The 55721-nt window shown below is 70.6% G+C and carries 52 protein-coding genes and 2 pseudogenes (2 of these 54 cut by a window edge); 24 read left to right on the top strand and 30 right to left on the bottom strand.

Annotation, left to right across the window (positions count from 1 at the left end; genetic code table 11):
- The 9 genes and pseudogenes from ACIQI8_RS41070 to ACIQI8_RS41110 all read right to left on the bottom strand — a co-directional run.
- Window positions 1-913: the 5' portion of a YihY/virulence factor BrkB family protein gene (locus ACIQI8_RS41070; protein ID WP_402362979.1), read on the bottom strand. The gene continues 74 nt to the left of window position 1, outside the view; the window shows 913 of its 987 coding nt (coding positions 1-913); it begins with the start codon at window positions 911-913; the stop codon falls past the left edge of the window.
- Between the two features lie 114 nt (window positions 914-1027).
- On the bottom strand, window positions 1028-2503 hold the full coding sequence (locus ACIQI8_RS41075) for an aminotransferase class I/II-fold pyridoxal phosphate-dependent enzyme (RefSeq protein ID WP_402362982.1): 1476 nt from the start codon (window positions 2501-2503) through the stop codon (window positions 1028-1030).
- A gap of 160 nt (window positions 2504-2663) precedes the next feature.
- Complete coding sequence (locus ACIQI8_RS41080; RefSeq protein WP_402362986.1) at window positions 2664-3680, bottom strand: SDR family NAD(P)-dependent oxidoreductase; 1017 nt, start codon at window positions 3678-3680, stop codon at window positions 2664-2666.
- A 676-nt stretch (window positions 3681-4356) separates the two neighbouring features.
- Window positions 4357-5478: pseudogene (tal, locus tag ACIQI8_RS41085) on the bottom strand (transaldolase); the annotation flags it as partial.
- A gap of 69 nt (window positions 5479-5547) precedes the next feature.
- On the bottom strand, window positions 5548-6021 hold the full coding sequence (locus ACIQI8_RS41090; RefSeq protein ID WP_402362989.1) for a hemerythrin domain-containing protein: 474 nt from the start codon (window positions 6019-6021) through the stop codon (window positions 5548-5550).
- Window positions 6022-6540: 519 nt separating this feature from the next.
- A complete protein-coding gene (locus ACIQI8_RS41095; RefSeq protein WP_402362992.1) occupies window positions 6541-7710 on the bottom strand; it encodes an aromatic acid exporter family protein in 1170 nt (389 codons plus the stop codon).
- Window positions 7711-8006: 296 nt separating this feature from the next.
- On the bottom strand, window positions 8007-8162 hold the full coding sequence (locus ACIQI8_RS41100) for a DUF6131 family protein (protein ID WP_402362995.1): 156 nt from the start codon (window positions 8160-8162) through the stop codon (window positions 8007-8009).
- A gap of 462 nt (window positions 8163-8624) precedes the next feature.
- Window positions 8625-10820, bottom strand: coding sequence for a glycoside hydrolase family 3 N-terminal domain-containing protein (locus ACIQI8_RS41105; protein ID WP_402362998.1), 2196 nt, complete (start codon window positions 10818-10820; stop codon window positions 8625-8627).
- A gap of 737 nt (window positions 10821-11557) precedes the next feature.
- Window positions 11558-12247, bottom strand: coding sequence for a GAF and ANTAR domain-containing protein (locus tag ACIQI8_RS41110; RefSeq protein WP_402363000.1), 690 nt, complete (start codon window positions 12245-12247; stop codon window positions 11558-11560).
- A 249-nt stretch (window positions 12248-12496) separates the two neighbouring features.
- Between ACIQI8_RS41110 and ACIQI8_RS41115 the strand changes: the two genes are divergently transcribed.
- Complete coding sequence (locus ACIQI8_RS41115) at window positions 12497-13099, top strand: flavodoxin family protein (RefSeq protein ID WP_402363002.1); 603 nt, start codon at window positions 12497-12499, stop codon at window positions 13097-13099.
- A gap of 94 nt (window positions 13100-13193) precedes the next feature.
- On the opposite strand, the gene ACIQI8_RS41120 is transcribed toward ACIQI8_RS41115, so the two are convergent.
- The 5 genes from ACIQI8_RS41120 to ACIQI8_RS41140 form a co-directional block, all read right to left on the bottom strand.
- A complete protein-coding gene (locus tag ACIQI8_RS41120; RefSeq protein ID WP_402363005.1) occupies window positions 13194-13505 on the bottom strand; it encodes a hypothetical protein in 312 nt (103 codons plus the stop codon).
- Complete coding sequence (locus ACIQI8_RS41125) at window positions 13502-13687, bottom strand: hypothetical protein (RefSeq protein ID WP_280875546.1); 186 nt, start codon at window positions 13685-13687, stop codon at window positions 13502-13504. Before ACIQI8_RS41125 ends, ACIQI8_RS41120 begins: the two co-directional genes overlap by 4 nt.
- A gap of 351 nt (window positions 13688-14038) precedes the next feature.
- Window positions 14039-15574, bottom strand: coding sequence for an FAD-dependent oxidoreductase (locus tag ACIQI8_RS41130; RefSeq protein WP_402363008.1), 1536 nt, complete (start codon window positions 15572-15574; stop codon window positions 14039-14041).
- Window positions 15575-15612: 38 nt separating this feature from the next.
- Window positions 15613-16665: a DNA topoisomerase IB gene (locus ACIQI8_RS41135; RefSeq protein WP_402363011.1), complete on the bottom strand. Its 1053-nt coding sequence runs from the start codon at window positions 16663-16665 to the stop codon at window positions 15613-15615.
- Between the two features lie 5 nt (window positions 16666-16670).
- Entirely contained in the window at window positions 16671-16991 is a 321-nt protein-coding gene (locus tag ACIQI8_RS41140; protein WP_402363014.1) for a DUF3040 domain-containing protein, read from the bottom strand.
- A 339-nt stretch (window positions 16992-17330) separates the two neighbouring features.
- Here ACIQI8_RS41140 and ACIQI8_RS41145 point away from each other — a divergent pair, with 339 nt between their 5' ends.
- On the top strand, window positions 17331-18515 hold the full coding sequence (locus ACIQI8_RS41145; protein ID WP_402363017.1) for a zinc-dependent alcohol dehydrogenase: 1185 nt from the start codon (window positions 17331-17333) through the stop codon (window positions 18513-18515).
- Window positions 18516-18587: 72 nt separating this feature from the next.
- On the opposite strand, the gene ACIQI8_RS41150 is transcribed toward ACIQI8_RS41145, so the two are convergent.
- The 3 genes from ACIQI8_RS41150 to ACIQI8_RS41160 form a co-directional block, all read right to left on the bottom strand.
- On the bottom strand, window positions 18588-19805 hold the full coding sequence (locus ACIQI8_RS41150; protein WP_402363020.1) for an ANTAR domain-containing protein: 1218 nt from the start codon (window positions 19803-19805) through the stop codon (window positions 18588-18590).
- Between the two features lie 184 nt (window positions 19806-19989).
- Window positions 19990-20727: a GAF domain-containing protein gene (locus tag ACIQI8_RS41155; RefSeq protein ID WP_402363023.1), complete on the bottom strand. Its 738-nt coding sequence runs from the start codon at window positions 20725-20727 to the stop codon at window positions 19990-19992.
- Between the two features lie 52 nt (window positions 20728-20779).
- A complete protein-coding gene (locus ACIQI8_RS41160) occupies window positions 20780-21544 on the bottom strand; it encodes a GAF and ANTAR domain-containing protein (protein WP_402363026.1) in 765 nt (254 codons plus the stop codon).
- A 627-nt stretch (window positions 21545-22171) separates the two neighbouring features.
- Between ACIQI8_RS41160 and ACIQI8_RS41165 the strand changes: the two genes are divergently transcribed.
- The 4 genes and pseudogenes from ACIQI8_RS41165 to ACIQI8_RS41180 all read left to right on the top strand — a co-directional run bounded on the left by ACIQI8_RS41165 (window position 22172) and on the right by ACIQI8_RS41180 (window position 24327).
- Complete coding sequence (locus ACIQI8_RS41165; protein ID WP_402363029.1) at window positions 22172-22855, top strand: diguanylate cyclase; 684 nt, start codon at window positions 22172-22174, stop codon at window positions 22853-22855.
- Window positions 22807-23174, top strand: a pseudogene (locus ACIQI8_RS41170) (DJ-1/PfpI family protein); the annotation flags it as partial. The gene ACIQI8_RS41165 and the pseudogene ACIQI8_RS41170, both read left to right, overlap by 49 nt.
- A 73-nt stretch (window positions 23175-23247) precedes the next feature.
- The gene (locus ACIQI8_RS41175) at window positions 23248-23619 is read left to right on the top strand and encodes a DUF6479 family protein (protein ID WP_402363032.1); all 372 of its coding nucleotides are present in this window, start codon (window positions 23248-23250) and stop codon (window positions 23617-23619) included.
- Window positions 23620-23631: 12 nt separating this feature from the next.
- Window positions 23632-24327, top strand: a complete 696-nt coding sequence (locus ACIQI8_RS41180) for a UdgX family uracil-DNA binding protein (RefSeq protein ID WP_402363034.1) — start codon at window positions 23632-23634, stop codon at window positions 24325-24327.
- Window positions 24328-24469: 142 nt separating this feature from the next.
- On the opposite strand, the gene ACIQI8_RS41185 is transcribed toward ACIQI8_RS41180, so the two are convergent.
- The 4 genes from ACIQI8_RS41185 to ACIQI8_RS41200 all read right to left on the bottom strand — a co-directional run bounded on the left by ACIQI8_RS41185 (window position 24470) and on the right by ACIQI8_RS41200 (window position 28725).
- Complete coding sequence (locus tag ACIQI8_RS41185) at window positions 24470-26581, bottom strand: xanthine dehydrogenase family protein molybdopterin-binding subunit (protein WP_402363037.1); 2112 nt, start codon at window positions 26579-26581, stop codon at window positions 24470-24472.
- A gap of 35 nt (window positions 26582-26616) precedes the next feature.
- Window positions 26617-27612, bottom strand: coding sequence for an FAD binding domain-containing protein (locus ACIQI8_RS41190; protein ID WP_402363040.1), 996 nt, complete (start codon window positions 27610-27612; stop codon window positions 26617-26619).
- Complete coding sequence (locus ACIQI8_RS41195) at window positions 27609-28169, bottom strand: (2Fe-2S)-binding protein (protein WP_402363043.1); 561 nt, start codon at window positions 28167-28169, stop codon at window positions 27609-27611. Before ACIQI8_RS41195 ends, ACIQI8_RS41190 begins: the two co-directional genes overlap by 4 nt.
- Before the next feature lie 67 nt (window positions 28170-28236).
- The gene (locus tag ACIQI8_RS41200) at window positions 28237-28725 is read right to left on the bottom strand and encodes a DUF5709 domain-containing protein (protein ID WP_402363046.1); all 489 of its coding nucleotides are present in this window, start codon (window positions 28723-28725) and stop codon (window positions 28237-28239) included.
- A gap of 167 nt (window positions 28726-28892) precedes the next feature.
- Here ACIQI8_RS41200 and ACIQI8_RS41205 point away from each other — a divergent pair, with 167 nt between their 5' ends.
- A complete protein-coding gene (locus ACIQI8_RS41205) occupies window positions 28893-29129 on the top strand; it encodes a hypothetical protein (protein WP_402363049.1) in 237 nt (78 codons plus the stop codon).
- Between the two features lie 398 nt (window positions 29130-29527).
- On the opposite strand, the gene ACIQI8_RS41210 is transcribed toward ACIQI8_RS41205, so the two are convergent.
- Complete coding sequence (locus ACIQI8_RS41210; RefSeq protein WP_402363052.1) at window positions 29528-30406, bottom strand: alpha/beta fold hydrolase; 879 nt, start codon at window positions 30404-30406, stop codon at window positions 29528-29530.
- A 449-nt stretch (window positions 30407-30855) separates the two neighbouring features.
- On the opposite strand from ACIQI8_RS41210, the gene ACIQI8_RS41215 reads away from it, so the two are divergent.
- From ACIQI8_RS41215 to ACIQI8_RS41230, 4 genes are all read left to right on the top strand, one after another.
- Window positions 30856-32355: an MFS transporter gene (locus ACIQI8_RS41215; protein ID WP_402363055.1), complete on the top strand. Its 1500-nt coding sequence runs from the start codon at window positions 30856-30858 to the stop codon at window positions 32353-32355.
- A 178-nt stretch (window positions 32356-32533) separates the two neighbouring features.
- On the top strand, window positions 32534-32737 hold the full coding sequence (locus ACIQI8_RS41220) for a hypothetical protein (protein WP_402363058.1): 204 nt from the start codon (window positions 32534-32536) through the stop codon (window positions 32735-32737).
- 176 nt (window positions 32738-32913) lie between these two features.
- Complete coding sequence (locus tag ACIQI8_RS41225) at window positions 32914-33483, top strand: TetR/AcrR family transcriptional regulator (protein ID WP_402363060.1); 570 nt, start codon at window positions 32914-32916, stop codon at window positions 33481-33483.
- Window positions 33484-33916: 433 nt separating this feature from the next.
- Window positions 33917-34414 (top strand): ATP-binding protein, encoded by a 498-nt coding sequence (locus tag ACIQI8_RS41230; protein WP_402363063.1) that lies wholly within the window; start codon window positions 33917-33919, stop codon window positions 34412-34414.
- On the opposite strand, the gene ACIQI8_RS41235 is transcribed toward ACIQI8_RS41230, so the two are convergent.
- The 3 genes from ACIQI8_RS41235 to ACIQI8_RS41245 all read right to left on the bottom strand — a co-directional run bounded on the left by ACIQI8_RS41235 (window position 34395) and on the right by ACIQI8_RS41245 (window position 36378).
- Entirely contained in the window at window positions 34395-34661 is a 267-nt protein-coding gene (locus ACIQI8_RS41235; protein WP_402363066.1) for an ANTAR domain-containing protein, read from the bottom strand. The two genes, ACIQI8_RS41230 and ACIQI8_RS41235, sit on opposite strands and share 20 nt — an antisense overlap.
- Window positions 34662-34989: 328 nt before the next feature.
- Window positions 34990-35364 (bottom strand): STAS domain-containing protein, encoded by a 375-nt coding sequence (locus ACIQI8_RS41240; protein WP_402363069.1) that lies wholly within the window; start codon window positions 35362-35364, stop codon window positions 34990-34992.
- Between the two features lie 174 nt (window positions 35365-35538).
- Window positions 35539-36378, bottom strand: coding sequence for an RNA polymerase sigma factor SigF (locus ACIQI8_RS41245; RefSeq protein WP_402363428.1), 840 nt, complete (start codon window positions 36376-36378; stop codon window positions 35539-35541).
- A gap of 337 nt (window positions 36379-36715) precedes the next feature.
- Here ACIQI8_RS41245 and ACIQI8_RS41250 point away from each other — a divergent pair, with 337 nt between their 5' ends.
- The 12 genes from ACIQI8_RS41250 (at window position 36716) to ACIQI8_RS41305 (ending at window position 48946) form a co-directional block, all read left to right on the top strand.
- Window positions 36716-37678 carry an NAD-dependent epimerase/dehydratase family protein gene (locus ACIQI8_RS41250; RefSeq protein ID WP_402363072.1) on the top strand — a complete coding sequence of 321 codons (963 nt, stop codon included), beginning with the start codon at window positions 36716-36718 and terminating at the stop codon, window positions 37676-37678.
- Between the two features lie 183 nt (window positions 37679-37861).
- Window positions 37862-39493 (top strand): carbamoyltransferase, encoded by a 1632-nt coding sequence (locus ACIQI8_RS41255; protein WP_402363075.1) that lies wholly within the window; start codon window positions 37862-37864, stop codon window positions 39491-39493.
- 3 nt (window positions 39494-39496) lie between these two features.
- On the top strand, window positions 39497-40498 hold the full coding sequence (locus tag ACIQI8_RS41260; RefSeq protein ID WP_402363078.1) for a glycosyltransferase family 2 protein: 1002 nt from the start codon (window positions 39497-39499) through the stop codon (window positions 40496-40498).
- On the top strand, window positions 40495-41085 hold the full coding sequence (locus ACIQI8_RS41265; RefSeq protein ID WP_402363081.1) for a D-glycero-alpha-D-manno-heptose-1,7-bisphosphate 7-phosphatase: 591 nt from the start codon (window positions 40495-40497) through the stop codon (window positions 41083-41085). The genes ACIQI8_RS41260 and ACIQI8_RS41265 overlap by 4 nt, the downstream gene beginning before the upstream one ends.
- Window positions 41082-42071 carry a glycosyltransferase family 9 protein gene (locus tag ACIQI8_RS41270; RefSeq protein WP_402363084.1) on the top strand — a complete coding sequence of 330 codons (990 nt, stop codon included), beginning with the start codon at window positions 41082-41084 and terminating at the stop codon, window positions 42069-42071. Before ACIQI8_RS41265 ends, ACIQI8_RS41270 begins: the two co-directional genes overlap by 4 nt.
- The gene (locus ACIQI8_RS41275; RefSeq protein WP_402363087.1) at window positions 42068-43018 is read left to right on the top strand and encodes a glycosyltransferase; all 951 of its coding nucleotides are present in this window, start codon (window positions 42068-42070) and stop codon (window positions 43016-43018) included. The genes ACIQI8_RS41270 and ACIQI8_RS41275 overlap by 4 nt, the downstream gene beginning before the upstream one ends.
- A gap of 26 nt (window positions 43019-43044) precedes the next feature.
- A complete protein-coding gene (locus ACIQI8_RS41280) occupies window positions 43045-44262 on the top strand; it encodes a glycosyltransferase (protein ID WP_402363090.1) in 1218 nt (405 codons plus the stop codon).
- The gene (locus tag ACIQI8_RS41285) at window positions 44262-44849 is read left to right on the top strand and encodes an SIS domain-containing protein (RefSeq protein WP_402363093.1); all 588 of its coding nucleotides are present in this window, start codon (window positions 44262-44264) and stop codon (window positions 44847-44849) included. Before ACIQI8_RS41280 ends, ACIQI8_RS41285 begins: the two co-directional genes overlap by 1 nt.
- Window positions 44846-46243 carry a D-glycero-beta-D-manno-heptose 1-phosphate adenylyltransferase gene (rfaE2, locus tag ACIQI8_RS41290; protein WP_402363096.1) on the top strand — a complete coding sequence of 466 codons (1398 nt, stop codon included), beginning with the start codon at window positions 44846-44848 and terminating at the stop codon, window positions 46241-46243. Before ACIQI8_RS41285 ends, rfaE2 begins: the two co-directional genes overlap by 4 nt.
- Window positions 46240-47190 carry a glycosyltransferase family 9 protein gene (locus tag ACIQI8_RS41295; RefSeq protein ID WP_402363100.1) on the top strand — a complete coding sequence of 317 codons (951 nt, stop codon included), beginning with the start codon at window positions 46240-46242 and terminating at the stop codon, window positions 47188-47190. The genes rfaE2 and ACIQI8_RS41295 overlap by 4 nt, the downstream gene beginning before the upstream one ends.
- A complete protein-coding gene (locus ACIQI8_RS41300; RefSeq protein WP_402363103.1) occupies window positions 47187-48053 on the top strand; it encodes a glycosyltransferase family 2 protein in 867 nt (288 codons plus the stop codon). The genes ACIQI8_RS41295 and ACIQI8_RS41300 overlap by 4 nt, the downstream gene beginning before the upstream one ends.
- Window positions 48050-48946, top strand: coding sequence for a glycosyltransferase family 2 protein (locus ACIQI8_RS41305; RefSeq protein WP_402363105.1), 897 nt, complete (start codon window positions 48050-48052; stop codon window positions 48944-48946). Before ACIQI8_RS41300 ends, ACIQI8_RS41305 begins: the two co-directional genes overlap by 4 nt.
- Window positions 48947-49008: 62 nt before the next feature.
- Here the strand turns inward: ACIQI8_RS41305 and ACIQI8_RS41310 are convergent, their stop codons facing one another.
- Entirely contained in the window at window positions 49009-49929 is a 921-nt protein-coding gene (locus ACIQI8_RS41310; protein WP_402363108.1) for a polysaccharide pyruvyl transferase family protein, read from the bottom strand.
- Window positions 49930-50538: 609 nt separating this feature from the next.
- On the opposite strand from ACIQI8_RS41310, the gene ACIQI8_RS41315 reads away from it, so the two are divergent.
- Entirely contained in the window at window positions 50539-51660 is a 1122-nt protein-coding gene (locus ACIQI8_RS41315; protein ID WP_402363111.1) for a hypothetical protein, read from the top strand.
- Window positions 51661-51667: 7 nt separating this feature from the next.
- Here the strand turns inward: ACIQI8_RS41315 and ACIQI8_RS41320 are convergent, their stop codons facing one another.
- The 4 genes from ACIQI8_RS41320 to ACIQI8_RS41335 all read right to left on the bottom strand — a co-directional run.
- Entirely contained in the window at window positions 51668-52342 is a 675-nt protein-coding gene (locus tag ACIQI8_RS41320) for a DUF6766 family protein (RefSeq protein ID WP_402363114.1), read from the bottom strand.
- A gap of 158 nt (window positions 52343-52500) precedes the next feature.
- Entirely contained in the window at window positions 52501-52923 is a 423-nt protein-coding gene (locus tag ACIQI8_RS41325; RefSeq protein WP_402363117.1) for a hypothetical protein, read from the bottom strand.
- Window positions 52924-53203: 280 nt separating this feature from the next.
- Entirely contained in the window at window positions 53204-54442 is a 1239-nt protein-coding gene (locus tag ACIQI8_RS41330) for a PP2C family protein-serine/threonine phosphatase (RefSeq protein WP_402363431.1), read from the bottom strand.
- A gap of 476 nt (window positions 54443-54918) precedes the next feature.
- Window positions 54919-55721, bottom strand: partial view of an RNA polymerase sigma factor SigF gene (locus ACIQI8_RS41335; RefSeq protein WP_402363120.1) — the 3' portion only. It continues 37 nt past the right edge of the window; only the last 803 of its 840 coding nucleotides appear in the window; the start codon falls outside the window, past its right edge; its stop codon occupies window positions 54919-54921.

Raw genomic sequence — 55721 nt, forward strand, 5'->3', positions numbered from 1 at the left:
TGGGGTGCCCGCCGGCGACGGCCCGTTGCCGGGCCAGTTCCGCGTCGAATTCGAGGCCGAGCAGGATCGCGATGTTGCTGATCCACAGCCACACCAGGAAGACGATCACGCCGGCGAGCGTGCCGTAGGTCTTGTTGTACGAGGAGAAGTGGGCCACGTAGAACGCGAAGCCCGCGGAGGCGATCATCCAGACCAGCAGGGCCAGCACGCTGCCCGGGGTGATCCAGCGGAGGCCGCGGCCTTTCACGTTCGGCGTCGCCCAGTACAGGATCGCGATCATGGCCATGACGAGGATGACCAGGACCGGCCACTTCGCGATCGACCACACCGTCAGCGTGGCGTCCCCGATGCCGAGCGCCGAACCGGCCGCCCGCGCGAGACCGCCCGTGAAGACCACGATCAGTGCGCTGACCACCGCCAGGACCAGCAGCACCACCGTGACGCCCACCCGGATCGGCAGCACCTTCCACACCGGACGGCCCTCGGGCATGTCGTAGACGACGTTGGCACTGCGGATGAACGCCGCGATATAGCCGGAGGCCGACCACACCGCGACCACGATGCCGATCACGGCCACGATCGAGCCAAGGTCACCGGGTCCTTGCAGCTGTTTGACGGCGTCGCCGATGATGTCCCGGGCCGAACTCGGCGCCAGCTTCTCGATGTTGTCCATGACCTGTTGCGTCGCCGACCTGCCCGCGATGCCGAGCAGGGAGACCAGGACCAGCAGCGCCGGGAACAGCGACAACACCCCGTAGTACGTCAACGCGGCGGCCCGGTCGGCGAGTTCGTCGGCCTGGAACTCCTTGACCGTACCCTTGAGCACCGCCCACCAGGACCGCATCGGCAGTCTGCTGGGCTTTTCCGGCGTACTACGCTCTGCCCGTTCTCCGGGCTCCGGTGTCTGTGGCATACCACCGGGGTATCCCGACCCGGCCCGCTCATGCCTCGGCCGGGAGGGTTCCTGCGCCCGTACGTCGACGCCCGCACGGCCAGGGGCCGGCGAGGGGCCCTGACACTGTCCGGGTCAGTCGTCCTCCGCGACCACCCGTACGGTCCGCAGCCGCTGGTCGGCCGCGTCCGGCAGGAACATGCCGGCCTCGACGCCGGAGCGCAGGTACGTGAGCACGGGCTCGGTGAGGCGTTCGCCGGGCAGGACCACCGGGATGCCGGGCGGGTAAGGGGTGATCATCTCCGCGGCGATCCTGCCGGCGGCCTCGGCAGCGGGGACCTTCGTGTGGCGCGCGAAGTAGGCGTCCCGGGGCAGCCGTGCCTGGTCCATCCGCAGGTCGGCGGGGGAGGGGACCGCGACCTGGGGAGCGTCCGACAGTTCGTCGGCATGATCCGCCAGGTCCCGCAGCGCGGTGAGGAGCCGGCCGGTGGTCTGCTCGTCGTCGGCGTGGGTGAGCTGTGCGCTGATGCGGCGGTGGTCGAAGAGGTGGGTGTCGAGGTGGTGGTGAGCCCGCAGCCAGTCGGCGGCGCGGTAGCCGCTGGTGCCCAGTTCGCTGATGTCCATGACCACCGGGAGCGGGTCGAAGTCGTGGGCGAGGTCGGGGCCGGTGAAGTCCTTCGCGTCGTTGACGTGGAAGCCGTCGATCGTCTCGATGGTGCCGCGGATGCGGGCGGCCAACTCCAGTGCGTGTCCCATGAGTTGGTGACCGTGCTGGACCATCTGCCGGCGCCAGGCGTCGATACCCGCGTAGATCAGGACGTTCGGGCTGGTCGTGCCGAGGAGGTCGGCCCGCGAGGCCAGTTCGGCGGGGTCGATGAGGTCACCCTGGAGGTGGAACACCGAGCCCTGTTCCAGGCCGCTGCCCATCTTGTGGACGCTGGTCACGCAGATGTCGGCGCCCGCGTCCATGGCCCATGTCGGCAGGTCGTCGTGAAAGGGGAGGTGCGCTCCCCACGCCTCGTCCACGACGAGCGGCTTGCCGCGCCGGTGGCAGACTTCGACGATCCCGACGAGGTCGGCGGCGGCACCGTAGGGGGTGGGGCTGGTGACCAGGGCGCCGTCGGCGTTCGGATGCTGTGCGAACGCCTTGTCGTAGTCGGCCGCTGAGGGGGCATGGGCGAGGTGTCGGGAGGTGTCCCACTGGGGCTCCACCCAGACGGGTTCGACGCCGGACAGGATGAGGCCGGCGACTACGGACTTGTGGGCGTCGCGTCCTACGAGGAGGCGTCGGCCGGGGCCGGTCACCGTCAGCATGGCGGCCTTGACCGACAGGGAACTGCCGCAGGTCGAGAAGAACGTGTGGTCCGCGTGCACCGCGTCGGCCATGAGGTTCTCGGCCCGCTCCAGGATGCCGCCCCGGGCCAGCCGGTCGTCCAGGCCGCCGTTGGCCAGGACATCGCCGTGGAAGACGGCGTCACCCAGGATCGCGCGGGCGCGTGGGTCGGCGCCACGCGCCCGTTTGTGTCCCGGCGGTGTGAATCCCAGCTCGTCCGCGTCCGCGTAGCGGGCGAGCGCTTCCAGAATCGGGGCCTCGTCTTGGTTCGCAGCCATGCAAAGCCGGGTTCCCCTCCGACCGGCGACCATGCGGACCGGCGGTGACTCCCGTCTGCGAGGCGATGATCTCCGTGATGAAGAGGAGCAGTGAGGCATCTGCGGGAACGGCCATCGACAGGGACAAAATGCCCGCTCGTCACAAGCACTGCGTGTGTCGTCAGGGCTGGTGCTGCTCCTGTGCGGTGCGGTGGCGTTCGTTGTAGGCGCGCGCCGCGCGGTCGTTGAGCGCACTGCCCACCGAGCGCAGGCGTTCCCCGAGGGTGCGGGGGGCTGCTGGCTCGACGTCGATGCCCGGACGCAGTTCCGGCTCGCCTTCCGCGGTCGGCAGCAGGCTGCTCACCGCGTGACTGAGGCGAGTGGTGAGTGCCGGGGCGAGGCCGTGCGCCTTGTCGGCGGCACGCGCGGCGGGGGTGAGTACGAGGCGGACGCGGCGGTGCTGGATCGCGGTGACGATGCGGTCGGCGGCGCGGCGGGCGTCCATCGAGATCAGCGGGGTGCCTGCGAGGGCCGAGAACCAGGCGAACTCGCGTCGCCGGTCACCGCCGAACACGGCGTGCAGATGGGAGCCGGTACGCATGAGTCCCGGATGGACGGCGGTCACGGAGACGCCGTCGCGTGCCGCCTCCGCGTGCAGGCCCTCGGCCAGCGCGCCCACGGCGGCCTTGGCGCAGGAGTACGGCAGCAGGTGGGGCACGGCGAGCAGTCCGCCCACCGACCCGACAAGTGCCAGCCTGCCGCCCGCCCGGCTCTTCCGCAGGTAGGGAAGTGCTTCGAGGCAGGTGTGCAGGGCGCCGTGGAAGATGGTGCTCATCGCATCGTCGAATCCGGCCGTGCCGACGGTCTCTGCCGGTGCGACCTGGATGATGCCGGCGTTGGCGACGACGACGTCCACGCCTTCGCAGGCCGCCGCGGTGCGGCGGAACAGGTCTGCCACGTCTTTCCTGTCGCGCACGTCGCACACGGTGGTGCGGACGGCTGCCCCCGGATGTCGCCGCCGCAGGAGTTCATCGGCGCGGGTGAGTTCGGCGGCGTCGCGCGCGGCGAGCGTCACCTCGCAGCCGCGGCGTACCAGCTCGTCCGCGATGAGCAGGCCCAGACCGCGGGAGCCTCCGGTGACCACGGCGGAGAGGCCGCTGAGGGACTCCGCGCCATGAGATGGAGACAGTGTCGGCATGGCTCTCTCTCCTCGTCTGCGAGCCCTGCGAAGCGGGCGGTGGGCGCACCCGTGACCGGACGGGATGCCGCCGAGCCGCCCGGGTACCCTCCGTCCCAACGGGCATCCCGATCCCGTTCTACCGGTCCTGCGGCTCAGCGCCCGTGATCGCGTGGGAGGCGGCAGCGGCGCGCAGGCGCTCCAGGAGTGCCGTCTGGCGGTCGGCGCGTTCCGTGAGGAAGTCGAGGTGCTCGGGGTAGAGGCGTTCGTCGGTCTCGGCGACCGCGCGCAGAGTCCGCCAGCAGGCCGCCTTGCCTGTCACGCCGACGAGAAGCGACTCCAGCTCCAGGACGTCGCTCAGCGGGGAGCGGGAGAAGAGGTGGCCGTTCGGCTTCAGGCGACCGGCCTTCTCGGCCAGCCAGCCGAGCGCGACCTTCGGGTGGTCGGTGGACATCTCCAGGTCGTCCATGATTCCCAGCAGCGACTGGCGGTCCTGTTCGATCTCCCGGGCCAACTCGGCCAGTGCCGGTTCTCCCTTCTGGGCCTGAGCTGCCCGGCGCGCGAGCTGGACGCCGCCGGTGGCGCCCGCCAGGTGGTCGTTGAGATAGACGGCCAGCAGCGCGTTCCCCCTCGGCGCTTTTCCGGCCGCTTCGGCGGAGGCGTCCGCCGCGCCCGCCGCGCCTCCCTCGTGCGTACCGCCGGTCGCACCCATCTCGCGGCCGACGTCGGCGTTCAACTCGGCCCAGCTCTTCTCGAACTTGGCCAGCCCCTCGCGTTCCAGGGTGTCGGTGACGTCCGCGAAGTCCACGCCGATCCGCTCCAGCGCCGCGAAGTGCTCCCGCGCCGCCGCGTAGTCGTCGACCGCCGGGTCGTGCCGGGGGAGCGTGCCGTGGTCGGCGAACGCGGCCAGGGTGCTGCCGGGCATGGTGTTCACGGTGCCGGCGATGGCCAGCTCACTGACGTACATCGTGTCGGGATAGGCCGGGTCCTTGACCCCGGTGGACGCCCAGAGCGGGCGCTGTGGCCGGGCTCCGGCCTCGGCCAGCCGCTGCCGGAGCGAATCCGAGGCCGCCGATTCGTAGGACTGATAGGCCAGGCGGGCGTTGGCGATCGCGGCCCGGCCCTTGAGCGCGAGGGCTTCAGGTGTGCCGATGGCGTCGAGGCGGCGGTCCACCTCGGTGTCCACGCGGGAGACGAAGAACGAGGCGACCGAGTGGATGTCCGTCAGATCGTGTCCGGCCTGCCAGGCCTGTTCCAGGCCGGCCGTGTAGGCGTCCATCACCGCGCGGTAGCGCTCCAGGGAGAAGATCAGCGTGACGTTGACGCTGATCCCGCGCGCTATGACCTCCGTGATCGCCTGGAGCCCCTCGCGGGTGGCGGGGATCTTGACGAAAAGGTTCGGCTCGGCCACGGCCTCCCACAGCTTCACTGCCTGCTCGACGGTGGCATCGGCATCCTTCGCCAGCCGGGGGTCGACCTCGATGGAGACCCGTCCGTCGACGCCCTCGGTCCTTTCGTGGATCGGAGCCAGGACACGGCAGGCGGCCCGTACGTCGTCGGTGGTGAGGGCGAAGACGGCGTCGTCGACACTCGCCCCCTCGTCGGCCAGTCGGCGGAGTTGCTCGGTGTAGCGGTCTCCGCGGGACAGGGCGGAGGCGAAGATCGTGGGGTTCGTCGTGACCCCCACGACATGCCGTTCGGCGATCAGCTTCTCCAGCTCACCGCCGGCCAGCAGCTCGCGGGAGAGGTCGTCGAGCCAGATGGACACGCCGGCGGCTGCGAGGTCGGCGAGCGGGTCGGACGTAGGGGGATGCGACATGCGGGACCTCCAAGAGAGGGGAAAGCGGGCGGGGCGAGGATCATCGCCCCGCCTGGACTGCTGCTGAGGTCATTCGTGCGCGCTGGGCACCCGGAGGGGGTCGTGGGGCGCTTCGGCCTTGGCGGCACTGAGCTCCTCGCCCAGTTCGCCCAGCCGTTTGCGGCCGAGAGCGGAGCGGACCTGGGGGAACCACTCCTTCTCCTCCTCCTCGACGTGGTGGCGCACGTTCTCGATGAGAACGGTCATCTTGGCGTCGAAGCGTTCGTCCTCGGCGTCCAGGCCTGCCAGTTCGGAGAGCATCCACAGCACGACGTGGTGTTCCTCGACGCTCTCCAGGACGTGGTCGGTGGTGTCCGGCACGGCCGCGCGGGCGGCGGGATAGAAGATCTTCTCCTCGATCCAGGCGTGCACGGTCAGCTCCTCGATCACCTTGTCGGCGATCTTTCGCTTTGTCTTGTAGGCGCGGTCACCAGCATTCTCGAACTCCTTGAAGAGCTTCTCGACGGTCTGGTGGTCGTCCTTGAGCAGCACGATCGCGTCCATGGATCCTCCTTCGCTTCGTCGGACACGCCTCCCGGAATGCGAGGGCGCCTCCGTCCTGGGGAAACCTGCGGAACCATCCGGAACACCGAAGGGTCCCTCGGCTCCACGCTCCGATTACCCCTCTCGGCGTGACCGACCCATGAAGGCGGGGGCCGACCGGAAATACGGACATCGGCTCAGCTCAGGGTCAGCAGAAGGACGGCGCCGGCAGCGCTCAGCAGGCCGACCGCCCCTGTGTCCGGGTCATGGGCTCACGTAGGACAGTGACACCGGGAACCGTAGGGATGGCCGGGTAGAGGCCAGGACGATCAGTCCGTCGATGGGCACCCGCGCGCCCGCCGCGCGACCTCGTGTCGCCGCGTGCCGCCGCCGGAGACGAGCCACTGCGCAGGCAGGGTGATGCCGATGCCCGCCCAGGCCCCGGGGGCCGGTCGCCCGGAAAGCACACGCCGCACAGCACGGACAACGCCACTCCGGTGACGGCGCTCACGGGGACCATCACACTCATCGCACTACGGCTCAGACTGAAGCGTGGTGCCGGACGAGCTGATCGGCCAGACCTCGGGCCTGTGCCAGCAGAGCGCCGTGCGTCGCCAGCGACTCGGGATCGTCGCGCACGGTGGCGGGCAGGCACCGGTCGAGTTCGGCAAGACTGCGGCGCAACTCGTCGGCTTCCTCACGCAGGGCGCTGTCAGCGGTGTGCTCGAAGCCGGTTCCCGCGAGTCGGGTCCGGCCGTAGAGCCCGATGGCCTGGCCGGTGTGGCGCAGGAAATCGGCGTAGAGGCCGGTGATCTGCGGGTCGGTGTGCGCCGGTGTGCCGTCGCGGCCGGCGCTCTCCAGCAAGGTGCGGGTCACGCCCGCGACGTGCACGGCGGCTTGGTCCAGCACGCCCAGTGCGTCGTCGTACTCCTTACCGGGCCCAGCGATGCTTCCGGCACCGTGTCCGCGGTGATTGCCCCGCATGCTCTCGCGGCTCCAAGCGATCGCGGAGCGGGCCTGATCGACCAGGCGTTCCAGCCGCAGTGCGCGCTCGTGTCCACTCCCGGCCGCCTGGCTGTCCCACTCGCCGTTGGCCAGTCCGTCGGCCACCGTGTGGAGCACCTCCTGCGCCTCGTGGGCGGCGTCCCGGAGCGCGGCGCGGGCATCACGCAAGTAGACCGGAGGCCGGATGAGTGCGTTGACGGTGAGGCCGACCACCGCGCCGAAAGCCGCCTCCGCGATGCGCGCCCCCGACGTGGCCAGCGTGACCTGGCCGTCGGTCAGGACGAACAGCGCGCCGGTGGCGGCATAGATGCCCTGATTGCCCAGACGGTGCCACTGCGCCAGCAGCAGCACCGCCGGAAGCACCAGGGCCATGGCGATCATCGAACTGCCCAGAGCCAACGCCACGAGCGTCGCCACCACGGTGCCCGCCGCGATCGCCGCCACTTGTTGCAGCCCGTGGGCGAGCGATCGGTACACCGTCGACTCCACCAGCACGACCGCCACCCACGGAGCGACGAACGCCACCGGAGCCTGCAGCCACCACCCCGCCACCGCCCAGGCCAGACAGGCGGCGAAGGTCGCCTTGGCCGCCTGCATCACCAGGTCGCGTTCGCGACCCGGCTCCCGCCACGCGCGCCGCACCGCCTGGACCGGCCTCGCGCCGCGGCACCGAACAAACCCAGTTGCCCAAGTAGTGCACTTCATGAAGCTGCAAGTTCCATGCGGGGCACGGATGATGCCTATCTGTGGGGATCTTCACGGACATCGGTGAAGGCGAACGGCACAGGACACCCGCGATCGTCCCGCCTCGGCCGCGGACCCCTTCCAAGCGTGGGATACGGGGAACGGGCGGGTGTGGGCGTGGAGTTCGTAGGGGGCGTCACCTGCCGGGTCGGCAGGTGACGCCCCCTACGGATACTCACCTCAGGGTTGCGGCCTGAGACGAGCGACGGGACGGCGGCGGAAGACGTCGATCGTGCCACCCGACCTGTCTGTTTCCCCTAGAAGTAATGCCTGCGTCCGCCGACCGCGCGACCGGTCGAGCCGAGTATCCACAGGATTGCTCCGACCACGATGAGTACTCCGCCGATCGTGGTGAGCAGCGAGAGGCCGACGAGCATGCCGACGATGAGCAAGATGAGACCGAGGACAATCATGACGAATCCGATCTTCGTGTGTCTGCGGTGGGTACGGACCTCATGTCTCATCAGGCCCGCAGCAACTTCTCCGTGCCTGCCCCGCGATCCCGGGCAGCGGATTTCTGTTGTGTCATCTCCCGGTGCCCGGTTCTTCACCGCTCATGCATGCGGCGACGGAGAGTACTCATCGTCCAGATGCTCCAGAACGTGCTCACGCCCGGCGTCACGCACCGCGTCGGCGTCGCATCTGGCCTCGAACGCCTGGTGTCGACGGGCAGGATCTGCCCTGTGACCTGCGGTGACGTCTCTTCGTTTGTCACACAACACACGGTGATCAGCGGTGACCGTACCTGGCTGTCAGCCGACCTGGACCGAGCACTCTCCCTGGACCAGGCGCAGCACGTCGCCGGAAGACAGACGGGTGCCCTGCCTCGCACATCGCGGGGGCGCGCGTGGCAGGGCTCGCTCGATCGGCTGCTCCTACTGTGCGAACTGGAACCAGTTGAGGTTGACCAGGTCCCCCGAGCCGCTGGTGGTGAAGGTGGCGTAGAGGGTGTGCACACCCGTGGCGGTGGCGGACAGGTTGACCTTGGGACTTGTCCAGGTCTGCCAGCCGCCGGTGGTGGTGACCGGGACGGTGGCGACGACGGGCCCGGTCGTGCTGTCGAGGCGGTATTGCACCGTGCCGGTGGTCGCGGAAGCTGACGCGAGCCGTGTCGTCACCGACGCGGCGCCTGCCGACCCGAAGTCCACTCCGCTGTAGGCGAGCCAGTCGCCCGCGGTGATGTACCCCACGTCCTGGCCGCCGCCGGTGTCCGTCGTCGTCTCCGTCTGCGTCCCGGACTGCGAGGTGTAACTCTCCGCCTGTGTCACGTCGTAGGCGCTGTGGTTCTGCGGTGCTCCATAGGTGAGCCCGTACCCGAAGGGGAACAGGGGTGTCTTTCCGTCGCCGTCGTTGATGGGCTGCTGGCTTGCCGACTGCATCCAGGTGCTGGGGAGTTTGCCGGTCGGTGCGTAGTCGCCGAAGAGGACGTCGGAGACGCCGTTGCCCTCGGTTCCCGGCAGCCAGGAGGCGAGCAGGGCGTTCCAGTTGGGCAGTTGGGCGGCGATGTCCAGAGGGCGTCCGGACACGAGCACGACGATCACCGGTACCCCGGAGGCTCTGAGGGTGGCGATGGTGTTGAGGTCGGTGGAGTCGAGGCTCATCGAGCCGGGCCGGTCTCCGGCGCCCTCGGCGTAGGGAGTCTCGCCGACGACGGCGACGGCCGCTTTGTAGGAGCTGTCGATGCCCGTTCCGTTGGCGTTGTAGGTGACGGTGGTGCCCGTTCCTGCGGCGGACCGGATCCCTTGCAAAACGGTGGTGCCGGGTGTGGTGGCGCCGCTGCCGCCCTGCCATGACATGGTCCAGCCGCCGGACTGGTAGCCGATGTTGTCGGCGCTCTTGCCGGCCACGAAGATCTTGTTGTTGGTCTTCGCCAGCGGAAGGATGTTCCCGGAGTTCTTCAGCAGGACCTGCGACTCGCGCACGGCTTGGCGGGCGAGCGCCCGGTGGGCGGCGGATCCGACCGTCGGGGTGTAGCTGCGGTCGGTCAACGGCTTCTCGAACAGGCCGAGTTGGAACTTCTTGGTGAGGATGCGCCGGTTGGCGTCGTCGATGCGTGACATCGGCACATGGCCGTTCTGTACTTCCGCTCGCAGGGTGGTGATGAACCGCTGCCAGTCGGTGGGCACCATGACCATGTCGATGCCGGCGTTGATCGCCTGGCTCACTTCGGCCGCGGTGAAGCCGGCCTGGCCGTCGATCTCGTCGATGCCGTTCCAGTCGGAGACGACGAAGCCGGAGAAGCCGAGTTCGCCCTTGAGCAGCGTGGTGATGAGGTACTGGTTGCCGTGGTCCTTCACGCCGTTCCAGCTGTTGTACGAGATCATGACCGAGCCGACGCCGCGCCGGACGGCCTCCTGGAAGGGCGGCAGATGGGTGGCCCGGAGCTGCGCCTCGGTGAGGGTCGCGTTGCCAGCGTTGACGCCGTTGTCGGTTCCGCCGTCGCCGATGAAGTGCTTGGCGGTGGCCAGCACGGACCCGGGTGCGTTGAGGGAGCTGCCCTGCATGCCGTCGATGTAGCTGGTCATCATCGTGGCCACTTCGGGCTTCTCGCCGAAGGATTCGTAGCTACGGCCCCATCGGTCGTTGCGTACGACGCACAGGCAGGGCGAGAAGTCCCAGTCGATGCCGGTGCCCGACACCTCCTGCGCCGTGGCCTGACCGATCTGCTGGACCAGGGCGGGGTCGCGCGTGGCGCCCAGACCGATGTTGTGCGGGAAGATCGTGGCGCCGTAGACGTTGTTGTGGCCGTGCACGGCATCGACGCCGTAGATGATCGGGATGCCGAGGCGGCTGGTCAGCGCGGCGTTCTGGAAACCGTCGTACATGTTCGCCCAGGACGTCGCGTTGTTGGGCGAAGGTGCGGAGCCGCCGCCGGAGAGCAGCGATCCGAGCCCGTACGCGGGGACGTTGGCGGTGGTGACGGAGGCGCGCTCGGCCTGAGTCATCTGGCCGATCTTCTCGTCCAGGGTCATCCGGGAGAGCAGATCCTCCACCCGGGTCGGCACGGGCAGCGTCGGGTCGCGGTACGGCTCCCCGGCGGCGTGGGCCGGCAGGACCTGTAGGCCGGTCACGACCAAGGAAGCGGCGAATGCCAACGCCGCTGCGGCTCTGGGGACCTTGAGGGCGGCTGTTCGCACAGTGTGTCTCCCGTCTCGGGGGGAAGGGCACGTCGGTCACTACGTCCCGGGAACCGCCCGGGGCCTTGCCTCGTGCACGGCACCGGTCCGGGTCGGCCCGGCGACGTCACTGCTGGTTGGCGCCAGAGTGCGGGCCGGGCGGTGCCGGAGGCGGCGTGACGCACTGTGCGGCGGCGGATTTCCTCTCGTCGGCCGCGGGATGAAAGGGAAGAGGCGCTCGCATGGGGCGGACGAGCCGTCAGGTATCCCTCGGGAAGCGGTGGTGCGGCGGTGTCCGACAGGTTTTCAGAGGAATTGAACAATCCTCCTGAAGAGGGGTCAAGGTCCGTACCAATACTGGTGAGTCGGGGGAGTCGTGCGTGTTAGTCGCTTCCAGCACCAGGAGGCGCCGCGCCGACGGCGCGTTCTGCGGCCATGCCGCGTTCTCGACGTACGTGGAGAAGGCTCCGTCGTACAGGATTCGAGGCGGGGGGCGCTCCACACTGGCACCCCGGCGGGCGCACCAGGCCCCGTCGCGGCTGCGATCTGGTTGGTTCGGTCGCTGGGGTGTGGGATGGGCCGCATTGGGGACTTGAGGAGTGGGCCGTGGCCAGTTGTTCCCGCGGGAGCTGGCCGGTCAAGGCTTCTCCGGTTCAGCCAACGAGCCGGGGAAGCCGTCCCCTCCGGCCGGGTCAGGGAAGGTTGCCCTGTTCGCAGATTCGGCGTGCGACCTCGCGGAGCTTGATGTTGGTCTCCTGCGAGTAGCGGCGCAGGAGATCGAAGGCCTGCTCTTCGGTGAGGTGGTTGCTGCCCATGAGGATGCCCATGGCCTCGCCGACGAGGTGGCGGGTGGCGACGGCGTGTTCCATCTGGGCATGGGTGCGGGCGCTGGAGAAGGCGATCGCGGCGTGGGAGGCAAGGAGCCAGCCGGCCGTCTCGCTGTCCTGGGTGAACGCACCGGGCGTGCGGGAGTACAGGTTGAGCGCGCCGAGGTCTTCTTCGTCGGTGAACAGCAGGAAGCCCATCATGCTGCCCACCCCCAGCCGGTGCGCGCGGGGGGCGTAGAGGGGCCAGCGCTGCTGTTCGCTGGTGAGGTCGGGGATGCGGAAGACCCGCTCGCCCGTCGAGGTGTGGGCGGCGTCGAGACACGGCCCCTCACCGAGCTGTTCCTGGAGCCGGTCGCTGTCGATGGCGAACTGGTGGGTGGGAGCGAGTGTCTCCACCTGATTGCCGTGCAGCACGAGGATGCCGGCCGCGTCGCATCCCTCCACCAGCTCGGTGGCGGAGGCGGTGATCCGCGCCACCGTCTTGTCGGTCGAACCCTGCGCGAGCAGGTCCCGCCCCATCGATGCCAGCTGCTGCGCGAACCGTGCCCAGTCCACTTCGCCCTCCGCTGCTCGTCCCGCTCTGGTGGCCTTGTACCCAGACTTCCACGAGTTCTCCACGATGACCTTGCAGTGGGGCTGTGGCCAGGAGGGGGCTGTTTGCGCGGGGGCGGGCGCGTGGCCCCGACAGGATTGGATGCGGGATCCCGGGTACTCGGGGGCTCCTCAGGACGGCAGGACCCAGATCCTGCTCAGCGTTCGAGGCCCGACGCCCTCTGGCCTCCTCATTCAACTTACGGAGTACTCATGATCCGCGCCGTGGCGCTCGTCTGTACCCTCACCCCCTCGCCCGACCGCTCCAGCAGTCACCACCTCGCCGGACAGGTGATGTCCGAACTCGCCGATCTCGGTGTCCAGGGTGAGACCATCCGGGTAGCCGATCACAACGTCCGCTCGGGTATCGCCCGGGACCTGGGCGAGGGCGACGAATGGCCGCAGCTCTGGGAGAAGGTGATGGCCGCCGACATCGTCCTGCTGGCCACCCCGATCTGGCTCGGTCATCCCTCCAGCCTCTGCCAGCGTGTCCTGGAAAGGCTCAACGCCGATATCTCCGAGACCGACGAGGAGGGCCGGCAGCTCCCGTACGGGAAGGTCGGTCTGGTCGCGGTGGTCGGCAATGAGGACGGGGCACACAAGGTGAGTGCCGACCTCTTCCAGGGGCTCAACGACCTCGGGTTCTCTCTGCCGCCCGGCGCGGTCACCTACTGGGTCGGCGAAGCACAACAGGGCACCGACTACCAGGACCTCGACAAGACCCCCGAAGCCGTCGCGGCCACCACCAAGACGCTCGCCACCAACGCCGTGCACCTGGCGAAAATGCTTCAGAACGCGCCGTACCCGCCCGCCTGACCGATCTCTGCCGCCGCGGCGTGGGGCGACGTCCTTGGGCGCGAGCTCATGGGCGTCATCGAGGCGGTCGACCCCCGTATGCGACTTCGACGTTCTAAAGGTCGAGCACCGCGCGGAGGGCGTTGTCGACAAGTTCCTGCTGTTCGGGGCCGATGTTGCCGTGCAGGGTGCCGGTTTCGAAGCGGAGGGCGGATAGCTGGAGGAGGTTGACGGCGACGAGGGAGGCATCCAGCGGGGTGGCCAGGTGCACGCTCATCGCGGTGTCGGGGTGCTGTGCCGGAGCGTGGAGTACGAGGGTGACGACGGCGTTGTAGGCCTCGGCGAGCCCGTCGAGGCTGACGACGAGGACGGTGCGGGTTCCCTTGCCGGTGTCGACGTCCCAGACGTCGCCCTTGCGGATGGTCACAGGGCGTCGCCCTCGCCCGCGAGGTCGAGAGGGGCCAGGGCGGCGAGCTTGCGGGCGGCGTCCAGCGTCATCTGCCGGCGCACGGCGCGCAGGATGTAGTCGTTGAGGGAGGCGGCGCCGGCCGCTGCGTCGCGCAGTTGCTTGTCCATGGCGTCGGGGATCCGCAGAGTGATGGCAGTCATGGTGTCAAATATAGTGGCATGGATGACGTCACGCCAGGCTGCGCGAGCGCCGTGGGCCTCGCTCCTGGAAAGCCCGGAGCCCGGAGGCCGGAGTCGGCATGATCGCGGTGACGGCACTCGTCACGCCCGCGACGATGGTCCGTGAAACGATCTGTCCCGGGTGCGGCGAGGTGCCCGCCTGCGTCCACGGTGGTGTCGGGATGAACGGGCGGGTGTGTCGCCAACTCCGGGGCCCGGCCGAGGAGTTCGTGGCCTTGTTCGGCCCATCGCCGGCGCCAGGCGTCGCGGCCGGCGCAGGTCAGGATGGCCCTTCAGCCCACCCCGTGCAACAGCCGCGAGACGCCGTGCTGTTCAGATGTCGCGCTTCTCCAGCGGAGATACCGCGGGTCCTTGGAGGATCTGTCCGTCCGGGGCGAAGCGGGAGCCGTGGCAGGGGCATTCCCATGCCTGTTCCGCACGGTTGAAGGCGACGATGCAGCCGAGGTGGGTGCAGCGGGCCGAGACGGCGTGCAGTTGCCCGTTCTCGTCGCGGTGAACGGCGCACTGCCGACCGCCCATGCGCAGCACGGTGCCTTCGCCGCGGGGGATGTCTTCCGGGGCCGGTGCCGGGCCCGACAGGGGTGGTATCCGGTCCCCGACGAAGTGCCGGGCCACGTGCGCCTGGTGCTTGAGGAAGGATCCGCCCTCGCGGACCACGGAGACCAGACGGCGCGGATCGTAGAGGCCGCTCCACTCGCACTCGCGTCCGTTGACGAGGTCGCTCAGCAGGCTGCCCGCCATGATGCCGCCGCTCAGCCCCCAGCCGCCGAAGCCGGTGGCCACGTAGGTGTGCCGGCTGCCGACGTGGAGTGGTCCGACGAGGGGCACGGAGTCGGTGGAGTCGTTGTCCTGCGTGGCCCAGCGGTGCGTGAGGGTGAGACCGGGGAAGTGGTCCTGGGCCCAGGCGGAGAGCCGGTCGAAGCGTTCCTCGACATCGGTGGTGCCGGGGGTGAAGTGTTCCCCGGTGACGACCAGGAGGCGTTTGCCGTCGCCGTGGGGGGCGCTGCGGACCGACCGGGTGGCCTGCTCGGGTGTGATGTACATGTCGCGAGGGGCCAGGTCCGCGTCGATGGTGCCTGCCACGACCAGTTCCCGCCTGGGAGACAGCCTGGTGAAGAGCAGGGCCCGGTCGAACACGGGGTAGTGCGTGGCGATCACGACCTCACGGGCACGCACCGACACCCCGGCGTCGGTCGAGAGCACGCAGGGTTTGCCCTCGCTGAGACCCACCACCCGCGTGTTCTCGTACACGGCACCGCCGCGCCGGCGCAGGTCGTCCGCCAGCGCCAGCAGGTACTTGCGGGGATGGAACTGAGCCTGCCCCGTGACGCGGACCGCGCCGGCCACCGGGAAGGGCAGGTCGGTCTTCGTGACGAAGTCGGCCGGCAGTCCCGCCTCGCGTGCCGCTTCCGCCTCCGCCCGCAGCTGCGCCACGCCCCCTGGGTCTTCGGCGTAGGTGAAGGCCGCTGCCTCCTCCCACTCGCAGTCGATGCCCAACTCCTCGATGATCTCGGCGGCATGGCTGATCGCGGCGGACTGTGAGTGTGCGTACAGTCGCGCGCCCTCGGGGCCCCGGGTGCGGCGGAGGTGGTCGTAGACCAGCGTGTGCAGGGCGGTCAGCTTGGCCGTCGTGTGACCGGTGACTCCGGCGGCGAGCCGTCCGGCCTCCAGTACGGCCACCTCGCGTCCCTGCCTCGCCAGCTCCCAGGCCGTACTGAGTCCCGCGATGCCGCCGCCGACGACCGCGACGTCGACGGAGAGGTCACGCGACGGGGGTGGAGCAGCCGGCTCCCCGGGAGGTGCGGACTCCAGCCAGTACGATCCGTTGTTTCCTGCCTCGGCATTCATGGCCGCCGAGTTCCCCCTCGGCGCCGGGCTACGCGAAGCTAGGCCAGGAGCCTCAGCACCGCTTCCTCGACGGCACCCTGGGTGGCCGGTTCGCCGAAGCGGAGGTCCGCGCCCAGGTCGTCCAGGGACGACGCGATGGTCGTGCCCTCCTCGAAGAGTTCGATGACTCGGGGGTTGATGTACGAGGCGCGGCACACGGCGGGCGTGTTCCCCAGGTAGCCGGCCACTTCACGGACGGCGTGCGCGACCGCGCGGCTGCGGGCGGTGCGGGATTCCGCGGCGACGGGCTCCGCCACGGCGAGCGCGACAGCCGCGAGGACAGTGGCGTGCCAGGTGCGGAAGTCCTTGGCCGTGAGGTCGGTGTCCGTGCGCTCGCGAAGGTAGGCGTTGAGGTCGTCCGCGTGCACGTCGTGCCACGCGCCGGCCTGCCAGTAGACGAAGAGGCGCTCGCCGTCGCCGCGTCGGCGCAGCAGTGCGCGCAGGGCCCGGCAGACGGAGTCCTCGGCCAGTGCCCGCGACACGTCCTTCGCGCCCTTGGCCGGATAGCTGAAACACACCTCGCCGCCGCGGCAGGAGACGTGCTCGCGGAGCAGGGTGGTGAGCCCGTACGTCTCATTGTCGCGGCGGTACGAGTCGTTCCCGATCCGGAAGAACCCCAGGTCGAGCATGCGTGCCGCGCAGGCCAACACCCGGTCCCGGCACAGTCCCCGGGCATCGAGGTCCTCGGCCGCGAGCTTCCGCAACCGGGGGAGGGCAGGGGCCACCTCGAGGACGTGCTCGTGCTTGGCCGCCTCGCGCTGCTCGCGGAATTGCGGGTGGTAGAGGTACTGGCGACGCCCCGCGGCATCGGTGCCGGTCGCCTGGATGTGGCCGTTGGCCGCGGGACAGATCCATACGTCCTTCCACGCGGGAGGTACGACCAGGTCGCGCAGGCGTTGTCTCTCGGCCCGGTCGGTGATGGGCCGCCCGTCGGGATCGACGTAGCGGAAGCCTCGCCCGCAGCCGATCCGGGTGATTCCCGGCCGGTGGATGTCGCTGTCTCGCAACCGGACCGGTCGTCGCGAACCGTCCTGCGACGGCGCGGAGTTCACCGCCCTCACCTGATGCGGTCCTCGGCGCCTGCCGGACGGCGCAGCATCCGAAAAGTCAGCAGAAGGGTGAGGGGCCACAGCGCGACGAGACACCACAGGACCGCGGAGTTGGAGGTGAGGATTCCCATGACGAGCAGGAGCAGTGACGCACACGTCAGAGCGGCCACCGCCAGCGGCAGCCACGGTCGGGCCTCCGGGGCGTTCATGGGGCGGCTCATGCGGCGGCCCAGGCGTCGGTCCTGGCGGAGTTCGGCTTCGATCCGCCACAGGGAGAGACGTTCGTACGGCGAGAGTATGACGCCGTCGGGGTCGTTTCGGCTGTCCACGGTGAGTACCTCATTCGTCCCGTGCTGAGGCACCGGGCCGCCCCGCACCGGCCGGCACGGGAGTCCTGGGTGCTGATGACCGAACGAGTTCCCCGCGAAAGCCGACCGACGCCTACGCGGCCGGGACACCTTGGAAGGTTTTACCCACGCCTCTCCCTCTCCTCTTTGTGTGGCGAGCAGCGGCTCCCCAAGCGCCAGAACGCCCCCGCAGATCCGAAGCGGCCGACCTGGCCTTCGTTCTGGCACGGGTACGTGCTGTTCCCAGCGGTTGAGGATGCCCGCCGGGGATACCCGGCTGCGCACGCCATTGATCAAAGGACGAACGAGGAGGCGGACAGTATGCGCGCTCTGACCTGGCATGGCCGGCGGGATGTTCGGGTGGAGACGGTCCCTGATCCGGTGATCGAACAGCCCGACGACGTGATCGTGCGGATCACCTCGACCGGTATCTGCGGTTCCGACCTGCACTTGTACGAGGTCCTCGGGCCGTTCCTGGACTCGGGCGACATCCTGGGCCACGAACCCATGGGCATCGTCGAGGCGGTCGGCCCCGACGTGCGCGACCTCACCCCCGGCGACCGGGTCGTCATCCCCTTCAACGTCTCCTGCGGTACCTGCTTCATGTGCGCACAGGGCCTGCAGTCGCAGTGCGAGACCACGCAGGTGCACGCCTACGGTTCCGGCGCCTCGCTGTTCGGCTACACCAAGCTGTACGGGCAAGTGCCCGGTGGACAGGCCGAGTACCTGCGGGTGCCGTTCGGCAACACCTTGCCGATCAAGGTGCCCGAAGGGCCGCCCGACGACCGCTTCGTCTATCTCTCCGACGTACTGCCGACCGCCTGGCAGGCCGTCGAGTACGCGGCCGTACCGCCCGGCGGATCGCTCACCGTGCTCGGGCTCGGCCCGATCGGCGACATGGCCACACGCATCGCCCAGCACCGGGGCGCCGGGCTGGTCATCGGCGTCGACCTCGTGGACGAACGCCTCGACCGTTCCGCCGCCCACGGGGTGACCTGCCTGGACCTGCGCCGTCACGAGAAGGACCTCGGGGACGCGGTGCGCGACCTGACCGACGGGCGCGGTACCGACGCGGTGATCGACGCGGTCGGTATGGAGGCGCACGGCCACGCGATGGCCAAGGGCGCCCAGTGGGCGGCCGGTCTGCTGCCCGACGCACTGGCCCAGCCGTTCATGGAGAAGGCGGGCGTGGACCGGCTCGGAGCGCTCTACGCGGCGATCGATCTCGTACGCCGCGGCGGCACCGTCTCGCTCTCCGGCGTGTACGGCGGGGCGATGGACCCGCTGCCCCTGCTGCGCATGTTCGACAAGCAGCTCCAGTTCCGGATGGGCCAGGCGAATGTGCGGCGCTGGGTGCCGGAGATCCTGCCGCTGCTCACCGACGGGGATCCCCTCGGCGTCGACGGCTTCGCCACCCACCATCTGCCGCTGGAGGAGGCACCGCAGGCATACGCGGCCTTCCAGACCAAGCAGGACGGCATGATCAAAACCCTGCTGCGACCCTGAACCGTCGGCCTGCCGGATGGCCAAATGGCCTCGGGGCTTCCGGCTGGCCGCCCGGCACAGGGCCCGGGGGCGCTACCGGGCACGCGGTGATGTGTGGGCCTCCCGGTGCTGGTGGAGGTATTCGAGGGCGTCGAGTACCACGGTGCGCCGGTACCAGGAGCGCCATGCCGCGGTCTCGGTCGCCAGGGAGTCGAGGGCGCGGCGCTGTTCATCTGTCAGCCATGTGCCCGGCTTCCTCCAGTGGAGGGTCAAGGTGCCGGTGCACTGGCCGTCGGGGGTGATCAGCGGGAAGGAGTCGATGGCGTGACTCTCGGCTGCGAGGAGTGCGCGGCCGGCGGGGTGGAGCAGGAGATCCGGGTCGACCGCGACGTCGGGTACGGAGACCGGCTCGCGCAGGCGCTGCGCTCGGGCGCACACGTAGGGCGGCCCGGTGACGAGAGCCGCCTGGTCCAGGTATGAGGAGTCGAGTCCTTGGTGCTGTTCCAGCACGAGGGCGTCGCCCTGCGCCGGGTCCGTGAGGTGCAGTTCGGCGGCTTTCACGTCCGAGGGAATGACGGTCGCCTCGTGGAGCGCGGCGAGGAGGACCTGGCGGCGGTCGTGGGCGTCGATGCCGTGCCTGTGCAGGAATCCCGTGGCGGGAGCCGGCAGATGGGTGGAGCGTGCGGCGAACCAGCGTGCGGCGGACTGGGGTGGCGGAGCGGTGACGACGGCGGACGCCAGGACCCGCAGCGGCAGGTTGTGGCGCTGGGAGCCCTCCCGCAACAGGGTGAACGCGGCGTCGGGGCCGGGGAGTTCGTAGCGGGCGAGGAGGATGCCCTGGGCGATGCCGATCATGCTCCTGGTGCGGGCCCTGGCCCGCAGTCCGAACACCTCGTCCCGCAGGTTGTCGGCCTCGTGGGACAGCCTGTCCGCGCGTTGCGCGGTGGTGCCCGTGACGGTGTCGGGCAACGCGGCCAGCGCGTCGGCGAGAGTGTCGTGGACCTGGATGCCTGGTGCTTTCCGGTGCTCCAGCACCGTTCGGACGTCGGGCCCGGCCCCCACGACCAGTACGGGGGAGTACGTGAGGTGGTCGGTGGCGAGCCGAAGGGTACGGAAGGCCGCGACGCTCATGGACTCCACGTCGGCCAGGTCGAGGACGAGTCGTTGCTCGTGCCGACCGGCTTGATCGAGGTGCTGCCGCAGTTCTCGTGCCAGATCGGAGCAGTAGTCGGGCTCGAGGGCGCCCGACAGACACACCACCCTCGCGTAGTCGGTGGCCGTTCGCACCGTCAGGGGCCGACGGCTCGTCATCGTGCATCACTCCAGCAACCCGGCGCCGTCGCCGACGCAGCTACACCGGCCGCGCACCAACGGCCGGGGCGGTCGCTGCCTGACCGCGCACTTTCACCTTCCCCCGGGACAGAGGCGTATGCAAGGACGTCCGGTGGTCGACGCGGCAGGGAATTGACGCAGGCCGGAGTTGAGGGTTCAGGTGTCAGTGCCGGGGGCGCGCTTCGGTCACTGCGGCCGGTGTCAGGGCGCGGGTGACCAGGGCGTAGGCGGTCTCGGTGAGGCGCAGTCCCTGCTCGTACACGTAGGCGTTGAGCAGGTGGGCGGCGTCGGCGACGGTGCTGCCCGTGTACTGGGCGACCATGCCCTTGGCGATCTCCAGAGTGGCCTTGGCCGCGATGACGCTCTGCACGCGGGTGACGATGTCGTCGATGCGGGTGGGTTCGGTCGACCAGTGCATCAGGGCGAGGGCCGCGGAGTCCGCGAGGGCCTGCGCGATATGCAGGTCGTCCTCGGGCAGGTCGCCGGAGCGCCGGCGCAACAGGGTCAGGACGCCCAGGGTGCGCTCGTGCAGCCGGACCGGAACCGCCTGCAGGCAGGCGTATCCAGCCTCGGTCATGGCGGTGGCGAGGGCCGGCCAGCGCTCGTGCTCGGCGGCCATGTCGGGCACGCTCACCGGCACCCCGGTGCGGTAGCAGTCCATGCAGGGGCCGCGGCCGTTGTGCTTCTGGAGCAGTTCGGCGAAGGCGGCGTCCTCGTCGGTCGTCGCCATCGTTTTCAGGTCGCCGCGGCCATCGGCGATCATCACTGCCGCCGCGTTCACGTCCAGCAGGTCCCGGCAACTGTGGACCAGACGATGGAAGAGAGACAGCGGATCGAACTGGGGGGCGTATGTGTCCGACAGGGCGACGAACGCCTCCGCCAGCTGTCGCTCGCGGCTCATGGTCGCCTTCCCGGCGCTTTCGTCGTATGTGCGGGTGTGCGACCCGGGTCGCTCAGTCATCACGGAGGTCCAGGGAGCGGTCGACGACGGCCCGAGCCACTTCCGCGGCGCTGCGGCCCTGGGCGAAGGCCCGTGCGCGCAGGCGCAGCAGAGCCTCCTCGGCGCTCACGCCGAGCTGCACCATGATCATGCCGGTGGCGTGGTACACCTCCTCGTGGTCGGCTTCCGCTCCCGTCAGCCACGTTACGACTCCTTCGGGGCCCGGGGAAGCGTGATCAAGGGCGATGACGGCGAGGGTGACGGCGTCGGCCACCAGCAGGGCGGTCCGCACGTGATCATCGCTCGGGGGACCCGGGGTGTCTTTGTAGAGGTCCAGGGTGCCCAGCGTGCTTCCGGCACCTCCCAGCGGCAGCGAGAACGCCGCCCCGGCGCCGGCCCTGGCGGCTTGAGTGGCGAACAACGGCCAGCGTCGGGTGTCCGGAGCACGCGTCAGGTCGCTGGCGAACACCGGCGCGCGCAGCCGCAATGCCTCCCTGCACGGTCCTTCTCCGAGTGTGTATTGAATCTCCGCCAGCCGGGCGGCGACACCGTCACTGGCACACAGCACCACACCCAGGTTCACGTCGCCTGCCATGACCGAGATCGACAGACCCGACACGAACGGGAGCAGTGAGACGCACGCCCGGCACAGAGCATCCGGTACCTCGGACGGAGGCATCTCGCGCACACCGGCGATGAGTTCATGGGCGATCCGTGCCCGCTCGGTCTCGGCCCCCACTTCGGCATCTCCGTCGCCCTGCGGATCGCCAACGGTCACGACTTCACCTCCCCACGGCCACGGGCACCACGCGCCTTCACTCGATCTTGGCACAGCACGGTGGGAACGACGCGCCTTCACCCAGCCCGATTCGGGTCGTCGCCCGCTGTTCGGCTTGCCGGCTTGAGCGGTCACGGCGGCTCATCTTCTTTCAGAGTCCGGGCCTACGGCCAGCCCTTGTCTCTTCTGGCTCTTTCCTGAATGCCGCGAGTGTCCGCTCGAGACCCGGAGAAACGTCGATCGACCTTTTGACGGCCCCAGGCAGAGGGTCCGAGTGCCGTCCCGAGTGACCGGGCAGCGCGAACACCGCCATGGCAGGCCGCTCTCCGGAAAGGTGCGCGGGCGAGGCGCGGGTGTCCGTGAGGCGAGGGGCAAACCTCCGTGTGCGGGTCCGGTCTTCGGGTACGCGGTGGCCTGAGGTTCCGGGGCGCCGCGCCGCGAACCGCCGGCACCGTCGCCGACCGTGGGGGACCGCGACCTCGGGTGCCCCGCCGGAGACAGTGCGGAAGACCATCGCCGTCCGGCCTCCGCCCGACCCGAACGTTCCGACGCCGAGGAGAATCACGTGACTTCGCTCCACAGCTTCACGGAACCGGCCGAACAGGTCCTGCGCCGGGAGGTGGCGGGATGAGTCGCCGTCCAGGCCGGCTCACGGGAACGCTCGTCCCGCGTCCGGGGGACGACGTAGCCGACGCCACCACCCGCTACCTCCTCTACGGGCTCCTTCCCGGCTGGTTCGTGCCGGGCCTCGCGGACTGGGTGATGCATCGGCGGACCCGGATCGAGGACACTTCCGGGACGAAGGAATCCCTGATCCACGCGCTGATGATGACCGAGGTCGGCATCCCCATCGCGCTGACCCTGCGCTATGAGATCAACCCGCTGCTTCTGGCCGTGCAGTTGGGTGGCGCCGCGGTCCACGAGGCGACCGCGCTGTGGGACGTGAGCACCGCGGTGCGCAGCGAACGTGAGGTCAAGCCGATCGAGCAGCACATCCACAGCTTCCTGGAATCCCTGCCCTTCGCTGCCCTCACCTCCCTGATGTGCCTGCACAGCGAGCAGGTCAAGTCCCTTCTGCGCGGGGGCCGTTCGGACCCCAACGCCTGGCGGTTCGTGCCACGCCGACGACCGCTGTCACGCGGCTATCTCGCGGGCATCGCCGCCGGCATCGGGGCGTGCGTGCTGCTGCCCTACGGGGAGGAGCTGCTGCGCTGCCGCAGGGCGGCCCGGACAGAGGGGAAGCCGGCCCAGGACGAGACCGCATGGCAAGCCTCACAAGGAGACGGAGCATCAGGCGTATCGCGTTCCTGATGGCGCGCGAAGGCCTCGAGCAGATCGAACTGACCGAGCCGTGGCGCGCGGTCACAGAGCAGGGCCATCCGAGCGCCCTCGTGTCGGCGGACCGGGACACATCCAGGCGTTCAACCCCCTGGACAGGGGCGACGTGTTTCCGGTGCAACAGGTGGTGCGCGAGGCGTCGGCCGTGTCGTTCGTACGCGACTTCTTCGACCTGGGCCGACCGGTCGCCGCGATCTGTCACGCGCCGTGGACCCTGATCGAGGCGGACGTGGTCTCGGGCCGCACACTGACGTCGTGGCCGAGCCTGCGCACGGACATCCGCCAGGTAGGAATGAGACGGGACAGCGATTTTTGCGGCCTCGTCGAGGGGGTACTCGGCGCCCATGACGACACAAAACGGAACGATGACACAGAGCGGCCTGCATGACCTGGCCGCGTCGGACGCGGCGATCGGGACGCTCGGTGCCTTTCTCGGCGGTCTCGTCGTCGTGGGCCTGCTGATCTGGGCGGTCCGGCTGGGTGTGAAGGTACGGCGGCAGCAGCCGCGGCCGCCCCAAGCGGACGAGCACCCCACGCTGCCGGAATCCGGACCTGTACGGGAGGTGCGCGAGGTGCGCGAGCCGGACGAGGTTCCGCATGCCGCTGATGAGAGTGAGCGGCTCAGGCCGAGCAACGTTCACCCCTCAGGGAGCAAGCGGAGTGATGATCAAGATGTCCCCAAGTGGGAGCCCGGGTCCAGCGGTTCCTTCGGGAGTGGTGGATCCGGCAGGAAGTGACCAGGTGAGTCGATGAGCCGATCCGACGACGCAGGCAGGGACCACGACTCCCAGCCTGCCCGGTACGACGCGACTCCCTACCTGCCGAAGCGGGGCGGGCTCCCGGCGCACAGACAGGCGGCGGCAGAGTGCCGGGGCTGCCCCCTCTTCGAGAAAGCCACCCGGACAGTTTTCGGAGAGGGCACCTCCACGTCGCGGATCGTGCTCGTCGGAGAGCAGCCCGGAGACCAGGAGGACAGGCGTGGACAGCCGTTCGTCGGTTCCGCCGGCCGGCTGCTGGACAAGGCTCTGGCGGAGGCCGGAATCGAGCGGGACACCGCGTATGTCACCAACGCGGTGAAGCACTTCAAGTTCACGCTCGCCGAGAACGGCAAGCGCCGTATCCACAAGCCGCCGGACCTGCGGGAGCTGGCCGCCTGTCGGCCCTGGCTCCGGGCAGAACTGCGCCTGATCCGGCCGGACGTGGTGGTGGTCCTCGGAGCAACGGCGGGAAAAGCGCTGCTCGGGCCTTCGTTCCGCGTGACCAGGGACCGCGGAACGCTGATCCCGCTGCCGGACGAGGACGGAAACGACGGTGAGGCCGCTCGCTGCGTGGTGGCAACGCTTCATCCTTCGGCCGTGCTGCGCTCCGATGACAGGGAAGCCGCGTACGCGGGGCTGGTGGCGGACCTGGAAGTCGCCGCGAGGGCCTTGCGGAAGGGCCAGTGAAGGCAGTGCCCGGTGCTGTGTCCGGGCTACCCGCCCCTGAGCCGCTGCGGGTGAGGTGGAAAGGCGGCAGGTCTGACGACCTTCGGCCAGGTCCTGATGGATGTGGGCGACCGCACGTGATCGACGCCTTCCTGACCGCCGTTCACCGCGCCATGAACGGAGGCAGGCCCGCCAGTACGCGGTCCGGCGTCAGGGGCAGTTCGCGGTAGCGGACGCCGGTGGCGTGGTGGACCGCGTTGCCGATGGCCGCGGCCGTTCCGACGATCCCGATCTCGCCGATGCCCTTGCTGCCCATCGGGTTGAGATGGGCATCGTGCTCGTCGATCCAGTGGGCTTCGACGGCGAGTACGTCGGCGTGGGCCGGGACGTGGTACGCGGCCAGGTCCGCCTCGGTGAAGTCACCGAACGCGGCGTCCATGGTGCTGCCCTCGGTCAGGGCCATGCCCAGGCCCATGGTCATGCCGCCGATGAACTGGGACCGTGCGGTACGGGAGTTGAGGATGTTCCCGGCGGCGTACACACCCAGCAGACGGCGGACTCGGACCTCGCCGGTGACCGTGTCGACGGCGGTCTCGGCGAAGTGGGCGCCGAAGGCGTGCCGTGCGTAGCCGCTGTCGGCGTCCGCGCTCCCCGCTGTGTCCGCGCTCGCGGTGAGCCCCGGTTCCGGCAGCGGCCCGGTGTGTTCCGCGAGGTCCGCGCGCAGCCGCGTGCAGGCCTCGTGCACCGCCCAGCCCCACGAGGCGGTGCCGGAGGAACCGCCGGCCAGCGAGGCCGACGGCAGGTCGCTGTTGCCGATCTCCGTACGGACCCGCTCCAGCGGTACGCCGAGGGCGTCGGCGGCGACCTGCGCGAGGACGGTACGGGCGCCGGTGCCGATGTCGGTCGCGTTGACCCGCACCGTGAAGCTCCCGTCGGGCAGTGCCTGCGCGGTGGCGGTGGAGGGCTGGATCAGCACCGGGTACACGGCGGCTGCCACCCCGGACCCCATGAGCAGGGGGCCGTCGGACCGCGTACCTGGGCGGGGGTCGCGGTGGGCCCAGTCGAAGCGCCGGGCGCCCTCGCGCAGGCACTCGACCAAGTGCCGGCTGCTGAAGGGCTTGCCGCTGTCCGGTTCGGTGTCCGGCTCGTTCGCGATCCGCAGTTCGACGGGGTCCATGCCGAGGGCGACCGCGAGTTCGTCCATGGCCGACTCCAGCGCGAACATGCCGGGTGCCTCGCCGGGCGCGCGCATCCAGGACGGGCTCGGCACGTCCAGCGGCACGACACGGTGGGTCGTACGGCTGTGGGGTGAGGCGTACATGACGCGAGCGGGCACGGCGGCCTGCTCGACGAACTCCTTGAGGCGCGAGGTGTGGGTGATCACCTCGTGCAGGAGGGTGGTGAGGGAGCCCTGGCCGTCGGCGCCCAGGCGGACCCGGTGCAGGGTGGGGGCGCGATGTCCGACGAGGGTGGGGAGGAAGCGGCGGGGGAGGGCCACGGTCACGGGACGTCCCGTCTGCCGTGCCGCCATCGCCGCCAGCACCACGTGCGGGCGGGGCGTCCCCTTGGACCCGAAGCCGCCGCCGACGTGTTCGGACATGACGGTGACCTGGGCCTCGGGGAGCTGGAACAGTGCGGCCAGTGTGGCTCGTACGGCCGTGGCGCCCTGACTGGAGTCGTGCGCGACGAGCCGGGGGCCCTCCCACTGGGCGGTGGCCGCGTGCGGCTCCATGGGGTGGTTGTGCAGGGGCGGCACGCGGTAGCGGGTGTCGACGCGGACCGCGGCGGACGCGAACGCGCCCTCGGGGTTGCCGCGTTCACGGTGGCCGGGATACCCGCCGTTGGCTTCTTCGGGGACGTACGCCCCCGGGTGGCTCTCGGTGAGCGTCACGTCGTGGTCCCGCACGTCGTACTCGACACGGACCGCCGCGGCACCGGCCCGGGCCGCCTCCAGTGTCTCGGCGACGACCAGAGCGATGGGCCAACCCCTGTGCGGCACACGAGAGTTCTGCAGGACGGCGAGTGTGGGGTCGTCGGCGTCGGCGAGCCGGGGAGCGTTTTCGTGGGTGAGCACGGCGAGGACCCCGGTAAGGCCCAGCGCGTCGCGTGTGTCGATGGCGCGGACCGCGCCACAGGCGATCGCGGCGGTAACGGGCCAGGCGTGCAGGCGACCGGGAACGGTGTGTTCGGCGGCGTAGCGGGCCGTGCCCGTGACCTTCTCGCGCCCTTCCCGGCGCCCGGCGGGTGTGCCCAGTGCGGTGTCCGTGTCGGCCATGGAGTCCTCCTCGCGGTGCCGGAGCGGAAGTGCCGTCAGGTGCTGGTCGTCGGTGGCGCGAGCCGGGTCAGGACGTCGAGGGCGAGATTGCGGGCCAGGCGCACCTTGTAGGCGTTGTCGTGCAGGGGCTGTGCGGCGGCGAGTTCGAGGTCCACGGCATGCTCGAAGGCCGCGGCCGTGGGTGCGGCACCCAGCAGCGCCTGTTCCGCGCGCCGGGCACGCCAGGGCCGGTGCGCGAGCGCCCCGAAGGCGATACCGACGTGCTGTACGACGCCGTCGTCCACCCCCAGCACCGCCGCGACGGAGGCGAGGGCGAAGGCGTAGGAGGCGCGGTCGCGGGCTTTGCGGTAGAGCGAGGCCAGTCCGGCCGCGTCGGGCGGCAGCACGACGGCGGTGATGAGTTCGCCGGGGCGGATCTCGGTGTCGCGTTCGGGGTGGTCACCGGGCAGTCGGTGGAACTCGGCGGCGGGGACGGAACGCTCGCCGGCGGTCCCGTACAGCTCGATGCGCGCGTCGAGGGCGGCCAGCGCGACGGCCATGTCGGAGGGGTGTGTGGCGATGCAGTGCGGCGAGTGCCCGAGGACCGCGTGGTCGCGGTGGACGCCGTCCCGGGCGCCGCATCCGCTGCCGGGCTCGCGCTTATTGCATGGCTTGCCGGTGTCCTGGAAGTAAGGGCAGCGGGTTCGCTGGAGCAGGTTGCCGCCGGTCGTCGCGATGTTGCGCAGCTGTCCGGAGGCTCCCGCGAGCAGCGCCTGGGAGAGCGCCGGATAGCGGTCGCGTACCAAGGGGTGGGCCGCGAGGTCGCTGTTGCGGACGGTGGCCCCGATCCGCAGTGCGCCGTCGGGCAGTTCCTCCACCGAGTCCAGGGGCAGCCGGCTGACGTCGACGAGGGTGTCCGGCTGCTCCACACCGAGCTTCATCAGATCGACGAGGTTGGTGCCGCCGCCGAGATACCGGGCGCCGGGGTGGGAGGCGTAGGCGTCGGCCGCTTCCTCGACGCTGTCCGCGCGTACATAGCCGATGGGCTTCACGGGATCACGTCCTCGACGGCTTCCACGATGTGGGGGTAGGCGCCGCAGCGGCAGAGGTTGCCGCTGAGCCGTTCGCGGATCTCCGCCCGGTCCAGCGTTACGGGCGGCCCGGACGGGACGCGGGGGTCGGTGACGTGGGAGGGATGTCCGGCGGCGGCCTCGGCGAGCGCGCCGATGGCGCTGCAGATCTGCCCCGGCGTGCAGTAGCCGCACTGGAAGGCGTCACGGTCCAGGAAGGCCCGCTGGAGTGGATGGAGTTCCTCGCCGTCGCCGCCGAGTCCCTCGACGGTCGTGATGTCACCGCCGTCAAGGGCGACGGCGGGGAGCAGGCAGCTGTTGGCACGGCGGCCGTCGACCAGAACCGTGCAGGCGCCGCACTGGCCGTGGTCACAGCCCTTCTTGGCGCCGGTCAGGTCGAGGTCCTCGCGCAGGACGTCCAGGAGTACCGAGCGGTGGTCGACGGTGAGTTCGTGCGGTTTGCCGTTCACCCGCAAGGTGATCGTCGAGTGGTGCCGGTCGGGTGGGCCGGTGCTGGGGCGTGCGGCCTCGGATTCCATGGAGGGCCTCCTGTGCGTACGGGCCGTCGGACGGTGGGCGGACACTCGGAGAACGGAGCGACGAGGACTACAGGGATGTGTCCTCATCGTCAGGGATCTGATGGACGGCTGCCTCTTCTGCTGACGCCGCTCCGCCGTCGATGCCCACGTCCTCGGCGATCAGGTCCTTCTCGGCGTCCTCGTGCGCGCCCTCGTCCGGAGCCACGAGGCGTCCGGCCCGGTCCGCCCCCACCTCGCCGTCCACCGGCTCGCCCTCCCCGCCCGCGAGATCCCCTACGCCGTCCTCCGCGCCGGGCTGCTCCAACGCGGGGTCGACGCGCTCTTCGGCCAGCCTCTGGTCCAGGCTCTCGCCCTCGCGCTGCTCACGCGCGGTCGTGCCCTGGTGCTCCACCGCGAGCGGACGCTCGGGCGGTGACCAGCCTTCCTCGTAGGGGTCGCTGCCCCGGTCGTTGAGCGTGTCCTCCGGGTCGAGGATGCCCTCGTCCTCCCGGTCGTCGGGGCCCTCGGGCTGGTAGACCTCGTCACCCATGACGTCGTCGCGGTTCTGGCTCCCCATGGCGTGCGTACCTTTCGGACGATGCGGATTCCTCCAGTCCGCGTATCCAGGCACGCCTCGTCCACACGCCCGTATGTCGATGTATGCGGACGTGTGTGCCGGAGAGCCGGGGGTACCCGCCGCTGTCCGGCAAGGAAGCGCAACCCCGGAACACGAAGGAGGCACGGATGACCAGCAACACGGAGACCGGCGGTGCGACGGGCACGGCGGACAAGGACTACAACCTCGTCTGGTACGTGGAGGCGTGCTTGAGCAACGCGTTGCGCCTGGAGTCGTACATCGCGGACGCGGAGCGGGAGAAGGACTCCGAGGTCGCGGACCTTTTCCGCAAGGCCCAGGCGGACAGCCGCAAGGGTGCGGAGCTGGGCAAGCGGCTGCTGCGCGCGCGGCTGGACGGCAACTGAGAGGTCGCGCGCGGAACGCGACAACAGCACCAGCGATCTTCGCTCCTCGGGGGAGTCAGGGCGTGATCCTGGCTCCCCTTCGCGCTATCGACGCCCGCCTCCTCATGGACCGGCCGCCCGCGGGCGGCCGGTAGGAACCGGCGCCTGCTCGCGGGGGCACGGCGACCGCGGGAACAAGGCGAGTCGGATGAAGATCAGCAAATGAAGCCGATGGCCTGCGCGGCCGCGAGCCACGGGTCGTGGTCTTTCACCGGGCCTTGGGCTGTGCCCCGCGCGGCCGGCCGACAGGCAGCGCGGGCTGGCCCGGACGGGCTCGCGAGGTTGTCTCCTCGACGCGCCGTCGGGATTCACCCAGGCAACACCCCCGATCGATGGTGACCTCGCCCGTCTCGGGACCCTTACGCCACCGCGTTGAGCATGTCCGCCAGCACGTCGGGCCGTTCCAGGGCGATGAAGTGGCCGGCCTTCGGCACCTGGGTGAAGTCGGCGGCAGCCAGCAGCTTCTTGTTGGCTTCGCGGTCCGAGGGGCGGGACCAGTCCTTCTCGCCGTAGACGAGGTGGATGGGAGCCTTGACCTCGGGGTAGCGGGAGCGGGCCGCGATGAGGCTGGGCAGAGCCTGGTACACGCCCCTGGCGACGCTGGGGTAATGGGGACGTCTGCCCACCTGGAGGAGTTCGTCCACGTAGTCCTCGCGCAGAGCGCTCGTGTCGCCCAGGCCGCCCTGGAAGATCTTGCGGAGGGCGGGCTTGGGCTCGACACCGGCGATCACAGGGCCGACGCCTGGCAGGAGGACGCCGCTGACCACCACGCGGGCGAGGAGGCTGGAGCGGGCGATCCCGCCGCGGAAGTCGTAGGCGTTGACCGCGACGACGCGCCGGACCCGCTCGGGCAGATCGACCGCGGCGGTCAGGGCGAGCACAGCGCCCATGGACTCCCCGACGAGCGTCACGTCGTGGAGGTCGAGTTCGGTGAGGAGTCGTTCGACGCCCGCGCGCATGGCCGGCTCGGCGTACGACGCCCCGGGCACGATCTCGGAGTAGCCCATCCCCGGCAGATCGAGGGCGTACACGGTGTAGTGGTCCGCGACCAGGGGGATGAGGTGGCGGAAGTGCTCGGCCTGGGTGCGCACGGTGTGCAGTAGGACCAGGGGGGCACCGCTGCCCGCCTTGAGGTAGCGCAGCGTTCCCTCGCGGTCGGCTCGTCCTGCGCGCGGGGTGATGGTGTGGCTGGTGGTCCCGGGGATGTGAATTGTGGGGCGTGCATCCTGGCTGGGCATCTTGCCGTCTCCTTGTCCTGTCTTCTCGGTGTTACGTGGCCAGCTGGGCGTACAACCCGGCGAGATCGGCGATGGCACGGGGGCGGACTTGGGTGCGTCGACTCTCGCCGCCAAGTCCGTGTCGGCGTAGCCCATGTGCTGTCCGGTACCGAGGACGTCTGCACCCTTCAGCGCGGCCATGACTGCCTCCACAGGAACCGGAAACCGATCGGTTCCGCTCACAGTAAACAGATCGGTTTCCGCGTGCAAGCCCATCGGGAGAGCCCGTCGCGTGGAGCCGACCGCGGAGGGTCGTTCGGTAGCCGTGAATCCCCGGGATGGCGGTCTCCAGCCCCCGGGCTGGAGGGGACCCGTTCGCTTGCGCGGTGGAAACCGATCTGTTTTCCTATTTGGGAAACAGATCGGTTTCCTGCCGGTGCTCGGCCTCTGACCAGTGACAAAGGGAAAAGATGACTACCATCTCCGACCGTGGGGCACGCGCCTCCGGGAAATCAGCCTCGGGTCGCCGCGGCTCACATGCCGTGCGCTGGTGGGTGCTTGTCGTGCTGGGCACAGCGCAGCTCATGGTCACGCTCGACGCGACCGTGGTGAACATCGCCCTGCCCGCAGCACAGCATGACCTCGGTTTCAGTGACGGCAGCCGGCAGTGGGTCATCACGGGTTACGCCCTGGCGTTCGGCAGTCTGCTGCTGCTCGGCGGACGGCTCGGCGACCTGTTCGGCCGGCGCACCACCTTTGTCACCGGCCTCATCGGCTTCGCGGGCGCGTCCGTCCTCGGCGGTGCGGCAGGCAGCTTCGACATCCTCGTCACGGCACGTGTGGCCCAAGGGCTCTTCGCCGCACTGCTCGCACCCGCCGCACTCTCACTGCTCAGCGTGACCTTCACCCATCCCGCCGAGAGGGCGAAGGCCTTCGGCATCTTCAGCGCGCTGGCCGGTGCGGGCGGCGCGATCGGGCTGCTGCTCGGCGGCATGCTCACCGAATGGGCGTCGTGGCGCTGGGTGATGTACGTGAACGTCATCTTCGCGGCCGTCGCGCTGGTCGGTGCGGTGCTGCTGCTGGCCAAGCCCGCGGTTGCCGAGCGGCCCAAACTCGATATTCCGGGCACCATCGTGGTGAGTGCCGCGCTGTTCGCCATCGTCTACGGGTTCGCGCACGTCGAATCCACGAGCTGGACCAATCCGGTCACCCTCGGCTCCATGATCGTCGGCGTGGTGCTGCTCGCGGTGTTCGTCTGGCTGGAGTCCAGGGTCGCGCATCCTCTGCTGCCGCTGCGCCTCGTGCTGAACCGGACCCGCGGTGGTTCGTTCCTGGCGGTGTTGGTCATCGCCATGGGGATGTTCTCGATCTTCCTGTTCCTGACCTATTACCTGGAGGCCAGCCTCGGCTACTCGCCGATCAAGACCGGTCTGGCGTTCCTGCCGATGGTCGCGGGCATCGTCGCCGCGTCGACCACGGCTCCGTCGCTGCTGCTGCCCAGGGTCGGCCCGAAGATCGTGGTCAGCGCCAGTTTCCTGGTCGCCGCGTCCGGTATGGCCCTGCTGAACAGGCTCGCACTCGACAGCACCTACGTCGCCCACATCATGCCCGGCCTGATCCTGCTGGGGCTAGGCCTCGGCGGGGTGATGACCACGGCCTTCCAGGGTGCGACCGCGGGTGTGCACCACGAGGACGCAGGTGTCGCCTCGGCGTTGATCAACACCGGCCAGCAGGTGGGCGGTTCGATCAGTACGGCGTTGCTGACCACCGTCGCCTCGTCGGCCGCGACCGACTACGCGTCCTCGCACAAGCCGGGCGCGCTGACCGTGGCGCAGGCCGGTGTCGAGGGCTATACGGCCACCTTGGCGTGGGGTGCCGGGTTCTTCGTGGTCGGTGCGGTGCTCGCTGCGCTCCTGATACCGAACGCGGCTCTGGCGCCTGCGGAGGGCGAGCCCGTGATCGCTCACTGAGCCTGAATCCACCGCGGACACGCGGTGGACCGCGGCGAGTGGACAGGGGGAGGTGCCCTGCTGCCTGGTCGGGTGGTGTCTTCAAGGGACGCATCGGTGAAGGGCGGCGGGCTTTCTCCGGGATGTCGCGTCGCTGATGGGCGCGCTGGTCGGGGCTGCTGTGGTCTGTCTCCCAGGGATGAGCGACTCGTACCCGCTGCGGCTGCGGCTGCGGCTGTGGCTGCCGCTGCCGCTGGAGCCGGATCGGTGCGCTCGCCACCTCGTCGGCTTCTGCCCGCCCGGCGTGCTGACGGTCACGTTGAATCGTGGCGCGAGGACGGCAGCCGCGGCCGGCCGCGCCCCCATCGAGGCGACTTTCGGTTTGCGCGCGACGGGCGGGTAGGACCGCCCTCGCCGCACCACGCCCCCGCGGAGACGAACCCCGAGAGGACCGCCGCCACCGGCGCGGCGGGGACCGTCCTCAGGGGCCCACGCAGCCGTGGGCGGCGTCTCGGATCGCCCGACAAGCACTGAAACCGATCGGTTTCTCTTTGGTCGAAATCGAGTTAACCTCGCGATATGACCACCGATGCGAAGCCAAGTTCCCGAGAGCGGCTGCTGGAGGCAGCGGCCACGCTCACCTACCGCGACGGTGTCGGCATCGGTGTCGACGCGCTGTGCAAGGCGGCCGGGGTGTCGAAGCGCTCCATGTACCAGCTGTTCGCAAGCAAGGACGAACTGCTGGCGGCGAGTTTGAAGGAACGCGCCTCCGCCTACACGGCGACCCTCCTGCCCGCGGCGGACGACAACCGTTCACCCCGCCGGCGGATCATGCACGTCTTCGACCAGCTGGAGTCGCAGGCGGGTGCGCCCGACTTCCAGGGCTGTCGGTACCTCGTTGTTCAGATCGAACTCAAAGACCAGGGTCATCCCGCCAGCCGCGTGGCTCACCGGGTCAAGGAGAACCTGACGGGCTTCTTCCGCGCCGAGGCCGAACGGGGAGGCGCGAGCGACCCGGACCTGCTGGCCCGGCAGCTGATCCTGGTCTTCGACGGCGCAAGCGCCCGCGCGGGAATCCAGGCCGACTCGCCGACAGGGCTCATCGTCCCCACGGTGACCACCCTGCTCGATGCGGCGGGCGTGAGCTGACGCGTCGACCGTCGTGGCGGCGGCAAGCGGCCCAGGGTCGGCGGCGCCGAGGCAGGTTGCCGGGCCAGTAGGGCGCCGACGGCGATGATGATCACCAGCCCCCACCACTGTCGCGCCCACCCCTGACAGACCGGTACCGCCGCCGGTCTGTCAGGACCCCTCCCGGCGGAAACGGGGCGCGCGCTCAACGCGACGACGCCACCGTTCCCTCGACGCCGCGCACCTCGACTCCCTGTACTCGCCGACAGCGTCGGTCACTTGGAGTCGGTCTCGGCCATCACCGACTGACCTTTCGGCGGAACGTCCCGCCCAGCCGTATGGCTGTCATCTCCCCCTGTCGGGCGTTGGCTGAATCCATGGGGGTAGGCGCCGGTAGTGAGGATACGGAAGCGAATGCAGCGGCGTGCGGGAGCAGGGAGGCACAGGGTGGCAGATGACGACGGAGGCAGACCCGGAGAGGGGGAGCGGCTTGCCCGAGCACGGGTCGGCAGGCTCGGTGTGGCAGAGCACGGTGGCGCTGGAGGGCGGCGGTGCGGACATCGCCCGGGCCCGTCACCTCGCAGCTGATTTCCTGGAGCGCGGCTGCATCGAGTACGGGCTGAAAGCAAGTCGGCGTGGCATCGATCTGACGCAGCTGGTGGTCAGCGAGTTGGTCACCAACGCCCGTAAGTACGCCCCCGGCCCGGTCCTGATGCATCTTGTCCTGGACGGGGAGGCGGTCGTGGTGTCGGTGTGGGACTGTGATCCGGTGCTCCCGCTGGCGCGGGCCGCGGACACGGAGCGGGTGGGCCAGCACGGTCTGGAGATCGTGATGGCCGTGGCCGATGAGTTCGAGGCACGCAGGGAGCGGGTCGGCAAGCGCATCATCGTACGGATCGCCCTCACTGACGCCGACGGCTCCGAAGACGCCGTCACGACTTCCTCTCGGTAGAGCCGCCGGCAGGCGGGGTGGTGTGGCGGGCGAGTGCCGCCTGGAGTTCCGTCTGCAGGACGGCGGGCAGAGCAGCGCCCTGGCCGTGCGTGAGGACCTGTTCCGCGATGTCGATGAGCCTGGTGTTGGTGTGCTGGGAGATCTCCCGCAGCACGGTGAAGCCGTCGCCCGGCGCGAGCGGTCCCAAGACACTCAGCGCGCCGATGGCCTGGTCGATCACCGCGTGGGAGACCAGGGCTTGCTCCAACTGCGCATTCTCTGCACGCAGTCGCGCCATCTCATCGCGCGGCGGCCCGGTCTCCGCAGTGGCGGGGCCGGAGGCTGCCGGAGTTGCCCGGGGGTTCACCGGGTCATCCACTGCGGGTCGTTGGAACAACCATGTGCGTCACGTCCTGAGTTGCCCGGCTATGCCCTCAGCATCCCCCGGAGGTACCCCTACACAACGGGCGGGCCGCGTCGGCCAGAGCTTTGCGCAACCCACGCAGGGGCTGCCGGCCGAACCCCGCCAGGGCCGGAGTGGCCAGCGGGCTGGGGGGACATACCCGCGACGGCCCGAAAGATTGCCCCGGCGGCGGTCAGGGGCGAGGCGCAGGGGCGGCCAGGGCTTGGTCCAGGGTGTCGTGGCATTCGATGACCGTGTCGATGCCGACGAGTTGGACGGTGCGCAGCACTGCTGTGGTGGTGCCGGCCAGGCGCAGCGAACCGCCGTCCTTGGCCAGGTCGCGGCGGGCGGCGAGCAGGAGGTTGATGCCGCTGGAATCCATGAAGGCGACGCCGCTCATGTCGAGGACGACACGGGAGCTGTAGTCGGCGGTGGCGCGCAGAGCCTGGTTGACGATGGGCACGGTGTGGTGGTCGATCTCCCCGTCGAGGCGGATCACCCGAACACCGTTCCGGGTATGTGCCACGGCTGACAGTCCCGCTGATGCGGCATGTTCGGTATCCGTCATCGCTTCCTCAGCCCATCGGTGTCACGCACGGCATCCGTCTGTGGATGCTGCCCCGAATCACAGAGCGGATGCCTGCGCGTGCCCGCACCCCACACTCCTCGGCCACCCGGGAGACAGTTCGGCTGGAACGCCCCGGCCCCCGGGTGGGTCGGATCGGTGAGGGTTGCCGGGGAGTCAGGTGTCCAGGAGGCCGGTGCGGAGTTTGGCGAGGGTGCGGTTCAGCAGGCGGGAGATGTGCATCTGGGAGAGGCCGAGTTCGCGGCCGATGTCGGCCTGGGTCATCTCCTGGCCGAAGCGCATCTCGATGATGGTCCGCTCACGCTCGTCGAGCTTGTGCAGCAGGGGTGCGAGGGTGTGCAGGTCCTCGAAGAGGTCCATCGCCGGGTCGACGTCACCGATGATGTCCGCGTACTTCGGCCCGTCGCCGTTCTCCTCGTCGCCGCCGGGGGTGTCCAGGGAACCGGCGACGTAGCCGTTGGCGGCGATGAGGCCCTCGATGATCTCGTCCTCGCTCAAGTGGAGGTGTTCGGCGAGTTCCTTGACCGTCGGCGGGCGGTTGAGGGCGGTGGTGAGGGTTTCCTGGCTCTTGGCGAGGCTGACCCGGAGTTCCTGGAGGCGGCGGGGGACGTGGACGGCCCACGTAGTGTCGCGGAAGAAGCGCTTGATCTCGCCGACGATGTAGGGGATCGCGAAGGAGGTGAACTCGACCTCGCGAGACAGGTCGAAGCGGTCGATGGCCTTGATGAGGCCGATCGTGCCGACCTGGATGATGTCCTCCATGTCACCGTTGCCGCGGTTGCGGAAGCGGCGGGCGGCGAAGGCGACCAGGGACAGGTTCATCTCGATAAGGGTGTTGCGCGCGTACTGGTACTCGCGGGTGCCCTCCTCCAGGGTCTCCAGCCTGTCCAGGAACAGGCGGGACAGCTCGCGGGCGTCCTTGGGCGCGACCTTGCCGCCGTCCTCGATCCAGGGCAACTCGACGGCGGCGTCGGCCGCTTCCGTCGTAGCGACGATTGTTTCGCGAGCGTTTGCTGAGGAGGTCACGGTGCCGCCTTTCTGAAAGAAGGATGGGCCTCTCTTGCCCACATCGTCGGCCCGTATGCCACCGCATCCGGACTGATTCGTCAACAAAATAGCGGCCCTCGCCGCGCATCGCGCCGCGCGGCAGTCCGAACGCGGCACGCGAAGGCGATCTTCACCACGGCCCGAGCATCGCCGACCCCCTCAGGAGGTACCAGCGCGCGGTCTCGACCCGCGAAGCCATCACCCGGCCACGCCTCCATGTGTGCGAGTGCTCGATTCGGTTACTCAACCGGACACGCAAGTGAATCCAGAGATCGAGGAGGGTCGCATGAGCCGACCGACCTGGCGCCGGGCCCTGGTGACCGGAGGAGCCGGATTCCTCGGATCCCACCTGTGCGGACGCCTGCTCGATGACGGTACCGACGTCGTGTGCCTGGACAACCTGGCCACCGGATCCCTGGCCAACGTGGCCGAGTTGGAGCAGCGGCGCGGTTTCCGCTTCGTGCGAGGCGACGCCACCGATCCCGCGGCGCTGCGCGGTCTGCCGGGCCGTTTCGACCTGGTGCTGCACTTCGCCTGTCCGGCCTCGCCCGTCGACTATCTGCGGCTGCCGCTGGAGACCCTGGAGGTCGGCAGCAACGGCACCCGCCACGCGCTGGAGCGGGCGCGCGCCGATGGCGCCCGCTTCGTTCTCGCCTCCACCTCCGAGGTGTACGGCGATCCGCTGGAGCATCCGCAGCACGAAGGCTACTGGGGCAATGTCAACCCCGTGGGGCCGCGCAGCGTCTACGACGAGTCCAAACGTTTCGCCGAGGCTCTGGTCACCGCCCACCGCCAGGTGCACGGCACTGACACGGCCATCGTCCGGATCTTCAACACCTACGGCCCCCGCATGCGCACCGGTGATGGCCGCGCCGTCCCGGCCTTCATCTCGCAGGCCCTGGACGGCGCGCCCCTCACGGTCGCCGGGGACGGCGCTCAGACCCGATCGCTGTGCTACGTCGACGATCTGGTCGACGGGGTCCTGGCTCTGGCCGCGTCGGAGGAGAGCGGGCCGATGAACATCGGTGGGGGCGAGGAGATCACCGTGCTGGAGCTGGCCCGGCGGATCGTCGAGGTCACCGGTTCCGTCTCCCGGATCCGTTTCGTCGAGCGCCCTGTCGACGATCCCGCCCGGCGCCGCCCCGACACCCGGATGGCCCGCGAACTGCTGGGCTGGCAGCAGCGGGTGGACTGGGTCGAGGGTCTGCGACGGACGATCGGCTGGTTCTCACGGTCCGTTGCCGCCTGATGTAACACCGTGTACGCGAACGCATCGTCAAGGCGGTCATTCGCGTGCCCCGATATGCCTATATGGCATGAAAAATGAGGCAGCCGTCGCACCGGTTGGCGTGAAGTGTTTGAGACAGCCGCAATGCGGCACCCGCGAGGCCAGAGCGAATCCCTGTGCCGCCCCGGACGGAGCACCCTCTCTATGCGCATCCTCGGAATCAACGCTCTCTTTCACGATCCGGCCGCCGCCCTGGTCGTGGACGGCCGTACGGTCGCCGCCGCCGAGGAGGAGCGGTTCAGCCGCCGCAAGCACGGCAAGCGCCCCGTGCCGTTCTCGGCCTGGGAAGTGCCGGAGCTGTCCGCCCGTTGGTGTCTTGAGTACGCGGGCCTGCGGCCCACGGACCTGGACGCGGTCACCTATTCGTTCGACCCCGCGCTGGCCCGGCCCGCCGCGGACATGGGCCTGGACGACCCCTGGGACCCGCTGCGCCTTGACTACGCGCGCCGGGCCCCCGAGTTCCTCGCCGAGGCGCTGCCCGGTCTCGACCCCGACCGGGTCGTCTTCGTCCCGCACCACGTCGCGCACGCCGCCTCCGCCGGACGCGCCGCCCCCCATCCGGACAGCGCGGTCCTCGTCCTGGACGGCCGCGGCGAATGCGCCTCCCACCTGGCCGGCCGCTACGACGACGGCAAGCTGGACATGCTCTTCACGCAACCGCTGCCCGACTCGCTCGGCCTGGTCTACGAGGAACTCACCGAGCACCTGGGCTTCCTGCGCAGCAGCGACGAGTTCAAGGTGATGGCCCTGGCCTCCTACGGCACGCCCCGCTTCCTGTCCCGGTTGCGCCCGCACGTCCACGCCACCGGCGACGGCGGCTTCCGCGCCCACGGGGTCGACTGGGCCGAGCTCGCCCCACCCCGTGCCAAGGACGAGGCCTGGACCCAGGACCACGCCGATCTGGCCGCCAGCGCGCAGGCCGTCCTGGAGGAGGTCCTGCTGGAGCTCGTGCACTGGCTGCATGCCGAGGCCGGGGGCGAGACCCTCGCGATGGCCGGCGGCGTGGCCCTCAACTGCGTTGCCAACTCCAGGATCGCGGCACAGGGCCCCTACCGGAACATCTGGGTGCAGCCCGCTGCCGGGGACGCCGGGACCGCACTCGGCGGCGCCCTGCACCTGGCGGACAACCCGGAGCCGATGCCCGGCGCCGACCTCGGCCGGGGCTGGAGCGACCAGGAGATCCGCGCCTGGCTGGAGGGGGCCGACGTCCCCTACGAGGAACCGGCCGACATCGCCGAGGCAGTCGCGGAGGAACTGGCCCGGGACGGGATCGTCGCCTGGTTCCAGGGGCGCAGCGAGTACGGACCGCGTGCGCTCGGCCACCGTTCCCTGCTGGCTCACCCCGGGCGCGCGGAGAACCTGGAGCGGCTCAACCGGGTCAAGGGGCGGGAGGAGTTCCGGCCGGTCGCGCCCATGGTGCTCGCCGAGCGCGCCCACGAGGTGTTCGCCGGACCGCTGCCCAGCCCGTACATGCTGTTCGTGCATGACGTGGCGCCCCAGTGGCGCGACCGCATCCCGGCCGTGGTGCACGTCGACGGCACCGCCCGCATCCAGACCGTCGACGCCGGTCAGGAGCCGCTCGTGGCCCGCATGCTGACCGCGTTCGAGCAGCGCACCGGACTGCCGGTCGTGGTCAACACCAGCCTCAACACCGCCGGGCGGCCCATGGTCGACGATCCCCGCGACGCGCTGGAGTGCTTCGGCTCGGCCCCCGTGGACCTGTTGGCGATCGGCCCGTTCGCGGTGCGCCGGGGCGCGATGTTCGGGAGGGCCTGACGTATGACCTCCTACGCCGTCGTCATCCCCACGCTGGTGCGCGACACGCTCGCCGACTGCCTGGCCGCGCTCGCGGCCGCGACCGGTCCGGCGCCCCAGGAGATCGTCCTGGTCGACGACCGGCCGGAACCGGAGCCGGATCCCGGCGCGCTCGCCCACCCATTGAGTGTCCTCGGCGATCTGCGCGCACGCACCGTGGTGATCCGCAGCGGCGGACGCGGTCCCGCCGCCGCCCGCAACATGGGGCTGAACGCGGTCATCGCGCCCTGGATCGCCTTCCTCGACGACGACGTGCAGGTAGGGCCGCACTGGTGCGAGCAACTGGCCGAGGATGTGGGGGAGGCGGGTCCCCGCACCGGCGGGGTGCAGGGCGTGATCGCCGTACCGCTGCCGGGCGAGCGCCGGCCCACGGACTGGGAGCGCGGCACCGCCGGACTGGCGCGGGCGCGCTGGATCACCGCCGACATGGCTTTCCGCGCCGAGGCGTTGAAGGATGTCGGCGGTTTCGACGAACGGTTCCGGCGGGCGTTCCGCGAGGACGCCGACCTCGCTCTGCGCGTGCTGGAGGCCGGGTGGCAGATCCACCGGGGACGGCGCACCACCCGGCATCCGGTACGGCCCGCCGACCGCTGGGTGTCCCTGCGCGCCCAGCGCGGCAACGCCGACGACGCCCTCATGCGACGCCTGCACGGACCCGAATGGTGGGACAAGGCGGTCGCTCCGCGCGGCCGGCTGCGCAGGCACCTCACGATCACGGCCGCCGGTCTGGCCGCGGTAGGGCTCGCCGTGGCCGGGCGACGCCGGGCCGCCGCGGCCGCCGCACTCGGCTGGGCCGCCGGCACCGGCGAGTTCGCCTGGGCCCGCATCGCACCCGGCCCGCGTACCCGGTACGAGGTCGACACCATGCTCGCCACCAGCGTGCTCATTCCACCTGCGGCGACCTGGCACTGGTTCAGCGGTCTGTGGCGCCACCGCGACGCCGCCCCGTGGAGGGTGGCGCCGTGAACGAGATCGCTCTCGTGCTGTTCGACCGGGACGGCACACTCGTCCATGACGTGCCCTACAACGGCGACCCCGACCGGGTGCGCCCCGTCGACGGGGCCCGTGAGGCCCTCGACCTGCTGCGCGTACGTGGCGTCGGCACCGGTGTCGTCACCAACCAGTCCGGTGTGGCGCGCGGGTTGCTCACGGCCGCCGATGTCCGCCGCGTCGACCAACGCGTCGACGAACTGCTCGGACCCTTCGACGTGTGGGCCGTCTGCCCGCACGGCCCCGTCGACGGGTGCCACTGCCGCAAACCGCAGCCCGGCATGATCCTCTGGGCCGCCGGGCGCCTGTGCGTCCCGCCGGACCGGATCGCCGTGATCGGCGACATCGGCGCCGACGTCGAGGCCGCCCGGCGGGCCGGTGCCCTCGGCGTCCTGGTCCCGAACGCTCAGACACGGCCCGAGGAGGTCGCGGCCGCCCCGCACGTGGCGGCCGACCTGTGGACCGCCGTGCGCGCGGTGCTGTCCGGGCCGCCGCTCGGCCGCGTCCTCGCCGACGAGCGTCCGATCGCGGACGCCTTCGACAGCATCAGGAGAGGCCGATGAGAGCCCTGGTGACCCGCCTGGACAGTTTCGGAGACGTCCTGCTCGCCGGACCCGCGATCCGTGCCGTGGCCGCCCGGGCCGACCACGTCACCGTCCTGTGCGGGCCGCTCGGCGCCCATGCCGCCCGCCTGCTGCCCGGTGTCGACGACATCCTCGTCTGGGACGCGCCCTGGGTGGGCTTCACGCCCGCGCCCGTCGGTCGGGGCGAGGTCGAGCAGCTCATCGACACCGTCGACGCCGACACGGCGCTGATCCTGACCTCCTTCCATCAGTCCCCGCTGCCCGCCGCGCTGCTGCTGCGGCTGGCCGGCGTGGCGCACATCGCCGCCGACAGCGTGGACCATCCCGGCTCGCTGCTCGACGTACGCCATCAGCGCGCGCCGCACGCCCACGAGGCGGAGGCCGCGCTCGACCTCGCCGAGGCGGCGGGCTTTCCTCGCGTCGACGACGGTCGGCTGCGGGTGCTGCCCCCACCGGGCACGACCGGACTGACCGGCCCGGGGCCGTACGTGGTGCTGCACCCCGGGGCCAGCGTCCCCGCCCGCGCCTGGAGCCGGCAGCGGTGCGCCGAGGCCGTGCGGGAACTGGCGGCGGCCGGACATCGCGTCGTGGTGACCGGCGGCCCGGGCGAGCGCCGGCTGACGGCGGCCGTGGCCGGCGTGCACGGTCTCGACCTCGGGGGCCGCACCGACTCCGCCGAACTGGCCGGCGTGCTGGCCGGGGCGCGCGCCGTCGTCACCGGCAACACCGGCCCGGCCCATCTCGCCGCCGCCGTCGGCACCCCCGTCGTCTCCCTGTTCGCCCCGGTCGTCCCGGCCGAACGCTGGCAGCCCTACGGCGTCCCGTACGTCCTGCTCGGTGACCAGGGCGCTCCCTGCGCGGACAGCCGCGCCCGGAACTGCCCGGTGCCCGGGCACCCCTGCCTGGAGTCGGTCACCGCGCAGGACGCGGTGGCCGCCGTGGAGAAGGTGATGGTCGCGACATGAGGATCCTGATCTGGCACGTGCACGGTTCCTGGACCACCGCGTTCGTCCAGGGCCCGCACACCTACGTCGTCCCGGTCACACCCGACCGCGGGCCCGACGGACTCGGCCGTGCCCGCACCTTCGACTGGCCCGACAACGTGGTCGAACTGCCGCCGGAGCGGCTGCGGGACGCCGGCATCGACGTCGTGATCCTGCAACGCCCGCACGAACACGCCCTGGTGGAACAGTGGCTCGGTCGGCGACCACCCATGGTGTACCTGGAGCACAACGCCCCGCACGGTGATGTCCCCGACACCCGGCACCCGGTCGCGGAGCTGCCCGGAGTGCCGCTGGTGCACGTCACTCACTTCAACCGGCTGATGTGGGACGCCGCCGGCGCCGACACCGCTGTCATCGAGCACGGCGTCGTCGACCCCGGGCCCCTGTGGACCGGCGAGATCCCGCACGCGGCCGTCGTCGTCAACGAGCCGGTCCGCCGCGGCCGTACGACCGGAACCGACCTGCTGCCGACATTCGCCGAAGCGGCACCGCTGGATGTCTTCGGCATGGGGACCGATGGGATCGCCGGCCACCTCGGCCTCGCGGCCGACCGCTGCCGGTCCCATGAACTCGACCAGCGCGACCTGCACGTGGCGATGGCACGGCGGCGCGTCTACGTCCACCCGATCCGCTGGACCTCCCTGGGCCTGTCCCTGCTGGAGGCGATGCACATAGGCATGCCCGTGGTCGCCCTCGCCACCACCGAGGTGACCGAGGCCGTACCCGACGGCGCGGGGGTGGTCTCCAACCGCATGGACGTACTGACCGAAGCCGTACGGGACTTCGTGGCCGACCCTGTGCGCGCTCGCCTGGTCGGCGAGGGCGCACGGGCCGCCGCGCTCGCCCGCTACGGACTGTCCCGCTTTCTGGACGACTGGGAGCGGCTGCTGAAGGAGGTGACCCGATGAGGCGAGATCCGGCGAGAGGGGACCCGATGAGGATCGCGATGGTGTCCGAGCACGCGAGCCCGCTCGCGGCGCTCGGCGGGGTGGACGCCGGTGGACAGAACGTGTATGTCGCCCGTCTCACCGAGGAGTTGGCGCGACGCGGACACGACGTGACCGTCTACACCCGGCGCGACTCCACCGACCTGCCCGACCGCGTTCCGCTGCCCGGCGGCGGTGTCGTCGAGCATGTGCCGGCCGGACCGCCCGAGCCCGTCCCCAAGGACGCCCTCCTCCCGTACATGCCCGGCTTCGGCGCCCATCTGTACCGGGTCTGGCTCGATGAGCGGCCCGACGTGGTGCACGCCCACTTCTGGATGTCCGGCGTGGCCTCCCAGCTCGGCGCGTACTCGCTGGGCATCCCGGTCGTCCAGACCTTCCACGCCCTCGGCACGGTCAAGCGGCGCCATCAGGGTCCGGACGACACCAGCCCGGCCGAACGCGTCGGCATCGAACGGCAGATCGGCCGCACCTGCGAGCAGGTCCTGGCGACATGCACCGACGAGGTGCGCGAACTCGCCGCCATGGGCGTGCCCCGGCGCAGGATGTCCGTGGTGCCGTGCGGGGTCGACGCCGCCCGTTTCCACCCGGGAGCGGACACCGCCGATGTGCCCGGGCGCGAGCGGCGACACCGGCTGCTGTCCTGCGGCAGGCTGGTCCGTCGCAAAGGCTACGACCAGGCGATCCGCGCCCTGACCCGGATTCCGGACACCGAACTGCTCGTCGCCGGGGGCCCGCCCCCGCTGGAGCTGCACAGGGACCCCGAGGCCGAACGGCTGCTGAAACTGGCCGAGGAGGAAGGCGTGGCCGACCGGGTGCGCCTGCTCGGCGCCGTCGACCCGCGCCGGATGCCCGCGCTCATGGCCGACGCCGACCTGGTCCTGTGCACTCCCGTGTACGAGCCGTTCGGCATCGTCCCCCTGGAGGCCATGGCCTGCGGGACCCCCGTCGTCGCCACGGGCGTCGGCGGCCATCAGGACTCCGTCGCCGACGGGCGCACCGGACGGCTCGTCACTCCGGGCGATCCGGAGGCCGTCGCCGACGCCGTACGCGACCTGCTCGAACACGAGCACAAACGCCGCCGCTTCGGGGAGGCGGGCCGCGAACGCGTGCTGGCGCGCTTCACGTGGCAGCGCGTCGCGGACGGAGTGGAAGAGGTCTACCGGCAGACCGCCCGGGGCCATGAACTGCGTACGGAGGTCGCCTGATGAGCACCCACGCCGAATCGTCCGTCACCGCGCACTGTGACGAACTCCTCGACGCCATGGCCCAGTTCCGCACCCGCGCCCACCTCACCGAACGGTGGGGCGAGCAGCTGGCGGGCGTCCTCGGCGGCGGCGGACGGCTGCTGGCCGCCGGCAACGGCGGCAGCGCCGCCCAGGCCCAGCACCTCACCGCCGAACTCGTCGGCCGTTACCGAGACGACCGGCCCCCCTTCTCGGCGATCGCCCTGCACGCCGACACCTCCAGCACCACCGCCATCGCCAACGACTACGGCGTGGACGCCGTGTTCGCCCGTCAGGTACGGGCCCACGGGCGCCCCGGCGACGTGCTCATCCTGCTGTCCACCAGCGGCGCCAGCGCCAACCTGCTGTCGGCCGCCGACGCCGGACGCGCGGCGGGGATGCGCGTGTGGGCGCTGACCGGCGCGGCCCCCAACCCACTGGTGGCAGGCAGCGACGAGGCGCTGTGCGTGCCGGGCGCCTCCGCCGCGACCGTCCAGGAACTGCACCTGGTGGCGGTGCACATGGTGTGCGCGGCGTTCGACGCGGCGGTGGAGAGGGGCACAGGGTGAGCGGGGGAGAGGCCCCGCTGCTGGTGGTCGGCGACGCCCTCCTCGACCGTGACCTGACCGGCACCGCCGACCGGCTCGCCCCCGACGCCCCCGTGCCGGTCGTCACCGAGCGCGCGCGGCGGGTACGGCCGGGCGGCGCCGCCCTGGCAGCCCTTCTCGCGGCCGCGGACGGCCGGGACGTCACCCTGGTCACCGGCGTGGGCGAGGACCCGGCAAGTGGTGAACTGCGCCGTCTGCTCGACGGCCGCGTGAAGGTGATCGGCATGCCGTTGACCGGAGCGCTGCCCGAGAAGACCCGGATACTGGCGCGGGGCCGCCCGGTCCTCCGCCTCGACCGTGGCGACGGCCGTGTCCGCGACGCCACCGACGAGGCCCGCGAGGCGGTCCGCTCGGCTCCGGCCGTCCTGGTCTCGGACTACGGCCGGGGCGCGGCCGACGCCCTGCGCGACGTACTGGCCGAACGCCCGCCCATGGTCTGGGACCCACACCCGCGCGGCGGGCCGCCGGTGCCGGGGACCCGGCTGGTGACCCCGGCGCGGTCGGAGGCGCGCGCCTTCGCCGCGGCCGCCGCAGAGGAGGATCCCGACGCGTCCTCGGGCAGTGACCTGCGCGCCGCCGCTCGCGAGGCCGCCGCGCTGGTACGGCACTGGGGGGCAGCCGCCGTCGCGGTGACCCTGGGCGCACACGGCGCCCTGCTGTCCTACGGCGGTCACCCGCTGCTCGTCCCGGCGCCCGCCGCACACGGCCAGGACCCCTGCGGTGCGGGCGACCGTTTCGCCGCCACGGCCGCCGGACTGCTGGCCGACGGGACACTGGTCGGCGAGGCGGTGGAAGGCGCAGTGGCCGCAGCGACCGAGTTCGTCGGCGCGGGCGGCGCGGGCGGAATGACCGACGGGGCTTCCTCGCAGCCGGAGTCCGTGCCGTCCGGCGCGACAGCCACGGACCCGTATCCCCTGGCCGCCCGGGTACGGGCCGCCGGCGGCACCGTGGTGGCCGCGGGCGGCTGCTTCGACCTGCTGCACGCCGGGCACGTCGGCCTGCTCCAGGCGGCCCGCCGCCTGGGCGACTGCCTCGTCGTCTGCGTCAACTCCGATATGTCCGTGCGGCGCCGCAAGGGAGAAGGGCGCCCCGTGAACCCGCTCGCCGACCGGATCCGAGTACTCCGTGCCCTGGAGTGCGTCGACGCGGTGGCCGTCTTCGACGAGGACACCCCGGAGCGACTGCTGGCCGGGCTGCGCCCCGACGTCTGGGTCAAGGGCGGCGACTACTCCGGCGCGGACCTGCCCGAGGCGGCACTGCTGGAGGAATGGGGCGGGCAGGCGGTACTGCTGCCCTACCTCGTCGGCAGGTCCTCGACCGGCCTGCTGGGCCGGGCGACGCAGGGAGTCCGATGACACGCCCCCGTCTGCTCGTCCTGCGCGCCCTCGGTCTCGGCGACCTCCTCGCCGGCGTACCGGCGCTGCGCGCGCTGCGTCGGTCCTTCCCCGGTCACGAACTGGTGCTGGCCGCCCCAGCGGAGCTGGCGCCGGCCGCCGCGTCGACCGGCGCGGTCGACCGCCTGCTGCCCGCCTCCGCCCCCGGCCGCGCCGTACCGGACACCCTCGACTGGACCGGACCCCCACCGGACGTCTCGGTCGACCTGCACGGCAACGGACCGCCAAGCCACCGCCTCCTCCAGACGCTGCGCCCGCGCCGTCTCCTCGCCTTCGCCCACCCCGACACCCCGGAGATCGAGGGACCGCGCTGGCTGCCGGAGGAACACGAGCGGGACCGCTGGTGCCGCCTCCTGGAGTTCTACGGCATCCCCGCAGACCCCACCGATCTGCGGCTGCCCCACCCGCCGGGCCCCTCTCCCGCAGCGGGCGCCGTCGTCCTGCACCCGGGCGCCGGCGCCCCTTCCCGGTGCTGGCCGGTCGACCGCTACGCGGCCGTCGCCACCGCCCTGCGCGAGCGCGGACGTCGGGTGGTGGTCACCGGGGGACCGGGCGAGGACGACCTCGTGGCCCGTCTGGCCAAGCAGGCACGCCTCCCCGACACCGACCTTTTCGGCGGCGGCCTCCCCTTCGAACGGCTCTGCGCGCTGGTCGCCGACGCCAGCGCGGTCGTCAGCGGCGACACCGGCATCGCACATCTCGCGGTGGCCCACGCCACCTCGTCGGTCACCCTGTTCGGCCCGGTCCCGCCGAGCCGCTGGGGCCCGCCGCCCGATCCGCGCCACCGCGTGCTGTGGCACCCGGGCCCGGAGGGCGACCCGCACGGCCACCGCACCGACCCGGCACTGCTGCGCATCGGCACCGCCGACGTACTGAACGCCCTGGACCAGCTTCGGCCCGCCCCATGAATCACACCCCCGTCGGCGTCGTCATCGCCACCCGAAACCGCTCTGACAGCCTGATGCGCACCCTGCGCCACCTCCGCGACCTGCCCGAGCGGCCCGAGATCCTCGTCGTCGACAACGCCTCCACAGACGACACCCGCCTCCGGGTGACCCGCGACTTCCCGCAGGTCCGGGTGCTGGCCCTGCCCGTCAACCTGGGCGCGCTGGCCCGCACCCACGGTGTCCGCGCCCTGCGCACCCCGTACGTGGCGTTCAGCGACGACGACTCCTGGTGGGCCCCCGGCGCCCTGGACCGCGCGGCCCGTCTGATGGACTCCCATCCACAGGTCGGCCTGATCTCCGCCCGCACGCTGGTCGGGCCCACCCAGGAGCCCGACCCGCTCAACGACGTCCTCGCCGCCTCCCCACTGGGCCCGGCCGACGGCCTGCCCGGCACCCAGGTCCTCGGCTTCCTCGCCTGCGCCTGCGTAGTCCGCCGCGAGGCGTACCTCGCGACGGGCGGCTTCCACCCGCTGCTGTTCTTCGGCGGCGAGGAGACCCTGCTCGCCTACGACCTCGCGGCGCGCGGCTGGGCCGTGACCCACTGCCCGGACGTCGTCGCCCACCACCACCCCGACCCGTCGCCCCGCGCCGGCCGCCCGGTGAGGCTCCTTCGCAACGAACTCCTCACCGCCTGGCTGCGCCGCCCCCTGCCCCACGCACTCGCCCGTACCCGCACCCTGGCCGCCGACGCCCGACGCGACCCCGGCGCCCGCCAGGCCCTGCGCCAGACGCTCACCCGTCTGCCGGCCGCCCTGCGCGCCCGCCGGCCCCTGCCCCCGGACCTGGAGCGGGCGGCCCGCACACTGGACGAAGGACATCGATGAGTGACCCCCGCACCACCGTCGTGGTCATCACGCACAACCGCCGCCCCGAACTGCTGCGCACCCTCGGCCTGCTGGCCGAACTCCCCGAGCGCCCACCGGTGATCGTCGTCGACAACGCCTCCGCCGACGGCACAGCCGAAGCGGTCACCCGCCACCATCCACGGGTACGGCTGTTGTGCCCCGGCCGCAACCTCGGTGCCGTCGGCCGCAACCTCGCGGTCCGTGAGGTCCGCACGCCCTACGTGGCGTTCTGCGACGACGACTCCTGGTGGGCACCCGGCTCCCTGTCCGGTGCCGCCGACCTGCTCGACCGGTACCCGGAGCTCGCCACCGTCACGACCCGCATCCTGGTCGAACCGGGAAGTGTCGAGGATCCGATCATCGAGGAACTGCGCGACTCTCCCGTGCGCGGCCCCGCCTGGCTGCCCGGCCCCGCGCTGGGCTCCTTCCTGGCCGCCGCGACCGCCCTGCGCACCGACGCCTTCCGTGCCGCGGGCGGCTTCCACCCCCGGCTGTGGCTGGGTGGCGAGGAGGAGCTGCTGGCCGCCGACCTGGCGGCGAACGGCTGGTGGCTGACGTACGCGGATCACCTGACGATCCACCACCAACCGTCCACCGTGCGGGATCCGGTGCGGCGTCGAGCGGACGGCATCCGCAACACCCTGTGGTTCACCTGGCTGCGCCGCCCCGCTGGACGCGCACTGCGCCGCACAGTGCATCTGGCGCGCACGGTGCCGCGCGACATGGTGTCCCTGCGGGCCTTCACAGAGGCGGCGGCGGCCCTGCCCTGGGTGCTGCGCGAGCGGCGTGTGCTCCCGGCGGAGGTCGAGGCGCGGATGCGGGTTCTGGAGGAAGCACAGCGGCGTTCGTCCGCTCGCCGCTACGTGAGCTGAGGACGTCGGGCCGGGGTCCCCGCATACGTGGACCCACGGCTGGTCCACGTGGCCGTTGACGGTCAGTCTTTTCGTGCTCGTCCGCTGGCCGCTCCGGGCCCGGCAAGGGCGTCCGATTGGGCCCTCGCCGCCTCTCGTCCCTCGTCCGACAGGGCCCAGGCCCACCAATGCTCCAAGACTGTGGGCAGCAGGTCGTCCGAGGCGAGGACCGCCGGCCAGCGCAGTGCGCGTCCTTGGGCACATACCTTCGCACCGCCGCTGACGGGGTCGACGGCGATGACCGGTGTGCCTCGGCGAAGGGCGAGAACCAGTCCGTGCAGCCGTGTCGTGACGACGAGGTCGAGCCGTCCGACCAGCGCGAGGAACTGCTCGGGCGTGGCACACAACCGCCAGTCGTCCACCGCGAGCCGGGTGTCCGCCTCGACGCGCGTGCAGTCCATGGACTGCAGCCAGTCGCGGAGCGTTTCGTTGACGGGCGTGTGCAGCCGGCGCGTGCCGTATTCACCTTGTCCGGCGGAGAGTACGACCCCGACCACGGGCGGTTCAGGGCCGAGCGGGGCGCTTGCCGCGAGGTCGGCGACCGGGTCGGCCGGCGTGCCGTCGCGCGGGATCACCACGTCGAAGCCCGTGACGGCGGGATCACCGGCGTCGATCACCGAGACGCCGGCTGCGAGGCGACGGCAGGCGGCGAAGCGGAGGTGCAGGCCGGTGATTTGGGGGCCGTGGAGGGGCCCACAGACGAACAGCAGGGTGTCGTAGTCGTCCGGCCTGGCCGCCTCCAGGGAGAGCGCGCCGGGGCGGAAACCCGGACTCCACGCGGTGTCGTGACGGATGCCCATCGCGGTGAGGGTCTCCGAGACGCGGCGTTGAGCCAGGACGTCGCCGGCGGTCGCCTCCCCGTCCAGAAAACTGAACCATCCCGTCAGCAGCAGGCGCCGGGGTTCGCGGGCAGTGGCTGCCAGCGCTCGGGACAGCGATGTCATGAGGTCGTTCATCCCTATTCCCGATGTCGGTGACGGGGGAGTGCTCTTCCGGCCCATCGAGTTCTCCGGTACCACCGGGCCGTGCGGGGCGATGACTCCGCCCTGCCGGAACACGCCCCGGGTACCCCTGTGGTGCGGCACCAACCCGTTCCGGACGTACCCGGACCCAGGGGGCGAAGCCGGTTCGCTGCGCAACCGTTCCGCGATGACACCACGAGACAAGGACATTGGGCGGACCGCCGGAAAGTGCCGCCTGCTCGTCATCGAGGACGCGGCGGCCCGCGCGACACGAGTGCCCGAACGGACGGCCGCCACGCGTATGGGCCGTCCCGGGCGAACATCTCCTGAGGAACGCTACCGACCGCGCAGGCTCTCCCCGCCCGCTCTCACCTGCGCATCCACGAGAGTCCGCAACCTCTCCCGGCGGCTCCTCGGTCGGCTTGCCCACGTGACCTTGGTGGTGAGAGCAGGCCCTGTACTGGCAGGACGAGCAGATCCGGCCGTAGCACCTGCGCCGGCCGGCGGGAGCCGGCACGGCACGCGGCGTCGACGTTACGTCGGCGGTGTCCGTGGGCACTCGCGGGGGCAGCCGACGAGAAGGGGCCAGCCATGCCAGTGTCGTCGCAGGACGTTACGGTCGTGGCTCTCCTCGCGGACCCGGATACGCCGACGGAGATCGCGCAGCGCATGGCCCGGACACTTCCCGATCGACTCGCCGACACGTCGGGCCAGGGGCGACGATTCGACGTCCAGGTGGTCAGCGAGCCCTTCACCGCAGGGACCGAAGATCCGTCCACCTTGATGCGCCGGATCATGGACCGTGCAAGCGCGGAGAACTGGGACATCGTCGTAGCTCTCACCGACCTTCCACTGCACTCGCACAGGCGCAAGCTCGTGGTGGACCTGAGCCACGAACACGGCTTGGCGCTCCTGTCCCTTCCTTCACTGGGAGGCTGGCGGCTGCAGACAAAGGCCCGGCGAGCCGTGGAAGAAGTCGTGCGCAGCTTGGCGGGCTCACGGGCCACCGAGGCTGAGGGAACTCCGCGAAGCCAGCCGCCGCTGGGACACTTCGTCGGTCGTCTCGCGCCCATCCATCAGGGCCCGGTCGATGAGGAGGAGACGGCCGATCTGCGATACGTCGCGAGCGGGCCGCGCGGCTACCTCAGGGTGCTCCTCGGAATGGTCCGCGCCAACCGGCCGTGGCGGTTGGTACCGGGGCTGTCAAAGGCCCTGGCGGCCGCACTCGCCACGGGTGCCGTCGCCACCGTGAACTCCACCGTCTGGAGCCTGGCCGCGTCCCTGAGCTCGCCGCGCCTCGTCATTGCCATGGTCGGGTCTCTCGCGCTCATGATCGGCTGGCTGATCGTGGACGCGAACCTGTGGTACCGAACAGCGGAGGTCTCGTCGCAGGCGAAGAAGAGGACGGCTCTCTACAACGCCTCGACCGTCTTCACGGTGGGTATCGGGGTGCTCGTCTGCTACGTAGGTTTGATGGCCATCAACTTGGTGTGGGCCCTGTTCATCCTCAACGACCACGTGTTCGCTTCTACGACACAATCCCCGCTTCACGCCACGGAGTACTGGACGCTTTCCTGGTTCGTCGCCTCGATCGCCACGGTGGGCGGTGCCCTGGGATCGGGCTTGGAGAGCGACGAGGCGATCCGGGCGGCCGCCTACTCCAAGCGCGAACAGGAACGTCGCAACGTGCTGCAGGACGACCACGGCGACTAGGCACCGCCTAGCCGTCGATACCGGTAGCGGTATGCGGGGTGCCTACCGGCTTTGACTCCGGGGAGCCTCGCTGGCGCAGGTAGACGGAGAGGATGGCCATGGAGGCGACGGCCAGCAGCTCGGACTGCCAGTTCTGCAGGCTGCGGCTCCAGAAGTCGGCGGACGCGATGTAGTGCGTCCAGCTGATGGGTGCCTGGAGCTGCCTCAGCTGCTGCTCGTTGTAGGCGGCGACGCCCGCGATGGACTGTGCCGTCCACGACAAGAGGAAGAGCGTGGCCATCACCAGTCCGAGCGATCGCGAGTACAGAGCCTGCCGTACCCCGCCGATCCCGGCCCAGCGCGGAGAGTTCGGGCCGGCGTGCTCGCCCATGTGCTGGTCCTTGTCCGACTCGGGACCAGCCTTGTCCATTTCCTTCGATTCGGGCGAGCCGCGCTGCAGGAGCCAGACGGTGGCAAAGATGTACAGGAAGAACTGCAGGTACTCCGACTGCCAGTTCTCCGTCACGTCGACGGCGAAGTCGGAGGACGCCAGGTAGTCGAGGAAGCCGACCTGTGCGAGGCCATCGGTGGCGAGCTGGTTGTTGAACTCCGCGCAGCCCGCGATCGCCTGCCCCGCGAGGGCGAGCAGGAAGGCGATTCCGAAGCCCAGACTTATCCCGTTGTCGCGGACGAAGCGTCGCATGCCGTGGCCGCTTGCGGTCCCGCCCTTCTTTCGGCCCGCTGCGTCGGGTGGGGACGGCGACTCGGAAGCGGTCATCTCTGCATCAGTCCAACGGTGGTGAAGTACGCCAGGCCGCCCAGAACGAGCGTCAGGCAGAGGACGAACATGATGCGCATGTGTCAGCCTCCCTTGACCGAGCACTGGTAGGGCAGGCCTGAGTGGGACCAGGTGCATCCGGCGGCCACGATCTTCCAGCCGTCCGGGAACTGCGACAGGAACAGCGTGTCCGACTTCAGCACGGCCCGTGCCTGACGCCCGTACACGTCCACACCGCGGACGGAACCGCCGGCGGGAAGGTCTTGCGAGCCGATGGCGTCGACGCACGCCTTCTTCTCCGAGTCCTCAACTTCGCTGAGTGTCTGCGGTGCCAGGGCCGCACAGATAGCGGCCCGGTCGCCCCGCGCCAGGGACCGCTCGAAGGCCGTGGCCGCGGCAGACGCCGACGCGCTGCGGCCGCCGGCACCGCCGCAGGCGGTAAGACCCAGAAGAAGCGCACACACGGCAAGGAGCACACCGGTGACACGCCGACGTTGTCCGCTCACATCGGCTCCCTTTCCGTCGGCGCACGTCCTGCTGCCATCGTGAGCTGCCGCGTACCCGGAACGCTGCGAGACACGCCCGGTGCGGCGACGTTGCTTTGCACGCGCGGACCGCGGAGAGACCGCTCCGAGGAATCCCATGGGCAGCCAGGGGCGATCAACACGTTCCGGATCCCCGTGAGAACCAACGGGCGCCGGGTACGCGGCAGGTCATCGGATGCGAGAGCGGCGAAGCGGGGAGCATGAAGTCCTCGCGGACGTCATTGCACGGCATTCGACCGGATCAGGCGGGGCCGTCGTACGGCAGGCCCGCCAGAGCCGCTGCTTCGGCACTGGGGGCGGCGGTCGGTCCGAGCCATTCGCAGAACAGGACGGTGGCGTCGTCCTGCAACCGTCCGTCGTGGTGATCGAGGACGGCGTGGATGAGCCGGCGCAGAGTCTCGGGTACAGGGAGGCCGTCCGCGTGGTGGCGGACGAGGAAGTCGACGAAACGCTCCCGGCCGAACTCCCGGTCGTCCGCCGATCGCGCTTCGGTGATGCCGTCGGTGTACAGCACAAGGCGGTCGCCAGGCTCCAGTTGTTCGCGACACAGCGTGACAGGCAGCCCCAGCCCGGTACCCATGGGATGTGCGGGCGGACACTTCAGCGTCGTGTGCCAGCGTCCGCCGCGGATGACCACCGGCGGGGGATGCCCCCTGTTGACCCAGGTCAGCACCCCGGTACTGGTGTCCAGGGAAGCGATGACGCCGGTGGCGTAGCGCGATTGGCCGAACTGCTCGATCAGCGCCTTTTCCACCTGTTCGCTGACCTCGGCCAGCCCGGCCCCTTGGCGGCGGGAGTTGCGGCAGGCGCCCATGGCGAGAGTGGCAGTAAGACCGGCCGCCGTGTCGTGGCCCATGGCGTCGAAGAGTGACAGGTGCACTACGTCGCCGGCGGTGGCGTAGTCGTAAGCGTCACCGGCGATCATGTAGGCGGGCTCCATCGCCGCGGCAATCACCACCCGCCCGTCGGCGTAGCTGCGTTGGGGCATCAGGTTCCACTGCATCTCAGCCGCGATGTTCAACGGCCGCGAGCGGGTCAGCCGGGCCAGCTCGTCACTGCTGGACTGCTTGCTGTGGACGATCAGGGCAAGCAGGGAGGCGAGCAGTTTCATGTCCTCCCGCGTCCGTGTGTCCTCCGCGTCGGTGGTGATACGCAGCACGCCCAGGCGTTCCGTACCGTCCAGGAGTGGCACCCACCAGTGCTTGCCCCGCGCACCGATGGAGGCTCCGGCGAGGACCAGCCCGTGTTGGAAGGCGCGTCCCGCCATACTGCTGTCGATTCGCAGTTCGCCTGCCTCGTCGGCCCTTCCCTGCCCCGCGTTCGGGCCTTCGCCGGTCAGCAGCCGCAGGACGTCCCCCTGGAGGTCAGCCAGGTAGATCAGGACGTCGGTGAATCCCGCGTTCGCGGCGTGCTCGGCCGTGGTGGTCGGCAGCAGTTCCAGCGGCATCAGGTGACTGGCGGAGAGTAGCCCCGCGAGCATCCGCCGTCCTCCTGCGTCCCGGCAGTCCTCGACCATCGGCCGCGTCCCGTCCTCGTCATGGATCACACCCTGACCCCTTGCGAGTGCCCCCTGTTTCTCCTGCATCCCACTGCCTCCACCGCCTTTCGCCTCGCAACGGGCCATCTGCTCCCCCGCCCGGCGGACGGGCGCGGTCAGTGGCCCGCATAGGCGGTCAGGGCATCCTCCTGGCCCGGGTGGACGGCGAAAAGGGTGTGATCTCCGCTGGTGAGTGCCAGCAAGCGGCCCACTTGAGGGGCCCGCCAGTGCGAGCCAGCCGTCGGTCTCCGTCGTCCGCCGCCGGATCCGCAGCAGCGCGTTGAAGCCGGAGGAGTCGCAGAACATTACCTCCGGCATGCCGAGCAGTAGGCCGGGGTGGATCTCCAGCGATTCGACGCCCTCGGTGTGCAGACGCGGCCAACGTAACGGGGGGCAGCGGGCGGGTTGCGCCGGGGCAGTCAGTCGGTGGCGAGCATGCCTGCGCGGAGTTTAGCGAGGGTGCGGGAGATGAGACGGGAGACGTGCATCTGGGAGACGCCGAGGTGTTCGCCGATCTGGGCCTGGGTGAGTTCGTCGACGAACCGCATGTGGATGATGCGCCTTTCACGATCATCGAGTTCGGCGATCAGGGGGGCCAGGGCGTTGAAGTCCTCGACGAGTTCGAGGGCGTTGTCGTCGAGGCCGATGAAGTCGGCCAGCGCGGCTTCGCCGTCGTCGCTGGAGCTGATGACGGCGTCGAGGGAGGCGGAGTTGTAGCCGTTGGAGGCGAGGCGTGCTTCGTTGACCTCTTCTTCGCTGAGGCACATCAGCTGGGAGAGTTCCTGGGCGGTGGGCGTACGGCCTAGCCGGCTCCGGAGCTCTTCGTTGGCTTTGGCGAGTTGGACGCGGGCTTCCTGGAGGCGGCGGGGGACGTGGACGGCCCAGGTGGTGTCGCGGAAGAAGCGCTTGATCTCGCCGGTGATGTAGGGGATGGCGAAGGAGGTGAACTCGACTTCGCGGGTGAGCTCGAACCGGTCGATGGCCTTGATCAGTCCGATCGTGCCGACCTGGACGATGTCCTCCATCTCGTCCTGGTCACGGCTGCGGAACCGTGAAGCCGCGTACCGGACGAGCGTGACGTTCATTTCGATGAGAGTGTTGCGCGCGTACTGGTACTCGTCCGTGCCCTCTTCGAGGACATTGAGCTGGTCGAGGAACAGCCTGGTCAGCTGACGGGCATCCTTGGGAGCGACCCGCGAAGGGTCCGCGATCTCCGGCAGCA

This window comes from Streptomyces sp. NPDC092369 (assembly GCF_044755245.1).
Taxonomy (GTDB): domain Bacteria; phylum Actinomycetota; class Actinomycetes; order Streptomycetales; family Streptomycetaceae; genus Streptomyces.

Bases quoted from the DNA above. Each gene is read 5' to 3' on its own strand.
- ACIQI8_RS41115 (WP_402363002.1), top strand. From the start codon at position 12,497: ATGATCCGCGCCGTGGCGCTCGTCTGTACCCTCACCCCCTCGCCCGAC.
- ACIQI8_RS41280 (WP_402363090.1), top strand. From the start codon at position 43,045: ATGAGGATCGCGATGGTGTCCGAGCACGCGAGCCCGCTCGCGGCGCTC.
- ACIQI8_RS41315 (WP_402363111.1), top strand. From the start codon at position 50,539: ATGCCAGTGTCGTCGCAGGACGTTACGGTCGTGGCTCTCCTCGCGGAC.
- ACIQI8_RS41130 (WP_402363008.1), bottom strand. From the start codon at position 15,574: ATGAATGCCGAGGCAGGAAACAACGGATCGTACTGGCTGGAGTCCGCA.
- ACIQI8_RS41155 (WP_402363023.1), bottom strand. From the start codon at position 20,727: ATGAGCCGCGAGCGACAGCTGGCGGAGGCGTTCGTCGCCCTGTCGGAC.
- ACIQI8_RS41250 (WP_402363072.1), top strand. From the start codon at position 36,716: ATGAGCCGACCGACCTGGCGCCGGGCCCTGGTGACCGGAGGAGCCGGA.
- ACIQI8_RS41275 (WP_402363087.1), top strand. From the start codon at position 42,068: ATGAGGATCCTGATCTGGCACGTGCACGGTTCCTGGACCACCGCGTTC.
- ACIQI8_RS41150 (WP_402363020.1), bottom strand. From the start codon at position 19,805: ATGACGAGCCGTCGGCCCCTGACGGTGCGAACGGCCACCGACTACGCG.
- ACIQI8_RS41210 (WP_402363052.1), bottom strand. From the start codon at position 30,406: ATGCCCAGCCAGGATGCACGCCCCACAATTCACATCCCCGGGACCACC.
- ACIQI8_RS41075 (WP_402362982.1), bottom strand. From the start codon at position 2,503: ATGGCTGCGAACCAAGACGAGGCCCCGATTCTGGAAGCGCTCGCCCGC.
- ACIQI8_RS41240 (WP_402363069.1), bottom strand. From the start codon at position 35,364: ATGACGGATACCGAACATGCCGCATCAGCGGGACTGTCAGCCGTGGCA.
- ACIQI8_RS41165 (WP_402363029.1), top strand. From the start codon at position 22,172: ATGAGTCGCCGTCCAGGCCGGCTCACGGGAACGCTCGTCCCGCGTCCG.
- ACIQI8_RS41255 (WP_402363075.1), top strand. From the start codon at position 37,862: ATGCGCATCCTCGGAATCAACGCTCTCTTTCACGATCCGGCCGCCGCC.
- ACIQI8_RS41195 (WP_402363043.1), bottom strand. From the start codon at position 28,169: ATGGAATCCGAGGCCGCACGCCCCAGCACCGGCCCACCCGACCGGCAC.
- ACIQI8_RS41270 (WP_402363084.1), top strand. From the start codon at position 41,082: ATGAGAGCCCTGGTGACCCGCCTGGACAGTTTCGGAGACGTCCTGCTC.
- ACIQI8_RS41320 (WP_402363114.1), bottom strand. From the start codon at position 52,342: ATGCGACGCTTCGTCCGCGACAACGGGATAAGTCTGGGCTTCGGAATC.
- ACIQI8_RS41285 (WP_402363093.1), top strand. From the start codon at position 44,262: ATGAGCACCCACGCCGAATCGTCCGTCACCGCGCACTGTGACGAACTC.
- ACIQI8_RS41310 (WP_402363108.1), bottom strand. From the start codon at position 49,929: ATGACATCGCTGTCCCGAGCGCTGGCAGCCACTGCCCGCGAACCCCGG.
- ACIQI8_RS41230 (WP_402363063.1), top strand. From the start codon at position 33,917: ATGACGACGGAGGCAGACCCGGAGAGGGGGAGCGGCTTGCCCGAGCAC.
- ACIQI8_RS41295 (WP_402363100.1), top strand. From the start codon at position 46,240: ATGACACGCCCCCGTCTGCTCGTCCTGCGCGCCCTCGGTCTCGGCGAC.
- ACIQI8_RS41215 (WP_402363055.1), top strand. From the start codon at position 30,856: ATGACTACCATCTCCGACCGTGGGGCACGCGCCTCCGGGAAATCAGCC.
- ACIQI8_RS41145 (WP_402363017.1), top strand. From the start codon at position 17,331: ATGCGCGCTCTGACCTGGCATGGCCGGCGGGATGTTCGGGTGGAGACG.
- ACIQI8_RS41100 (WP_402362995.1), bottom strand. From the start codon at position 8,162: ATGATTGTCCTCGGTCTCATCTTGCTCATCGTCGGCATGCTCGTCGGC.
- ACIQI8_RS41180 (WP_402363034.1), top strand. From the start codon at position 23,632: ATGAGCCGATCCGACGACGCAGGCAGGGACCACGACTCCCAGCCTGCC.
- ACIQI8_RS41260 (WP_402363078.1), top strand. From the start codon at position 39,497: ATGACCTCCTACGCCGTCGTCATCCCCACGCTGGTGCGCGACACGCTC.
- ACIQI8_RS41125 (WP_280875546.1), bottom strand. From the start codon at position 13,687: ATGACTGCCATCACTCTGCGGATCCCCGACGCCATGGACAAGCAACTG.
- ACIQI8_RS41305 (WP_402363105.1), top strand. From the start codon at position 48,050: ATGAGTGACCCCCGCACCACCGTCGTGGTCATCACGCACAACCGCCGC.
- ACIQI8_RS41200 (WP_402363046.1), bottom strand. From the start codon at position 28,725: ATGGGGAGCCAGAACCGCGACGACGTCATGGGTGACGAGGTCTACCAG.
- ACIQI8_RS41185 (WP_402363037.1), bottom strand. From the start codon at position 26,581: ATGGCCGACACGGACACCGCACTGGGCACACCCGCCGGGCGCCGGGAA.
- ACIQI8_RS41205 (WP_402363049.1), top strand. From the start codon at position 28,893: ATGACCAGCAACACGGAGACCGGCGGTGCGACGGGCACGGCGGACAAG.
- ACIQI8_RS41175 (WP_402363032.1), top strand. From the start codon at position 23,248: ATGACACAGAGCGGCCTGCATGACCTGGCCGCGTCGGACGCGGCGATC.
- ACIQI8_RS41090 (WP_402362989.1), bottom strand. From the start codon at position 6,021: ATGGACGCGATCGTGCTGCTCAAGGACGACCACCAGACCGTCGAGAAG.
- ACIQI8_RS41080 (WP_402362986.1), bottom strand. From the start codon at position 3,680: ATGCCGACACTGTCTCCATCTCATGGCGCGGAGTCCCTCAGCGGCCTC.
- ACIQI8_RS41225 (WP_402363060.1), top strand. From the start codon at position 32,914: ATGACCACCGATGCGAAGCCAAGTTCCCGAGAGCGGCTGCTGGAGGCA.
- ACIQI8_RS41330 (WP_402363431.1), bottom strand. From the start codon at position 54,442: ATGCTCGCGGGGCTACTCTCCGCCAGTCACCTGATGCCGCTGGAACTG.
- ACIQI8_RS41300 (WP_402363103.1), top strand. From the start codon at position 47,187: ATGAATCACACCCCCGTCGGCGTCGTCATCGCCACCCGAAACCGCTCT.
- ACIQI8_RS41220 (WP_402363058.1), top strand. From the start codon at position 32,534: ATGAGCGACTCGTACCCGCTGCGGCTGCGGCTGCGGCTGTGGCTGCCG.
- ACIQI8_RS41095 (WP_402362992.1), bottom strand. From the start codon at position 7,710: ATGAAGTGCACTACTTGGGCAACTGGGTTTGTTCGGTGCCGCGGCGCG.